This is a genomic window from Paenibacillus filicis (genome assembly GCF_038070315.1).
Taxonomy (GTDB): domain Bacteria; phylum Bacillota; class Bacilli; order Paenibacillales; family NBRC-103111; genus Paenibacillus_G; species Paenibacillus_G filicis.
Map to the genome: position 1 here is coordinate 1 of NZ_JBBPCC010000021.1, position 57311 is coordinate 57311.

The 57311-nt window shown below is 53.0% G+C and carries 59 protein-coding genes, 2 pseudogenes and 1 riboswitch (1 of these 62 running past the window's edge); of the genes and pseudogenes, 12 read left to right on the forward strand and 49 right to left on the reverse strand.

What is annotated here, in order from left to right:
* From WMW72_RS26115 to WMW72_RS26175, 13 genes are all read right to left on the reverse strand, one after another.
* Nucleotides 1–175, reverse strand: a 175-nt coding sequence (locus WMW72_RS26115; RefSeq protein ID WP_341418656.1) for a DNA adenine methylase, incomplete at its 3' end; no start/stop codon positions are given.
* A gap of 700 nt (nt 176–875) precedes the next feature.
* Nucleotides 876–1310 (reverse strand): single-stranded DNA-binding protein, encoded by a 435-nt coding sequence (ssb, locus tag WMW72_RS26120; RefSeq protein ID WP_341418526.1) that lies wholly within the window; start codon nt 1308–1310, stop codon nt 876–878.
* 3 nt (nt 1311–1313) lie between these two features.
* The gene (locus tag WMW72_RS26125) at nt 1314–2234 is read right to left on the reverse strand and encodes an AAA family ATPase (protein ID WP_341418527.1); all 921 of its coding nucleotides are present in this window, start codon (nt 2232–2234) and stop codon (nt 1314–1316) included.
* 14 nt (nt 2235–2248) lie between these two features.
* Entirely contained in the window at nt 2249–2725 is a 477-nt protein-coding gene (locus WMW72_RS26130; protein ID WP_341418528.1) for a siphovirus Gp157 family protein, read from the reverse strand.
* A 59-nt stretch (nt 2726–2784) separates the two neighbouring features.
* Complete coding sequence (locus tag WMW72_RS26135; RefSeq protein ID WP_341418529.1) at nt 2785–2931, reverse strand: hypothetical protein; 147 nt, start codon at nt 2929–2931, stop codon at nt 2785–2787.
* Nucleotides 2928–3071 carry a hypothetical protein gene (locus tag WMW72_RS26140; protein WP_341418530.1) on the reverse strand — a complete coding sequence of 48 codons (144 nt, stop codon included), beginning with the start codon at nt 3069–3071 and terminating at the stop codon, nt 2928–2930. Before WMW72_RS26140 ends, WMW72_RS26135 begins: the two co-directional genes overlap by 4 nt.
* Nucleotides 3072–3437 (reverse strand): YopX family protein, encoded by a 366-nt coding sequence (locus tag WMW72_RS26145; protein WP_341418531.1) that lies wholly within the window; start codon nt 3435–3437, stop codon nt 3072–3074.
* Nucleotides 3434–3652: a hypothetical protein gene (locus WMW72_RS26150; RefSeq protein ID WP_341418532.1), complete on the reverse strand. Its 219-nt coding sequence runs from the start codon at nt 3650–3652 to the stop codon at nt 3434–3436. Before WMW72_RS26150 ends, WMW72_RS26145 begins: the two co-directional genes overlap by 4 nt.
* Before the next feature lie 4 nt (nt 3653–3656).
* Nucleotides 3657–4037 (reverse strand): hypothetical protein, encoded by a 381-nt coding sequence (locus tag WMW72_RS26155; RefSeq protein WP_341418533.1) that lies wholly within the window; start codon nt 4035–4037, stop codon nt 3657–3659.
* The gene (locus WMW72_RS26160) at nt 4037–4222 is read right to left on the reverse strand and encodes a hypothetical protein (RefSeq protein WP_341418534.1); all 186 of its coding nucleotides are present in this window, start codon (nt 4220–4222) and stop codon (nt 4037–4039) included. The genes WMW72_RS26155 and WMW72_RS26160 overlap by 1 nt, the downstream gene beginning before the upstream one ends.
* A gap of 53 nt (nt 4223–4275) precedes the next feature.
* On the reverse strand, nt 4276–4401 hold the full coding sequence (locus WMW72_RS26165; protein ID WP_341418535.1) for a hypothetical protein: 126 nt from the start codon (nt 4399–4401) through the stop codon (nt 4276–4278).
* A gap of 11 nt (nt 4402–4412) precedes the next feature.
* Nucleotides 4413–5201 (reverse strand): phage antirepressor, encoded by a 789-nt coding sequence (locus WMW72_RS26170; RefSeq protein ID WP_341418536.1) that lies wholly within the window; start codon nt 5199–5201, stop codon nt 4413–4415.
* A gap of 12 nt (nt 5202–5213) precedes the next feature.
* Nucleotides 5214–5453, reverse strand: a complete 240-nt coding sequence (locus WMW72_RS26175; protein ID WP_341418537.1) for a helix-turn-helix transcriptional regulator — start codon at nt 5451–5453, stop codon at nt 5214–5216.
* 153 nt (nt 5454–5606) lie between these two features.
* On the opposite strand from WMW72_RS26175, the gene WMW72_RS26180 reads away from it, so the two are divergent.
* Together WMW72_RS26180 and WMW72_RS26185 are read left to right on the forward strand one after the other, a co-directional pair.
* Nucleotides 5607–5999, forward strand: coding sequence for a helix-turn-helix domain-containing protein (locus WMW72_RS26180; protein WP_341418538.1), 393 nt, complete (start codon nt 5607–5609; stop codon nt 5997–5999).
* A gap of 242 nt (nt 6000–6241) precedes the next feature.
* A complete protein-coding gene (locus WMW72_RS26185) occupies nt 6242–6427 on the forward strand; it encodes a helix-turn-helix transcriptional regulator (RefSeq protein ID WP_341418539.1) in 186 nt (61 codons plus the stop codon).
* A gap of 219 nt (nt 6428–6646) precedes the next feature.
* Here the strand turns inward: WMW72_RS26185 and WMW72_RS35695 are convergent, their stop codons facing one another.
* A complete protein-coding gene (locus WMW72_RS35695) occupies nt 6647–6940 on the reverse strand; it encodes a LytTR family DNA-binding domain-containing protein (RefSeq protein ID WP_423227601.1) in 294 nt (97 codons plus the stop codon).
* Between the two features lie 104 nt (nt 6941–7044).
* On the opposite strand from WMW72_RS35695, the gene WMW72_RS26190 reads away from it, so the two are divergent.
* Complete coding sequence (locus WMW72_RS26190) at nt 7045–7647, forward strand: copper amine oxidase N-terminal domain-containing protein (protein WP_341418540.1); 603 nt, start codon at nt 7045–7047, stop codon at nt 7645–7647.
* A gap of 129 nt (nt 7648–7776) precedes the next feature.
* Here the strand turns inward: WMW72_RS26190 and WMW72_RS26195 are convergent.
* A pseudogene (locus WMW72_RS26195) lies at nt 7777–8124 on the reverse strand (sigma-70 family RNA polymerase sigma factor); the annotation flags it as partial.
* Nucleotides 8125–8493: 369 nt separating this feature from the next.
* Here WMW72_RS26195 and sigJ point away from each other — a divergent pair.
* Both sigJ and WMW72_RS26205 read left to right on the forward strand, forming a co-directional pair.
* Nucleotides 8494–9408, forward strand: coding sequence for an RNA polymerase sigma factor SigJ (sigJ, locus tag WMW72_RS26200; RefSeq protein WP_341418541.1), 915 nt, complete (start codon nt 8494–8496; stop codon nt 9406–9408).
* Nucleotides 9409–9509: 101 nt separating this feature from the next.
* Nucleotides 9510–10151: an FMN-dependent NADH-azoreductase gene (locus WMW72_RS26205; protein WP_341418542.1), complete on the forward strand. Its 642-nt coding sequence runs from the start codon at nt 9510–9512 to the stop codon at nt 10149–10151.
* Between the two features lie 179 nt (nt 10152–10330).
* On the opposite strand, the pseudogene WMW72_RS26210 reads toward WMW72_RS26205, so the two are convergent.
* Nucleotides 10331–10758 (reverse strand): annotated as a pseudogene (locus tag WMW72_RS26210) (sugar ABC transporter permease); the annotation flags it as partial.
* 178 nt (nt 10759–10936) lie between these two features.
* On the opposite strand from WMW72_RS26210, the gene WMW72_RS26215 reads away from it, so the two are divergent.
* Nucleotides 10937–11728, forward strand: a complete 792-nt coding sequence (locus WMW72_RS26215) for a helix-turn-helix domain-containing protein (RefSeq protein WP_341418543.1) — start codon at nt 10937–10939, stop codon at nt 11726–11728.
* A gap of 114 nt (nt 11729–11842) precedes the next feature.
* The gene (locus WMW72_RS26220; protein WP_341418544.1) at nt 11843–12940 is read left to right on the forward strand and encodes an SGNH/GDSL hydrolase family protein; all 1098 of its coding nucleotides are present in this window, start codon (nt 11843–11845) and stop codon (nt 12938–12940) included.
* Between the two features lie 80 nt (nt 12941–13020).
* Here WMW72_RS26220 and WMW72_RS26225 read toward each other — a convergent pair whose 3' ends face one another.
* Both WMW72_RS26225 and WMW72_RS26230 read right to left on the reverse strand, forming a co-directional pair.
* Nucleotides 13021–15495, reverse strand: coding sequence for a hypothetical protein (locus tag WMW72_RS26225; RefSeq protein WP_341418545.1), 2475 nt, complete (start codon nt 15493–15495; stop codon nt 13021–13023).
* A 26-nt stretch (nt 15496–15521) separates the two neighbouring features.
* The gene (locus WMW72_RS26230) at nt 15522–16964 is read right to left on the reverse strand and encodes an L-arabinose isomerase family protein (RefSeq protein ID WP_341418546.1); all 1443 of its coding nucleotides are present in this window, start codon (nt 16962–16964) and stop codon (nt 15522–15524) included.
* Between the two features lie 403 nt (nt 16965–17367).
* Between WMW72_RS26230 and WMW72_RS26235 the strand changes: the two genes are divergently transcribed.
* Nucleotides 17368–18186 (forward strand): SPL family radical SAM protein, encoded by an 819-nt coding sequence (locus WMW72_RS26235; RefSeq protein ID WP_341418547.1) that lies wholly within the window; start codon nt 17368–17370, stop codon nt 18184–18186.
* A gap of 17 nt (nt 18187–18203) precedes the next feature.
* Here WMW72_RS26235 and WMW72_RS26240 read toward each other — a convergent pair whose 3' ends face one another.
* The 10 genes from WMW72_RS26240 to WMW72_RS26285 all read right to left on the reverse strand — a co-directional run bounded on the left by WMW72_RS26240 (nt 18204) and on the right by WMW72_RS26285 (nt 28727).
* Nucleotides 18204–18764, reverse strand: a complete 561-nt coding sequence (locus WMW72_RS26240) for a DUF4825 domain-containing protein (RefSeq protein WP_341418548.1) — start codon at nt 18762–18764, stop codon at nt 18204–18206.
* The gene (locus WMW72_RS26245; RefSeq protein ID WP_341418549.1) at nt 18757–19443 is read right to left on the reverse strand and encodes a permease prefix domain 1-containing protein; all 687 of its coding nucleotides are present in this window, start codon (nt 19441–19443) and stop codon (nt 18757–18759) included. Before WMW72_RS26245 ends, WMW72_RS26240 begins: the two co-directional genes overlap by 8 nt.
* Entirely contained in the window at nt 19440–19790 is a 351-nt protein-coding gene (locus tag WMW72_RS26250; protein ID WP_341418550.1) for a PadR family transcriptional regulator, read from the reverse strand. The genes WMW72_RS26245 and WMW72_RS26250 overlap by 4 nt, the downstream gene beginning before the upstream one ends.
* 282 nt (nt 19791–20072) lie before the next feature.
* A complete protein-coding gene (gene argH / locus WMW72_RS26255) occupies nt 20073–21587 on the reverse strand; it encodes an argininosuccinate lyase (RefSeq protein WP_341418552.1) in 1515 nt (504 codons plus the stop codon).
* A gap of 34 nt (nt 21588–21621) precedes the next feature.
* Nucleotides 21622–22797 (reverse strand): ROK family transcriptional regulator, encoded by a 1176-nt coding sequence (locus WMW72_RS26260; protein ID WP_341418553.1) that lies wholly within the window; start codon nt 22795–22797, stop codon nt 21622–21624.
* 220 nt (nt 22798–23017) lie between these two features.
* Nucleotides 23018–23518, reverse strand: coding sequence for a C40 family peptidase (locus tag WMW72_RS26265; protein ID WP_341418554.1), 501 nt, complete (start codon nt 23516–23518; stop codon nt 23018–23020).
* Between the two features lie 223 nt (nt 23519–23741).
* The gene (locus tag WMW72_RS26270; RefSeq protein ID WP_341418555.1) at nt 23742–24479 is read right to left on the reverse strand and encodes a class D sortase; all 738 of its coding nucleotides are present in this window, start codon (nt 24477–24479) and stop codon (nt 23742–23744) included.
* 79 nt (nt 24480–24558) lie between these two features.
* Nucleotides 24559–26580, reverse strand: coding sequence for an LPXTG cell wall anchor domain-containing protein (locus tag WMW72_RS26275; RefSeq protein ID WP_341418556.1), 2022 nt, complete (start codon nt 26578–26580; stop codon nt 24559–24561).
* A 332-nt stretch (nt 26581–26912) separates the two neighbouring features.
* Nucleotides 26913–27662, reverse strand: a complete 750-nt coding sequence (gene map / locus WMW72_RS26280) for a type I methionyl aminopeptidase (protein ID WP_341418557.1) — start codon at nt 27660–27662, stop codon at nt 26913–26915.
* A gap of 282 nt (nt 27663–27944) precedes the next feature.
* On the reverse strand, nt 27945–28727 hold the full coding sequence (locus WMW72_RS26285) for a DUF429 domain-containing protein (protein WP_341418558.1): 783 nt from the start codon (nt 28725–28727) through the stop codon (nt 27945–27947).
* Between the two features lie 284 nt (nt 28728–29011).
* Between WMW72_RS26285 and WMW72_RS26290 the strand changes: the two genes are divergently transcribed.
* A complete protein-coding gene (locus WMW72_RS26290) occupies nt 29012–30013 on the forward strand; it encodes a hypothetical protein (RefSeq protein ID WP_341418559.1) in 1002 nt (333 codons plus the stop codon).
* 40 nt (nt 30014–30053) lie between these two features.
* On the opposite strand, the gene WMW72_RS26295 is transcribed toward WMW72_RS26290, so the two are convergent.
* From WMW72_RS26295 to pdhA, 18 genes are all read right to left on the reverse strand, one after another.
* Nucleotides 30054–31658: a phytoene desaturase family protein gene (locus tag WMW72_RS26295; protein ID WP_341418560.1), complete on the reverse strand. Its 1605-nt coding sequence runs from the start codon at nt 31656–31658 to the stop codon at nt 30054–30056.
* Nucleotides 31659–31686: 28 nt separating this feature from the next.
* A complete protein-coding gene (locus WMW72_RS26300) occupies nt 31687–32448 on the reverse strand; it encodes a GNAT family N-acetyltransferase (RefSeq protein WP_341418561.1) in 762 nt (253 codons plus the stop codon).
* A gap of 238 nt (nt 32449–32686) precedes the next feature.
* Nucleotides 32687–33499, reverse strand: coding sequence for a hydroxyethylthiazole kinase (gene thiM / locus WMW72_RS26305; RefSeq protein ID WP_341418562.1), 813 nt, complete (start codon nt 33497–33499; stop codon nt 32687–32689).
* A gap of 86 nt (nt 33500–33585) precedes the next feature.
* Nucleotides 33586–34359 carry a 3-oxoacyl-ACP reductase gene (locus WMW72_RS26310; RefSeq protein ID WP_423227604.1) on the reverse strand — a complete coding sequence of 258 codons (774 nt, stop codon included), beginning with the start codon at nt 34357–34359 and terminating at the stop codon, nt 33586–33588.
* A 72-nt stretch (nt 34360–34431) separates the two neighbouring features.
* Nucleotides 34432–35976, reverse strand: coding sequence for an acyl-CoA reductase (locus tag WMW72_RS26315; RefSeq protein ID WP_341418563.1), 1545 nt, complete (start codon nt 35974–35976; stop codon nt 34432–34434).
* Between the two features lie 12 nt (nt 35977–35988).
* Entirely contained in the window at nt 35989–37143 is a 1155-nt protein-coding gene (locus WMW72_RS26320; protein ID WP_341418564.1) for a LuxE/PaaK family acyltransferase, read from the reverse strand.
* Between the two features lie 43 nt (nt 37144–37186).
* Nucleotides 37187–38242 carry an ABC transporter substrate-binding protein gene (locus tag WMW72_RS26325; RefSeq protein WP_341418565.1) on the reverse strand — a complete coding sequence of 352 codons (1056 nt, stop codon included), beginning with the start codon at nt 38240–38242 and terminating at the stop codon, nt 37187–37189.
* Nucleotides 38239–39291 (reverse strand): ABC transporter permease, encoded by a 1053-nt coding sequence (locus tag WMW72_RS26330; protein WP_341418566.1) that lies wholly within the window; start codon nt 39289–39291, stop codon nt 38239–38241. The genes WMW72_RS26325 and WMW72_RS26330 overlap by 4 nt, the downstream gene beginning before the upstream one ends.
* Nucleotides 39288–40046: an ABC transporter ATP-binding protein gene (locus WMW72_RS26335; protein WP_341418567.1), complete on the reverse strand. Its 759-nt coding sequence runs from the start codon at nt 40044–40046 to the stop codon at nt 39288–39290. The genes WMW72_RS26330 and WMW72_RS26335 overlap by 4 nt, the downstream gene beginning before the upstream one ends.
* Nucleotides 40047–40100: 54 nt before the next feature.
* A riboswitch (TPP riboswitch) is annotated at nt 40101–40214 on the reverse strand.
* A 324-nt stretch (nt 40215–40538) separates the two neighbouring features.
* Complete coding sequence (locus WMW72_RS26340; RefSeq protein WP_341418568.1) at nt 40539–41678, reverse strand: RCC1 domain-containing protein; 1140 nt, start codon at nt 41676–41678, stop codon at nt 40539–40541.
* A 43-nt stretch (nt 41679–41721) separates the two neighbouring features.
* Nucleotides 41722–42870: an RCC1 domain-containing protein gene (locus tag WMW72_RS26345; RefSeq protein ID WP_341418569.1), complete on the reverse strand. Its 1149-nt coding sequence runs from the start codon at nt 42868–42870 to the stop codon at nt 41722–41724.
* 222 nt (nt 42871–43092) lie between these two features.
* Complete coding sequence (locus WMW72_RS26350) at nt 43093–44391, reverse strand: polysaccharide deacetylase family protein (protein WP_341418570.1); 1299 nt, start codon at nt 44389–44391, stop codon at nt 43093–43095.
* Nucleotides 44372–45010, reverse strand: coding sequence for a hypothetical protein (locus tag WMW72_RS26355; protein WP_341418571.1), 639 nt, complete (start codon nt 45008–45010; stop codon nt 44372–44374). The genes WMW72_RS26350 and WMW72_RS26355 overlap by 20 nt, the downstream gene beginning before the upstream one ends.
* 384 nt (nt 45011–45394) lie before the next feature.
* Nucleotides 45395–46270, reverse strand: coding sequence for an Rpn family recombination-promoting nuclease/putative transposase (locus tag WMW72_RS26360; RefSeq protein WP_341418572.1), 876 nt, complete (start codon nt 46268–46270; stop codon nt 45395–45397).
* Between the two features lie 87 nt (nt 46271–46357).
* Nucleotides 46358–47773: a dihydrolipoyl dehydrogenase gene (gene lpdA, locus WMW72_RS26365; RefSeq protein WP_341418573.1), complete on the reverse strand. Its 1416-nt coding sequence runs from the start codon at nt 47771–47773 to the stop codon at nt 46358–46360.
* Between the two features lie 6 nt (nt 47774–47779).
* Complete coding sequence (locus WMW72_RS26370; protein ID WP_341418574.1) at nt 47780–49177, reverse strand: dihydrolipoamide acetyltransferase family protein; 1398 nt, start codon at nt 49175–49177, stop codon at nt 47780–47782.
* A 32-nt stretch (nt 49178–49209) separates the two neighbouring features.
* A complete protein-coding gene (locus WMW72_RS26375) occupies nt 49210–50190 on the reverse strand; it encodes an alpha-ketoacid dehydrogenase subunit beta (RefSeq protein ID WP_341418575.1) in 981 nt (326 codons plus the stop codon).
* A 24-nt stretch (nt 50191–50214) separates the two neighbouring features.
* Nucleotides 50215–51285 (reverse strand): pyruvate dehydrogenase (acetyl-transferring) E1 component subunit alpha, encoded by a 1071-nt coding sequence (gene pdhA, locus WMW72_RS26380; protein WP_341418576.1) that lies wholly within the window; start codon nt 51283–51285, stop codon nt 50215–50217.
* 246 nt (nt 51286–51531) lie between these two features.
* On the opposite strand from pdhA, the gene WMW72_RS26385 reads away from it, so the two are divergent.
* A complete protein-coding gene (locus tag WMW72_RS26385) occupies nt 51532–52257 on the forward strand; it encodes an alpha/beta hydrolase (protein ID WP_341418577.1) in 726 nt (241 codons plus the stop codon).
* Here the strand turns inward: WMW72_RS26385 and WMW72_RS26390 are convergent.
* From WMW72_RS26390 to WMW72_RS26400, 3 genes are all read right to left on the reverse strand, one after another.
* The gene (locus tag WMW72_RS26390; RefSeq protein ID WP_341418578.1) at nt 52240–53169 is read right to left on the reverse strand and encodes a lipoate--protein ligase family protein; all 930 of its coding nucleotides are present in this window, start codon (nt 53167–53169) and stop codon (nt 52240–52242) included. The genes WMW72_RS26385 and WMW72_RS26390 overlap by 18 nt on opposite strands.
* 315 nt (nt 53170–53484) lie before the next feature.
* On the reverse strand, nt 53485–54051 hold the full coding sequence (locus WMW72_RS26395) for a GDYXXLXY domain-containing protein (protein ID WP_341418579.1): 567 nt from the start codon (nt 54049–54051) through the stop codon (nt 53485–53487).
* Nucleotides 54044–55273 carry a DUF2157 domain-containing protein gene (locus WMW72_RS26400; RefSeq protein ID WP_341418580.1) on the reverse strand — a complete coding sequence of 410 codons (1230 nt, stop codon included), beginning with the start codon at nt 55271–55273 and terminating at the stop codon, nt 54044–54046. The genes WMW72_RS26395 and WMW72_RS26400 overlap by 8 nt, the downstream gene beginning before the upstream one ends.
* Before the next feature lie 254 nt (nt 55274–55527).
* Between WMW72_RS26400 and WMW72_RS26405 the strand changes: the two genes are divergently transcribed.
* Together WMW72_RS26405 and WMW72_RS26410 are read left to right on the forward strand one after the other, a co-directional pair.
* On the forward strand, nt 55528–56562 hold the full coding sequence (locus WMW72_RS26405) for a metallophosphoesterase family protein (RefSeq protein ID WP_341418581.1): 1035 nt from the start codon (nt 55528–55530) through the stop codon (nt 56560–56562).
* Nucleotides 56563–56702: 140 nt separating this feature from the next.
* Nucleotides 56703–57311, forward strand: the beginning of a protein-coding gene (locus WMW72_RS26410) for an ATP-binding protein (protein WP_341418582.1). Its footprint extends 678 nt past the window's final position; the window shows 609 of its 1287 coding nt (coding positions 1–609); its start codon is at nt 56703–56705; the stop codon falls past the right edge of the window.

A 57311-nucleotide genomic window follows, 5' to 3' on the forward strand; every position in this document is an offset into this window, starting at 1 on the left:
CGTCCCCGTCAATATCGTTGACCGTCTCTATCGTAGATCGGGGTTTATTAAAGAAGATTCCGCCGGATCCGAAGTACAAGTCAACGAACACTTCATGCGGCGGCATATGGCTGATGATCCATTCCGCAATGCTCCACTTGCTACCGGGGTAGTGTAAAATACGTGGTACTCCCATACCCTCTTATCTCCCTTCCAAAAACTAACAATTGATCTATACGGCCCCCGCGTTGCTGGGATTATTCGTTCGTTTCGGGGGCCTTCGGCGGTTAATCCGTTTCTTCGCTGCAATATGGCGTGTTAAATTCCGCGTAATGACTGATAGATCCGTATGAATAGACCACTTCTCCATCATCCGTTGGGCGTGTAAAGCAGCTGCTCATAGCATCGTGAGTGGCCTGGATAACTCGGCCGTTCACGAAAATTAGGTATTCATTTTCCTCTATTTGTTCACGAGCTAATTTATGAGGGAAAGGGAATAGGTTCCACTTGATCATTGTTTTCATCCTTTCATCGACCCGACCGAATCCGCCCAGGCCGTATACTGGTTTATTGGTTTAGTGTCTTACGGTACCTAATACCGTCTACCGTTTCGTCTAGCCATCTGTGGCAAGGAACGCAAGCGTGTCGCAGGTCTTCTGCTGTCGTGCGGTGACGGATCTGCTTACGGCCCGTGATGTGCGCCATCTCCAGCGCCCGTGAACCGTCGCAGCGTTTACGCAACTCGCAGACGTCGCCAGAGCGCCGTTTAACCTCTTTGCGCACCTTATCCGATATGTCGCCCATCTGCTTCTGTGTGGGCTTAATGCGCCGTCCTGCGGTCTGCTGTGACTTGGAGTACGAGCGTGCCGGTTGATTTGCTAGGTTCATGGTTCACCTCAGAACGGAAGGTCATCATCACTGATATCTATAGGCCTGCCATCATCAGGAAAAGGATTACCTCGTTCCTGGCTTTCTTCCCCAGCCTGACGTTGTCGATCCAGGTCTTGTCCTTCAGATGAGCGCTCCAGGAATCGAACATTGTCGGCAATGACTTCCGTCACGTACACACGCTTGCCTTCGTTATTGTCATAATGGCGCGTCTGGATGCGCCCCTCTACTGCTGTCAGACGGCCTTTGCGGAGATAGTTAGCGCATGTATCAGCGAGTTGCCGCCACGTAACGACGGGGATGAAGTCTGCCTCTCGCTGCCCGTTGTTGGTGAATGGTCGGTCAACAGCTAGCGTGAACGTGCATGTTGCGATTCCGTTAGGTGTGTATCGCAGTTCTGGATCACGTGTCAGACGGCCGATGAGGATGACACGATTAAGCATAGGTTATGCCCCCTCTGCAGTTTGAGATTGCTGCTGTTTCGGCTTTGCCATTTCGAACAATTTAACCAAGAAGTCTTGTCCCTGCGGTTCTGTCAGATTGCCAAGCAGTTCTCCATATGTCTTCTTGGTCTGAACGTCGATGTGTTCTTGTTTGTAACCCAACTCGATCCACTTCGTGTTTATGGCGATCACTGTATGCGATTTAATCAACTCCACACCGTTCTGTAGCCACGCCAGAAGCTGTTCCCCATGCTCGGGCGTTATACGTACCGATTGGCCTTCAAAAAGCCCTGTACGGTCCTTGTTGGCCGTGGCGAACTTGTCAATATTCATGTCGAACATGATCGTGTACTCATATTCGAGTCCGTCACGTTGGATCGGTGCCATGCCCACCTTCTGCGGCTCCTTCTTGCCGCGGTCGTTCTCGACCAGTACGTATTCTGTTTTAGAACGAAGCGTGGAAATGATGTGGCACTTGGAACGTAGAATCGTCTCGATCAGCCGGTTGTGCTTGGGTGTAATCTTGCCCCATGCCGTAAACTTGTTGCCACTGCCGGCTGCTGCATCCACTTGCTCGAGCAGTCCACCTTCACCTGCCCATGCGTGTGACATAGAGTCCGTGATGATGGCTTCGACGCCGTAGTCTTCCAGTGCCTTAATGGCTTCGATGTACTTCTCCGTGGTGTATGGTGCTTCAAGATCTACTTTGATGAATGAACCAACCGGAACCCCGGCCTTAATCGTCTCGGCATAAACGTCAGCACTCTTGTTCTCCGTGTCGATCAGTCCGATCTTTTCCCAGTCTCCTGTCATGCCGTAGGCCAGTAGGAGAGCTGAAAGGGTCTTTCCGGAACCGCTGGGGCCAGCTAATGCCACACGAGCTTTGGACACTTTACGTTCGGCTTTTCGTATGACGATAGTCATGTTAATCGCTCCTTTTATGATATTCTCAGTGACTTTTCTTGTTTCAACTCTGCACCCGGAACTTCCACACCGGACGTAAGATCCTCTTTGATCTTCGTCTTACTCACCTGTGGCTGCGGATAGGTGTAATATTCGCCGGGCAGCAGGCTTTGGTCCGTAATCACGACGCTCGGCGGATTCATCTGCAGCCGGATTTTGAATAGGGACGATGTAACTTTGTCCATCCCGATCTTCTGCATCTGCACTTCGAGGTACGATTTCAAGCGCTCAGCTTGTCCATCAAAATGTTTAGCACGTTCTGACAGCCGGTGAGCCTCAGCCTTGCACGCGTCACGGTCTGCCAGGAGGCTGCGGTACAGTTTGCTGATGTTCTCGGCCTTATCCTCAAACGAGAGGTTCAGCGCCTCCAGCACGTCTTCCAGTCCGTCCTGTCCGGATTCGATCAGTTCAAGAACGGCGACCATGTTGTCTGAAATCTTATATAATTGCATACAATCCACTCCTTTTATGATAAAATGGACACAAAGAGTTCTTTCGACGGGACTTTTGCTTAGGCCGTGACGGACCGTGAATCTGTCAGGGCCATTTCAATTTCTGCGATCAATTCCATGTAGATCCGGCGTGTGATGCTGCCAATTGGCTCACGCATCATCTCGAGCTGCAGCCGGCGCTTCTGGTCCCAGAGTATGCCGATCATGCCTCCTCACCTCCCTCCGGTTCGACGTAATCAGGGTGCTGCCATGGCTTCATCGGCTTGCGCCTCTGCCGGGCCTCTTCCTGTTCTAAAAGCCAACTAAATGCATCGTCATAGTCAACAAAAAGGTTGTCGTTGTCCATCTAAGCCTCCAATAGATCGGGATTTTCCGGAATTATTCGTCCGCCGTCATGTAGTTTCCAAAGCAGCGTTTCTTTGCCCCAAGTAGATGGAGCGTCCCATTCTACGCAATACATTCCGTTCCTGAAAACCACAGTTCCAATATCCTTCTCATGCTGGAATCTGTTCTTTTCGTAGATATCCTTCCCGTTTTCATCTGGAAGTCCGGTGTATTGACCAACTGTTTCGGGATCGACTTTATGCATATCAAGGTTTTCTTTTAATGTGATGTAATGCGTCCCATAGCCCCAAGAAGCATCGAAATGGTAGTAGCCATACACCCACTGTTTGTTGTCAATCCGTCTTCCGCAGAACTTAATCTCTCTCATACAGCCTTTCTCCCTTCTTCAACCTCGCGCTTAAGGTGATAATTCCACTCGATCTGCCTGTCTGCTTGCTGCCGCTCGTATTCGTCCAGCGTCATTACTTCGACCGCCGTGTAACCACGGAATGTTAATGACCTGAAGAGGTAGTCCATGTCAGGAGCGCTCCAGACGAAGTTGCGGCCGCATTTCGTTTTAACGTGGTATTCGATTATTTCCATATGATCACCCTTCCCTATAGTCTGGATGGTGCCAGCCACCCGTTGTCTCGTCGTGCAGCAGCATTTCATTGCCAGGCTTATACATAGCCGACCTCACATACAGGCAATCCCGGAGGTGATGCTCAGCCTCTCTCAATGATTCAGGCTTGTTCTTCATCTGTTCAAGCTCGTTCAATAGGTGATTGGCCGACGAAGCAAATTCAGACATGATCTGCTCGTCCAGGTTCATCTCGTACACGCACTTCCGGAGCAACCGAGTCGTATACTCGTCGTTCCCAGAGAAAGCAGCGTCATATACGGCCTGACGGTCTTTAGGCAGCATCCTGGACTTCCGGCTTTCCTCGACCGCCAGATCCGCATTGGAGTATCTATCGTAGATTGACATTATGACGGCCTCCTGACCCGTTCCACGCCTTCGTCAGCCGCGCATTCCCAGCAGCGGTTCCGACCGTTTACCACTACCGATGCCATCGCCTGGCATTCGCATTGCACGATGGATTCCGCGAAGTCGGCCAAGTAGCGCCGTGGGTATCCGTCCCTTTCGATTTGCACGATCATTGGGTGGTCCATGTTTTTTCCTCCCTTATATTCAATAGAAGTAAATTTTGGTAAAATCGATTAGGTTACTTTCCTGCTGCCTTCTGCAGTTCCGTATATTGCTCAACCGCTTTTTTTTGAAGCACCGGCGCTACTTGCTTGATCAAACTGCCGGATTGGGCCATCGGTCCTTCGATGAGTTTGATTTTCATGGCTTGGCTCCTTAACCGGCCTGCATACGGCCTTTGAATTTATTAATGAAGTAAATTTGCCCTTTGCCGGTAACCTTGGATGTACGAGTGATTTTAATCATCCCGTCCGAGCTGCTTCGTGATCCTGTTTTGATCTCCATGAGTCGGAGGTCCATCGAACGCTGTGTCGGCATGTTGTACTGCTCTCCGGATTTGATCAGGTATCCTTCTTCGCGGAGAATCTTGAACAAACGATTCTGTCCGACATCAATGCCGTTTTGCTTCAGCACCTTGGCAAGCTCGCCGATCAGGATCGAGTCATCCGAAACTTGTAGCGATTCCGCGAATATAACTTTTGGACGGTCCGCTTCGATCTTGGCTTCAGCTTCCAGCCGCGCGGACCGTTCACGTGCTCTCTCGTCTTGTTCGTGTTTCAGTCGAGTGAGGACGACGATCAGGCCGTCTGGGTTGCTTAGTGCGTCAGCCAGGGTTTCGGGTGTCATGTATGCGCCGTGTTTGCGGATGCTTGGGAGGACTTCGCTGGTTACCCATTTCCGGAATGCTTTAGCTTCAGCTTTGCGGCTTTCGAGTATGACGTCATATAAACCGTCTTCGTTAATAATCGTTGTATCTTGTGATCGTCCAACGGAGTCGCGGATGGCGTAGGTTGAACATACGTCATCGGAAATCCTTTGACGTACTGCCCGCGAAGCCAGTTCAAGCAGGTCGCATACGTCCTTCAGTACAAACCAAGGTTCATTCTTTATCAGAACCGTGCGGACATTAGCGCCGTTGTAATTGAAAATTTGCGGTAGGTTCATAAGTTCATCTCCTTATGCTAACTTTTTGTTCGTTATTCGAGCGTTTCTGGCAAAAAAAAGTTGCTCAATACTTTTTTTCAAAACCCTAGAAATCGAATAGGCACTTCTCAATGATGGGGTAACTTCTCCTCGTTCTATGTTGCAGTACATAGAGCGCGATATTCCAGACAACTTAGCCACATCATCCTGAGTAAGTTTCATCTCTCGCCGCGCTTCAATTAGTTTTTCTAATGGCATTAGTTGCTTTTTCAAAATGTTCACCTCCTTCCTTGTGTGCTCGTTTTTTGAACAACCTTGATAATGTTATTATATGCTCGCTTTTCGAACATGTCAACAGGAAATTGCTCGTTTTTAGAACGTTTATTTTACGAACATTATGATATAAAATGAATGGAGGAAGTGAGAGTGATTCTCGTGAAGAAGAATTTTAGCGAGCGTTTAAAGGAATTACGTGCAGAAAAGGGATTAACCCAAGATCAGGTTGCCGAGTTTCTGGATATTCCCCACTCTAATATTAGGAGGTATGAATCCGAACCAAAAGGAATACCTAGGAGACAACGGTTGGAATTGATGGCTGACTTCTTCGGCGTTTCAATTGATTATTTGATCGGGAGAACAGACGAAAGAAATAAGACCATTAGCCAGGGTGCCAATGATCTATTGGATGCGATTGATTTATCTAAAGAAGATGCTATTAAGAAGATTAAAACTACATTTAGCTTCAATGGAGATAGACTTACAGAAGATCAGGCGAAAACAGCATATTATCTACTGTTGGGGGTGTTGAAGGAGAAGTAGAACATTTGTTTTCTAAACGTTCTTTAAGTTCTAAATAATCAAGACCTAATTCTTTGAAAATTTCTATTATATCAGGCATGATTTTTTTATCCTCCATGATGCACCGCCCTAAGTTTGTATTTGAGTATTAATAATACCATAACTGAATATGTAAGAACATATGTTTGGTTAAATACTATAAAAATGAGGCGCATATGGCTATCCAGGTAGGGAGAAGCCGTTTGCTGGAGTTAATGGGAGATATGAATCAAGCCGAACTAGCTCGACGTATTAACGTTTCGGAATCGTTCATTTCTCAAGTTATTAACTCTAATGGTAAGATTACTTTCTCGCTTGTTAAAGCGAAGGAGGCCTCCGACGTGCTTGGCTGCCAGATCGAAGACCTCCACGAGTGGATCACCATTCCATCAAGCGAACGGCGTGAGTAGGATTTCACTACTCTCCCACTAAGAGAACTTAAGGATCACTTAAGTTACCTTAATGTTGAGTCCATATTACGATAAATCACCTCATTTTAACAGTGCTTTTTTGATTAAATCTGTCATTGGATGTTATGGATTTATTTGTAACAAGCGTAACATATAGATAGAGAAAATGTTGTCGAATTAGCATCAAAAAACGACCGAAACTGTTACGTTTTCGGTCATTCATTCATCATTTACCATTTTGTTTCTAATGTACGCAACAATATCTTTCTTTCTTCGGCGAGATACTGGCATAGCCGGGTATCGGTCCTGGTCAAAGTAAAGCCGGTTTGCTTTCGGATCATAAGCCGTAACCCTGGGCATATAAGCATACTTACCCCGAAACACCTGTAAGAAACCATGCTGCGAAAGAATGCGGTCTAGTTGTTCGATCATAGATCCCTCGTATATCTCATCCTTGGTATGAACCACGATCTGACGGTCGTCAATTTGGACGATTAGTATTTCATCCATCATCTCACCTCATTGGTACTATTACCCAGAGCAAGATAATTTATTCTAAAGTTTTCCTTTGAATCTTCCGATTAGTAAAATATACCTATATCAAGGAGAAGATACGTATGAAAAAGAAATTATTGGCTGTTACTGTGTTGCTTATGCTATTTTCAGGGGTCGCAACAGCTTCTAGTATCAATGGAGACTATAAAGGTTATCCGATTGTAAAGCTTGTGGTTAATGGAAATGAAATCAGTTCAGAAATACCTGCCATAATTATTGATGGAGTAACCATGGTTCCGCTAAGGGTAGTATCGGAAAAACTTGGGGCTAAAGTTTCATGGTCGTCAAAAACTTATACAGTTGATATAAATTCAACTGGACAAGCTCAATCGCAAAATCAAAATAAAAAAGCAAACGTTACTTTATACTCGAATGACGGAAAGGTTTATCTAGGAAAACTTACTGCCGATACAACTGATCCTGATTCTATCTACAATGAATTTGGCAGTTACGGAGGTACGTTTTCCGCAAAAAGCATTTTTAATGAATTTGGAGACTATGGAAGTGAATTTTCAGATAAAAGTGCCTTTAATAAGTTCGCAACTCACCCACCAATTGTAGTATTAAATGGAAGTATCATGGGTTATTTAACGATTAACAGTACTCTAAAAGACGCAATAAATCCACAAGGTTTAAGAGAATTTCTTGAAGACCAAGGATACTAAGCCCTTATTAGGGCTTTTTCTTTTGTCTTACCAAATCTACAATAGTCATAATGCCAACCAGAAGATTCTTCACCCAAAATAAAAAGCCCTGCCTGGGCTTTCCTCACCTCTATGAAGCACCACTCCAGACATTAGATTCTCATTCTCGATACAGCGAGCGGCGAACGTGGCGAGCTTGGTCCCTTTATCCGGGGAGAATGACTCGATGGCCTTGATCAATCCGATCGTCCCGATGGAGATCAAATCCTCTAGATCCTCGCCGGTGTTGTCGAACTTCTTGACGATATGCGCAACAAGCCGCAGATTGTGCTCAATCAGCAGGTTGCGGGAATGTTGATTGCCTTGCGCAAACAATTGGAGATGCTTAGCTTCCTCATCATCCTGCAGCGGTTGGGGAAAAGCATTGTTCTTTACGTAAGAGACGAGCAGTGATAGCTGCTTGATGAACAGAGCAATCGCAGCAAACAAACCTGGCATGAATGGAGCCACCTCCACGATGTTGTCACGAAGCACAAGCCAGATGCTTCGAGCGAACAGTCAGACTGTTCTATAAGTGTATGTGGGCAGCCGCCTATTCGTGCCTGTCTTTACGGGATAATGTGAAAAAGCGCCAGCTAGCTTACTCTTATAAGACTCATGGACGAGCATCACGAAGTATTCATGAAGACCCTTAGTCGAGAGAAACATTTATTAACACAAAGGAATTTACCTTATTTTCAACATGATTGGCTGCGTTTTTTATTCTACAATAATCACGCTAAAATTGGGAATTCTATATTAAATCGTGATATTCTCATTCATAAGTGATCCTATTCGCTTTAAACAAGGTTTTAAAATCCCGGATGATTGGAACTAGACGAAATGATTGATTACCATGCCATTTATGATCAGTATCGCCCGTTGCTTTTCTCTATCGCTTATAGGATGCTCGGCATGTCTCAGGACGCCGAAGATGTCGTCCAGGACGTGTTCGTTGCCTTGCAACAGCAAAATACCGAAGTCAGCCATATTAAAGCGTATCTTTGTAAACTTGTCACCAATCGTTGCTTGAATGAGCTCAAATCATCGCGAAAGGCAAAGACGACCTATATCGGCCCGTGGCTGCCTGAACCGATCGTAACTTCGGCAGAAGGCAATCCCGAAAAGGCTTTTGAGCTTAAGGACGACATCGCCTACGCATATCTAGTCGTGATGCAGCGGTTGACGCCGATGGAAAGGGCCGTCTTTGTACTGAGGGAAACACTCGGCTTCACTTTTGAGGAAATCGGAGAATGGATCGGTAAATCTGAGGTTAATTGCCGGCAGTTGTTCAGTCGCGGAAAACGCAAGCTGAACGCTACGAAAGACGACGCCGGGATGCCGATTTCGCCATTAAAACCTGACTCCCAAGCACTGAGTGCCTCATTCAGCGCAGCTTTTCGCGCTGGAGATATCGCCGCTATTGTTGAATTGCTGAGTGAAGACACCATCTTGCTCACAGACGGCGGCGGCAAAGTAAGGGCTGCCATCAACCCGATATGGGGCCGGGATCGCGTCCAGGCTTTGCTGAGCTATTCCATTTCTAATTATCTCCGGGATGGCACAGTCGAGAAGGTGGTCGTCAACGGCATTGAAAGCTTTATGGTTATGTATGACCGCAACCCATATGCGGTTTACTCCCTTGCTTTTAATCCTGACGGTTCTGCCATTTCTCGCGTATATGTCATTATGAATCCGGACAAACTTCATGGTGCTGTCCGTTTGTTCGAAAGACACTCCTAAAGAGTTCTAAATTTTTTATTGATCCTTGTCACAGATAGGTTCCTTCCGTTGTCTTCTTTGATGTACAAAACAAACTAAAAAAAAAATGGAGGAACCATCTAATGAGCAAGCTGCTTGTCATCAATGCACACCCGGAAGTAGAATCCACATCATCATTCAGTCTACATGTATTGAATTACTTCTTGAGCAAATATAAAGAGCAACATTCTATTGAGGAAATCATAGAACAAATTAATTTATACCAGGACGTTATACCCATGATAGACCAAACTGTTTTAAGCGCGTGGGGAAAACAAAGAAACGGTGAAGAATTAACAACCGAAGAGCAAAAAGTAATCCAGCGCATGAATGAGGTATTGCAACAATTTAAAAGTGCAAATAAATATGTAATTGCGTATCCATTGCATAACTTTAATATTTCATCAAAACTAAAAGATTATATGGACAATATTCTAATCGCCAGGGAAACGTTCAAGTATACCGAAACTGGTTCGGTTGGTCTTCTTAAGGATGGAAGAAGTATGCTGGTCATACAAGGGAGCGGATCCATCTATACCAACAATAACTGGTATACCGAAGTTGAATACTCCCACAAGTATTTGAAGTCGATGTTTAATTTTCTTGGTATTGAGGATTATGAAATACTTCGGGTTCAAGGAACCTCTATCTTAGATAAAGATGAAGTCTTACAGAAAGCATATGAAGAGGCTGAAGAAGCAGCTTCAAAACTTGCGATAAAATAACACGATTCCCGCTGAAACACGTTGATTGAGTACCAGATTCTCTCGCTCCGAACTGCACCTCCTTTGTCAGCCAGGACTAACAAAGGAGGTGCAGTTTATGTTTAGGCGGACTACTTTTTCGGTTACTCATTCCTTCACACTGCCTAGCACTATCCCTTTCGTGAAATAGCGCTGTAGGAACGGGTGTCGCCAAGAAAAAAGATCGGCTCGATCCCGAGGCTCTGCAGCCCCGCGTTAACGATCCCTGTTTTCGGTGAGAGCACATCGATCAGGATCCGCTCAGAATGACCCATGATAAGAAATGAGGCAAGTAAATGAGGGTCTGTACGAAGCGCTTCACGACTTCCTTCCGAATCTCGTTCAGTAGCAACGAGACTATAATGGGTACGATGAGCCCCACGAGGATCTTCATGCCGGCGATATAGATCGTATTCCATAGCACTTGATAAAAATCCGGAAGCTCCATGACATAACGAAAGTTGTCCAGGCCAATCCATTTGGAATGAAATAACCCCTTCGTCGGAATAAACTTTTGGAATGCAATAACGGCTCCTACCATCGGATAGTAACTAAATATCAAGATCGCGGCCAGCCCTGGTATCAACATGGCATGTTTCTTTTTATTATATAGGAGACCAGGATTATCGAATACGATTGCTTCCTTTCAGCATAGTCATATCCACTTGAATCTGGCTATGAATGAGACCATGATTATTGGAGGCAGGCTACGATTTTGCTATAATCGATTAGACTTCCGATGATGGGAACAAGGGGGATTTCGCACAATGATTCATCCAATCGCCATCTACTTCGAGCATTGTGAGCCGGATTGGCATGTCCCGCACGCGGCAGCTCATAATCATATTTTAATTTTGATCACTGGCGGCGAGATCACTTATACGGTCGAATCCCAATCTTTTACTTTGAAAAAAGGCGACCTTCTATTCGTGCCGGAGGGACATATTCGAAGTGCACTGAACCATTCCAAGCAGGCACACGACATGTATGTCGCGCATTTCAAATATTCGGGAATTGGGGACGGATTGCCGCTGCTTGCCGAGCCCGCCTGTCAACTCATAAGGCCGCATAACTTCGATTACATCCGGCAGCGCTTCTCTTCTCTTACGCAATACTGGCTTCAAAAATCGACGTACACGCACACGCTGTGCCATAGCGTACTTCTAGAAATCATCGCGGTCATCAACGAAGAGGCCAATCAAGGATCTATCACACACCCTAAAGCTCATGGGATTACCATGCAGCTGAAGGACTACATTCTGCATCATTACCGCGAGCAAATCGGCATGAAGGAGCTCGCCCATCATGTGGGGCGGACGCCAAACTATATCAGCACCGTCTTCCGGGAAACGACCGGTCAAACGATCACCGACTATATTCAGCAGATCCGAATAGCCTCCGCATGCGATCTCTTGACCGGCTCTCAGATGAGCATCGGAGAAATCTCCGATTTTCTCGGATTTTGCGAGCAGTCCTACTTCAACAAAGTATTCAAAAAAGTAACGGGTACCATGCCCTCCGCGTACGTCAAGGAGCGTTTGAAGGTGTGGAAGAAATAAATCGTAGCAGGACTCCAAAAACCATCGAAGCCTTCATTGTTTCCACTCCTCATATTCCCTACAATGAAGATGATTCGGATCGTTAACATTTTCATTGACTGTGAGGAATGAACGATGGAAAAAACGGCCCATCCTATTCACAAGCTTGACAAGAACATGCAGCCCGATGTACCGTGCTGCGACCAGTGGGAATGGCATTCGCCGCTTGCTTCCCCCTTCCTTATAACCGGACTGCCCTGGCTCGCACAGGACGGACTTTATCGAAGACTTCCGCTGAATCCGAGCCATCATATTCGATCAGAAGTGGACCGTCTTGCCAATTTTACAACCGGCGTTCAAGTTCGATTTCAAACCGACTCCTCGAAACTCGCCGTTCGAATCGTATTAGCCGACAAAGCCACGATGTACCAGATGTCTGCTACGGCTCAATGCGGCGTTGATTGTTATATCGGCCCGGCAGGTGAGCAAACCTATGTAAACACCACACGCTTTGAACTGGCGCAAGCGGAATATGAGAGCGTTCTCTTCGAATCCTTGTCTACAGAGATGCGGGAGATTACGCTCAACCTCCCCCTCTATCAAGGGGTCAAGGAGCTATGGATTGGAACTGCACCTGATGCTTCAGTGGCAGAGTTCCATGGGTTCTCGTCGGATAAAAAAGTACTCCTTTACGGCACCTCCATCACCCACGGTGCTTGTGCGTCCCGGCCTGGCATGGCCTATCCGAATCAACTAAGCCGTATGTTTCCATTCGAGTTCGTCAGTCTCGGCTTCTCAGGAAATGCGCAGGGTGAGCCCGAATTGGCTCATCTCATTAGCCAGATTCCCAATCCTGCCTTGCTTGTACTCGATTATGAAGGAAATACGCCCAGCACCGAGCACCTCGAACAATCCCTGCCGGCCTTCATTCGCATCTATCGCAAGGTTCATCCGGAGGTCCCCATTCTCGTTATCTCTCAAATCCGTCTTGCCAAAGAAGCCTTCGACGAAAATCTGCTGCAGCGCCGGGAACTGCGTAAAGAGCTTCAACGCGCAGCCGTAGAACGCTTGAATCAAGAGGGAGATGCTCATATCCACTTCTGTGACGGCTCTGAGCTTCTGGGCCCGGACTATCAAGAATGTACAGCTGACGGCATCCATCCTTCCGATTTGGGCTATAAGCATATGGCAGAGAATCTCAGGCCTATCCTAACAAGTCTTCTGATCCGTTGAAACCTCATCATACCAAAGACCTCAAGTTCACAGGAGCTTGAGGTCTTTGATCTCACTTCAGACGATAGGTCATGCTCACATCACCAGGAAATATGAATCGTTCCGGTGATCCCGACAAGGCGCAGTCGATTACCTTCCTGCCCCCCACTCCAATCCAATAGGCTTCCATCACCTTGTTTGATTTCTATAGCTCCCGATGCTAACATCTCGATTGGCGGATAGATGGTTACATCGGCGTCCCGCAAATGACTGATGCTCAACGTGCGGACCATCTGCTTCATTCTGGACGGAGTCGGCTGATTCTCACGGCACGATACCAGACTCCGCTCCCGCTGGTTTACGAAAACACGGCACTCGTCCCGGAACGTTCGATCTAGTGCATACAGTTCCGCCTCGCCCTCGCCGAGAACAATAGATTGGCCCGGGAACAAAGGTACACCCTCAGGGAAGCGCAGCTTCAGCTGCACGGACGAATCCTGCTTGCAGCCTGTCATGATGAAGCCGTTCCGATGTCGCGAAACGAAGGTAAGTACGGATTGCGAATCGGGGTCTTGCTTCACTTGCCGCATCGACATGCCAAAGTCCTGCAGCATATACCGAAGCAAAATCGACGTGTCCATCCATTCGTTCTCCTGCCGAACCGGCAGATGGGTGACCCCCGCCTGGTCGAAAGCCAGCGAACCGCGCACCCAGCCGATGCGACCGCCGTTCCATTCGGACAGTGACCGGGAAAGCGCGAAGATGCGTTCCTCGCCTTCCTGTACAGCGACCGCACCGACCCGCGTCCCGGTATCTGCTCTATCACGCAGTATAAGGTCCAACATGCCGTCCCCGATGTCGGCGCGATGCCTCAGCTTGCGCTCCCCCCTATCGCCGTAAACGTCGTCTTCTTCGAACGATAGCTCGAGGGCAAAATCCCCCTCCAGCCCCGCTCCGTCGGCAGGTTGTACATTCAACAGCTCTTGTAGCGCCGGCTGCCGTACGTCGCCGTACACCAGCACCTTACCGCCACCACGGACCATGTCCGCCAGCTCGGCAATTCGGGCTTCGTCCAGCCACAGCGACGATACGAACAGTATCGTACTGCTCAGCTTACGCCGGGCTTCGGTCGACATCGCGCGGAACGTGTCTGTGCCGAGTACCGTGTTGAGCGGAAAGCCATGATTGATGGCGCAGCGCACGAACCAATCATGGAAGAACACGCGGCCAGAGGCCGTGTTATCCTCTTGCAGCGCCTCGTGCAGCTCACGGAACGGATACAGCCAAGTGACGAGACCCGGTTCGTCCGGGGCTTCGCGGAACGCTTTCTGCAGATGGGGAATAATCTCCGCAGGTCCGTCCCCCCACAGCTCGCCCTTCTCCGTATCAATCGTCAGGATCTCTACGATACCAGGCATCTCAAGCGCTCCATCTGCGTTCATGCGCGCGACCGACAGCGGCCCGTAAATGTCATGCGGCTCATGGTCATAATAGTCCCACCAGGGATTTTGCCAAAACCACGGATCATTCACATAAAAACGGTACGGATACGTTTCCCCCGGCAGCTCCGCGATTCTGGACATGTATCCGGTCAGCTCCAGCCCAAAATCGTAATTGAGCGCTCCCCACGGAGAGTTTGGCGGCGGGAAGTCCAGATACTTCTTCTCGTATAGTTCAAGAAACGGAATGTAATCCTTCGCCAAGTCCATGCCGGTTCCGTAATTCGTCCCTCGCACCTCTGTCCTCACACCTGGACATTCCCGCTTGAACAAGTCCCAGAACGACATGACTTTGGAGGAAAGCTCCGTGTAGTCCGCTAGCGGGAGGTCGGTTCCGTTATAGTTAGCGCCTAAGTAAGTCCACGGGAAATAAGACAATGCGAAACCATTGGAGAACCAGATATAGTCGAAGCCGATCGCGGGCAGGAAGCTCGCGCATTGGCGCCCGAGATACTCCCCGAACGGAGTGCCTTCCAGGATGCCGTCCGGATAGGCCGCGTAAGCTGCAGTATCCGCCTTCAGCTTGGACCAGGAACAGACGACGGTATAATCGGCCTTCAGCGATACGTAAGTCCCCCCGAGCTCCGCGCGGTTGATTTCCGGATGATCCTTATACTTGAAATCCGAGTAGGCAAACTCCGGACCCGCGTCAAAAGGAACCCCAACTTCCAGACGAACATGAAACTGCTCCGCCGCAATTCGCTTGAAGGCGTCGACAACCCTGCGCAAATCGCCATAGGTGAAACGAACGGGATGGTCCATATACAGGCGAGCTATGTGGGGATCGCTCTGATCCTGGACATGGCTGAACATCTCTTCGTTGGCAAAGCCGATATAACGGGCCCACTCGAATTCGTCCTCTAGCTGACCGTTCCAAGTCAACATCTCGCTGCCGTCCGAAACCCACAGCAGCAGCGATGCGGATTCAGCCATACCGATGAGCGGCTGCCACTGCCGCAGCGCTTCCGTACAAACTTCATCAATCGCCGATTGTTCGAGACTTTTGAACGGCTTAAGACTCATTTCCAGGGTAGCCCGCTTCAGGAGCCTGCTGCTTCCATTTCCCGGTTGCTTCAACTTGTTCACTCCCTTTTCACTTAGCCTTAGATGATTTGCAGCTCGATGCCGAGTACCTTGGCAACGTTGCGGATTTTCGGGGCGACGTGCCCGACGCCCAGCGCGAAGTGATGGGTCGGACCGGCCGAGCACCATTTCTCGACAAACTCAGCTACGGAGCAGCCGAAGCTGCAGCGCGTATTCGTGTTGCCGGTTTGTGGAATCTCTCCCTTGATGGATTCGCCTTCCGTAGCGATCATCTTGAATTTACCATCCGCCGTCTGGGAAATACCAAGCAATGTTACCGGACCGGACTTGATGCTGAACTCAACACCGATGCCGGAGCCGCGCTTGCCGTGGAACAAATCCAGCCCCCGAATAATCGGTCGGCCGTCACTAATTTTAATGTTATGCGGCCCATCATGACCTACCAGCACGATGTCGTCCACGAAGTCGCAGGGATGCAGCTCCGCGAATGAGCCTCCTGCATCCAGTCTGTCCATGATCAGCATCGCTGCGCATGTCTTCAGATCCGCTTCGCCCGCAAGCGGTATCCCTTTTGCTGTGAGCAAAGAATTGCCGAGCACCATATTCGAACCGATCCGCTCGTATTCATTCCCGTCCAAGCCTCGGTAATAGTACGCAAGTCCGGTCAAGCCGTTCTCCTGAACGAGCTTGTCGAGCCCGACAGCAACCTTGGCCGACCAGTCCAGATCCTCCGGCTTAATGGCTCTCGTCACCGGATCAATAAACGGATCGGCGATCGTAAATACGCTCTTGATCTCGTCGATTTTATTCGCAGTTTCGGCAGTGGTTACGCCGTTCACCAGCTTAGCCAAATCACACATTTCCAGCATCTGCACATGGGAGCCGAAGGCAGCCGTAAACGCTGTCGGATCTGAATTCATGTCGTACATCCCCTCGTAGGTGTGACCCAGGTAGCCGATTCGCGCATGCTTGAACGCACGGCGCGCATTGGCTACCTGACACCATGACTTCAGCTCGTTCACAGCTCGGGGATCATCATGGAGCGTGCCTACGATCATCCCTGCAGCAGGCTTTCCTGCACGTATCAGCACCCCTCCGATTTCGGGAAGCGAACAGATATTATCGTTGGCAAGCTGCATGTATGTTGTCGTATTGCGATAGTCAAGCCGTTTTCTCGGCTGGAGTGCGACTAGAACGGTCGGCACACCGACATTCAGAATGGCGGTAGCTGCCGAAGAAGAGGTAACGTAGGTGCTCAAAAAACAAAACAGAAAATCGATATCCTGACGTTTCAAGTACGAAGCCGCCGCAAATGATTTGTCGACATTGTCCACAAAGCCGGCCGAAACGACCTCGACCTCATGGGCGGACAACATCCCCTCAAATTCCTTACCGTAACCGGCCAGTTCTTCCCGGAGTCCCGGAAATTGCTCCCAATAAGGCTCATGCCCTACCGTAATTACGCCTACGCGCGCCGATGCACGTTTGAATGATACACTCATTTTCAATTCCCCTTCGATTGGTATGGACCACACTAATAGATTAGTAAATCCGCACATTTCGAACAATGAACCGTGCAATCATTATTGGAATAAATCTACGATATCGAACGAAAAGCCCACGACATATGCAAATGAATGTAAGCGTTTAGTTATTTATTGATAGGTAAGAGTTCGGATACCGAGGAGAATTTTGGGGCAACCGGATTGGATGCGGAGATACTTAGGATGAAGAATGGATCACTTTTTTGCTGCAAGACGACAGTGAAGTTGCCTTCCCTGGGATAGATACTTGGATTCCTTCCATGTATCTTGCTCTTTTATTAGGGATCAGGTGCGTATCGATCTGGATAAAGTTATACTAATCATAGAGACAACCGGAACGGCATAAGCCAGGGAGGCAGGCATGAGAACGGAATATTTAGTCAAACAACCCAAAACGTTAATGAATAAAGGATCCGGCTTTCTAGGAGGCTACAGCCACACGCTGAACCCTTATACAGGCTGTTCATTCGGCTGCTCCTACTGCTATGTGCGGCAGATGCCGGTGGCTACATTTCGGGGAGCGGAGTGGGGAAGCTGGGTCGATATTAAGAAGGGAGCAGCGGCGATTTTCCGCAAGGAGCTGCTTCGGGCCAAGGCCAAAGGGCCCGTCACCATCTTCATGTCTTCCAGTACGGACCCTTATCAGCCGATCGAGCACCGGGAGCGTGTCACCCGCTCCTTGCTGGAAGTGATGGCGGAGAACCCGCCTGACTTCGTCCTGGTACAAACCCGCAGCCCGCTCGTCACGCGGGATATCGACGTCTTGCAGAAGCTTGGGGATAAGGTCAGGGTCAGTATGACGGTGGAGACGGACCTGGAGGACATCCGGAAGACGTTTTCTCCCAGCGCTCCGCCCATCCAGGCGAGGCTGCAAGCCCTACGGCTACTGGCCGATGCAGGGGTACAGACCCAGGCGGCGATAGCGCCGATGCTGCCCAGCAGCGAAGCGTTTGCGAAGCTGCTGCGGCCGTTAGTCAACCGGGTCTGCCTGGATGATTACTTCATGGGAGACGGCAGCGGAGGCAGACGAACCCGCAGTCTGGGCATCGCTTCCCTGTACCGGGAACTGAGGCTGGAGGATTGGTACGCCCCCTCTGCGTATCGCCTCGTCTACGAACGGTTGAGGCAAGTTTTTCCGGAGGATCAGATTTACATCAGCCAGCCGGGCTTCGAGCCTTGACGCTCCTCCTGCACTTCTTACTCTGTTGTCAGCACGGTTTGGGCGAACCTAGCCGAATAAGCATGGTCACCCAGTCTGTGCTGCACCTTGGTCCTCCACATCTCTTCCTCCAACAGACCGGACAGCCCCGTCCCGTACCACAGCTTCATAGCTGAGCGCTTTACCTGGTAAGACTTATTCTCGAAGCTGAATGTCAGCCCCTCCAGATTATCGATCAAGGCGAAAGCCGCGGTCGCGTTATACAACAGGGATCGCTCAACCTGTTCTGCGCCAAGTACCTCTGTATTCCCTTTGTACAGAATCTCAGCAGTCAGCGCTTCCGAATTCAACTGGAAAGTCATGCCCGTACGGCTTAAGGGCAGAGCGTTGAACAGATTAGAAAGATTCGAGAAATCCCCCATATACTTGCTCCGGTATTTCTGCAGGATAGCCGGGTCATGAGTCAGCGGATTCTGCTGCTCCACCTTGTACTGCTGCGCGTTAAGCTCCATACGCGGGAGGATCACTCCCTTCACAGCCATCGTCAGCAATATACCCAGTACAAATAGTGCGAAAATCAACCAGCTTCGGCTACGCATCGACAAAGTCATCGTCTCCACCTGCCTCATGTTTATGTGCGAGCTTGATAGACGCCGTAAAGAGCAGCGGGATGAGCACAGATACAAACGGCAGCGCGTAACGGATGGCGACTACGCCCCATTGATAAGGCCCGCTGAGCGTAACCGGCCTGGAGAACCATATGTTGCTGCCGAATTGAACGGCTGTCACGCCAAGCACCGAGACGACAATATATAATCCCCATACCTGCCAAGCCAATCTACTGTAACGCGAGATCGAAGCCAGCCGGAATACCGCCACCTTATCCCGCGGGGCCGACCATAACCTCAGGCCTGCGAACAAACATCCCACTATGAAGGCGATAACGAGCAGCGACAAGTTCAGCAGCGCCCCTATACCCGCCACCTGAATCGGTATTGTCACGATCCAGGCAATCAGAGCATACAGTAGCGCTACCTGCGAGAGCTCGGTCCAGAAGCGGTGAATATAGATGCGGGACGTACCCTCCATCAGAAAATCTACGGTATTCATATGCTCGATGGCCTTGCGTACAGCCGCTCCGTACTCCATGCCTCCCGATGTCAGATCCGCTACTTTCGACTCCAGATTCCCTAGAATCTCATCCTTCAATTCATCTGTCCGGCTGTTGGCCGGATACGGTCTGAACAAGCGCTCCACATGAGCTTGCAAGAGGTTCATTCTCCCTCTCCCCCCTCTTCCAATAATTCGTCGATCAGCTGCCTGCCTGCCTTCCACTCCGCCAGGTTACGGTGAAACGCCTCTACACCCGCAGTGGTAATCTTATAGTATTTACGTCGTCCGCCCTGGCTTTCATCGCCCCAGTACGACTCAATCAGCTTCTGGCCCTCCAGCCTCTTGAGACTGGTATACAAGGAAGGCTCCTTCAGCTCGTATCTTCCCCGGCTTTTCTTATAAATAGCTTTAATAATCTCATAGCCGTAATTATCCGCGTCACACAGGACGCGAAGGATGATCGTATCGATATTGCCGCGTATCAGATCGCTGCTGATCCCTGTTTCTTTCACTACCGCTTCACCTCTTCATGTATATCGTATAGCATATTACTATGCATGTCAATGTACTTAATGAAACATAACACAATAAAAAGAGCCTTCCATCGCGAATACCACACGTGGAAAGGCTCTAGATTCAGTTACGCATTCCGTTATGCATTCCGTTACGTATGCTGTCAATAAGCAGCTCCAGCTTTCTTTATACGATCATAGGCCATTTAGCCGAATGCTTCCTGGATAAGCGGGGCTCTGACTCGGATCAGGGACAACACACCCGCCTCACGCAGGCTCCAGCTATTCGACTTCCAGGCTCCACTGTTCAACGGTTGCATCGAGGTTGCGCAGAGCACCCACGCACTGCTCCGCGGAACGGGCCAGCCAAGCTTGATCCTCTGCATGCTGCTCCAGACGGAGCTGAATCACCCGGTTGATTTCCTTGGGACTTGGGCCTCCAGGCAGCGAGCGAATTTGTACAAAGTAATCCGGGTCCAGCGCCTGCTGCAGCATCGACTCATCAAGACTCAGATCGTGCCCGATGACATCCCGAGCCGCCCGGTTGACCAGTTCCAGCGTAATTTCATTGGCATTCAAGCCGCTGGCCATGGCTGTTTTGACCACGGCGCTGACGATATGATGCGATTTACGGAAGGAGAGTCCGTCCGTCCGCACCAGCGTATCAGCCAGTTCGGTGATCGTAGCGAAGCTTTGCTTAGCCCGGTCACGGAGTTTTTCTTTGTTGACTTCCATCGTTCCGACTACGCAAGACAGCAAGCGGAAGACCTTCTCCAGCATCTCCATGCTCTTCCATGCATAAGGCTGCATATCGTCCTCGGTGTCCACAATATCGCCGAACGGCGTATTGTGAATCATGGTCAGCACGGTATTCGTGTTGCCTACGCAGCTAGACAACAGGGCCCGCATATGCTCCAGCGAGACCGGATTGCGCTTCTGCGGCATGATGGAGCTGATCTGTACATAAGGGTCTGCCATCTTCAGCACAGCAAACTCCTGGGTGCACCACAGCAGGAAGTCCTGCACAACCCGTCCCGTGTTGATCGCCGCCAGTTGAACGGCCGTCATAATCTCGGCAATATAATCCGCTCCGCCAATTGCGTCATAGGAGTTGTCGATCAGCTCCTGGAAGCCCAGCAGGGTCATCATCTTCTCCCGGCTGATCGCAAAGCCCGACGTCGTCAGGGCAGCCGCTCCCATGCTGCTCCGGTTGCAGTTGCGGTAAGCCTCCGTCATCCGCCGGATATCCCGGCTTAGGGAATCAACAACCGCCATGATATAGTGAGCCAGCGTCGTAGGCTGTGCCTGCTGGGTATGCGTATAGCCGATCATGAGCGTGTCCACATGCTCCGATGCGAATTGCAGCAGCGTTTCCTTCAGCAGCAAGGCCGACTTGATCGTGACCAGCAGCTTCTCGCGCAGCGTCATCCGGTAGATGGCAATCCCCATATCGTTGCGGCTGCGCGCCAGATGAAGATTGCCAGCGATATCCCCGGCCTTCTGCAGCAGTTGATGTTCGACCTGGAAAAACAAATCCTCGAACTGGCCCGTATAGGCAGACTGCCTTAAGGCATCCAGATCCAGGCCCGCGATAGCCTTCGCGATCTGTCTGGCCTCCGGCCCGGTGATCAGCTCCTGCTCCAGCAGCATGATCAGATGTGCCTTGTTAATCGCCATCATCGGGCCCAGCAGGTGATTCTTCGCTTCGTTATATGCCGGCTCCAGTACAACCTCCGTATAGGTTTTGCCGGGGAAGGAGGAGCCCTCCTCTTTTCTAAAATCGTACGGGTAACTCATCTGCTACATCCCTCTCTATGTATAATTGCGATGTTCAGCTACGAATTTTCCGAATCGTGGAGAAGGATTCGATGGCACTGTAGATCGCTCCGATAATGCCGGACTGTTCACCCAGCACGGCAAACTCCATCCGTGGTACGACGGGAACCCAGTTTTTCAATAGAGCCTCCATACGGCGCAGCCCACCCTCCCCGATATGCACAATCTCTCCATTGAGAATAAGCAGCTCCGGGTCCAGAATGCTGACCATGTTCGCGATCCCGTAAGACCAGTGGGTCAGCACCTCCTCCAGCAGCTCCTCCGCCTCCCTGACGCCTTCGGACGACTTCTGCAGCAATTGCTTCACGACGCTCGTCTCTTCCTGCAGATCTGGGAATAACCGCTTGGCACGTTCCGTGATGCCTGGAATCGCATAATTATTCTCGAATACGCCATAGCCGTCCTGGGACCTGTCCTGAACCGGACCAATCATCATATAGCCGATCTCGCCTGCGGCCTCCATACTGCCCCGGTAAAACTGACGGTTCAGCATGATGCCCGCTCCGATCCCCGTGCCTATATGCATGTAGATCAGATTGGATACTTCCCGACCGGCGCCCTGGTAATACTCCCCGAGTGTCATCATATTGACGTCATTATCAAGCGTGACCGGGAGCTCCAGACGTTCTTCCAGCTCCTTCTGAACCGGAAGGCCCATCCAGCCTGTGCTCGGGGCATAACTGATCGTCCCGTTCCGCTTCTGGGTAATGCCCGGCAAGCCAAGTCCGATGCCGAGAATCTTCTCTTTCTCATAACCGCTCTGAAACAGCAAGGAATGGAGTCCTTTTTCCAGCTCCAGAATCGCTCTCTCACCAGATACGGATTCATTCATTCTCGTCGTATATTGACACAACGGATCTCCCTTGAGATCCGCCAGAGCCATATGTAAGACCGTTCCTTCGAAGACCGCACCGATCACTGCGCTGAGCTTGTAGTTGTATGCCAATAAAATGGGCTTCCGGCCCGCCTTGGATGCACCCTCGCCAATTTCGCAAATCAGATCCTCACCGATCATTTCCTCCACCAGTGCGGAAACCGTCGGTCTGCTCAATGCCGTTGCCTTGGCCAGATCTGCCCTGGACATCGACCCTTGCTTCCTTAGCCGGTACAGTATACTTTCCTTGTTCATTTGCTTGACCATCTTGATATTTCCAGGTTGCCCTAGGTCCAATAGTCGTTCCTCCCTCCTGCCTTCCTCGCTTGCGTGAGATACAGTCAACAGGCATTTTATTTGTTAGTTAAGATAACTAACAAATAATTTACTCCTAATATAGTTCCAATTGCTGGGTGTGTCAACGATTATCATAGGCAGACTTAGCCTCTTGCAGCGTACATAAAAAAACAGAGCCCCTTAGCTGTCTAAGGAGCTCTGCCGCTTATAGTAAGTAGGTTTACAGGACGCGTCTTGCTGTTACAAAGGTCTTGTCCCAGGTACTGCCTTTGAAGTTGGAAATGGTAACGCCGACGCCAACCTTATAAGTATGAAGAAGCTTGCCATTGCCGATATAAATGCTCACGTGATTGATCCTGCCGTCGCGGTTCGTATCCGAGAAAACCAGATCTCCCGGCTGCAGCTGGCTCTTGCTAACCTTTCTCCCGACCTTGGACTGATCCTGGGAAGAACGAGGCAGGCTGATGCCATGCTTTTTGAACACATATTGTGTAAAGGAAGAGCAATCGAAGGAGCTCGTGTTCCCGCTCTTGGCGCCAAATTTATAAGGCACGCCCAAGTAATGCTTGCCTGTTTGAATGATTTTGCTGGCAGTCGTTGAAGCCGAAGCGGCATAAGCCGTTTGAGGGGCGGTCAGATAGTGGCCTGAGAAAGCTACCGTAAGGCTGAGCGTAATGCCCGCTAACGTTTTACCAATCAGGCTTTTCTTAGATGTGTTCATGACTTCCTCCTAAGTATATGATGGGTTGGGTCAACTACCCAATAACACCATACCACAATCACGGAACCCACCATTTACCAGGAAATCCGCAATCCCTCTTCTTTCCTCACTAAAGTCGCAATTATTAAAAGTTCATGAGAATGTTTTACAGTATTTACTCTTGACAACATTCAGCCCAACCTTCTCTTACGCAAAGTCCCGGCAGCGCTTAGACGGCTGCGTATTAAGACTTGCCGGATGCCACGGCATGTACAATAAATCGGTGGGTGCCCGTATCGATCGGGTCGCAAGTGATCAGCGTAAGAAAAGCACCGGTACGAGACTGCTTCAACACCGATACCTCGTCAGGCTCGACGATGGCCGTGGCGGTAACGGTAAATTCCGTCTTCGTGCTTCCCACACGGACAACCACCGTATCTCCTGCCTTCAGCTCCACCAGACGATTGAATAGGCGTCCATAGCTAAGGCTGCGATGGGCTGCAATGACGGCATTCCCCGTCTCCCCGGGCATCGCCGTTCCCTTGAAATGCACGGCCCCGAGTCTCATATTCGCCTCACTGACGCCCGATAGAATGGGGAGCCTAGAGTCGATACTCGGAATTTCAATCACACCGATCGCTGTGGGCTTGGACTCGGCCTGACGCTTCTGCGCGGGCTCAGCCTTCGGATCAGAAGGTTGCGCAGACGCGGTCGTCCCTGAGGCTGGAGCCGCCGAGCCTTCCGAAGTAAGGGTCCCGCTTCCGCTGCTTGCAGGCAGCGTACTGCCGGAAGGCGCCTCACCCTGCTGCTCCTCTAACCCGGCAGCAAGCTCCGATGCCTCGCCGGCCTCTTCCATAGCGGAGAAAGCCTGCAAGGAGACGAGCAATTCCCGCTGCTGCTGGTCCTCACGCGCTTGCTGCACATGCGGATACGCAATCGTGCAAAGCCCCACAAGCACAAGGGCAATGGCCCCTTTTCGCATCGTTATCCCCTCCTCATCCTACACTCTGCTCGCAGCAGAAAAATTGAAAAGGGGACCCGAGGTCCCCTTTTCAACGGCCTTACGCGCCGGTACGACGGCGCTTGATGCCAGACACGATACCCGCTGCAATCAGCAAGGTGCCGATGCCGTAATACGTCCAGGGCAACTTCTCGCCTGTCTGCGGAAGCACGGGATAGCCGAGCGGAATGTCTCCTTCGGGGATCAGCACTTCCGGCTCCGAAGCGGCCGGCTGCGTCTGATCGTCTGGAGCTTCCTGCTTCTCAGGGAGCACAGCCGGATCGGTTCCCGGTACAGTCGGCGTGCTTGGTGTCGTCGGCTTGCTCGGATCCGGCTTCACGACTGGCCCCGTCGGTACCTTGTCATCTGGAACTTTTACAGTTGATGGTGGGTTACCACCGGGCGGATTACCACCAGGTGGATCGCCATCACCTGGATCGCCACCGCCCGGATCGCCATCACCTGGATTGCTGCACAGCACTGTGCTGGCCGCGACTGTTTCCTTGCTTTCACCACCGGCCTCAACCTTTAACAGCTCTCCGTTTGAAGCCACGGACAATTGAATCACAGAGGACCCCTTAGCCACCAGAGAAACATGACCGATTACACCCTTCAGGCTGTAAGTCACTTCGGTCACCGTCTCGTTGCCATTGGTCAATTGGAAGCGGACGATGCCGCTCTGATTGACGCAAAGCGGTGCCGCATCGATGCGTTGGACCGGATGGCAGCTCTCCGCATTCGGTGCAACGGTCTTTTTGCTAACCCCTTTAACCGTGATCGTCAGCGGTTCCTTACTTGTCGATGCAAGCTCCACCGTCTTGCTTTCTCCCGCAGCCAGCGTTACTTGCCCCGTTGTATCGCCCAGGGAGTAACCGACCTCTGCAGACACCTTATTCCGATTCGTCAGCTGGAATCCGACCTTGCCGCTATCCTGTACGCAGAGCGCAGTTACATCAATCAAGTCCACGGGGCTCTCGGGATCAGGAGGGCAGTTCTCCGTATTCGGAGCAACGGTCGTTTTGCTAACCCCTTTGACCGTCACCGTCAGCAGTTCCTTACTCGTCGACGCAAGCTCCACAATCTTGGTTTCTCCCGCAGCCAGTGTCACTTCCCCTGTTGTTCCGCTCAGGGAATAACTCACCTCGGCAGTCACCGCATTCCGGTTCTTGAACTCGAAGCGGACCTTGCCGCTCTCCTTCACGCAGAGCGCCGATACGTCGATCAGCGCCACGGGGCTCTCAGGATCAGGAGGGCAGCTGGCCGGATTGGCCGCAACCGTATTCTTGCTAACTCCATTCAGGGCTACCTGCAGAATAGCCGTACTATTGGAAACGATTTCAATTACTTTGGATGCATGAGCCTCAAGCGTCACTTGCCCCGTTGTCCCTCCCAGGGTGTAATCGACGGTTACGCTCGAGGTGTTCCTGTTTGTTAATTCGAAACGCAGGACGCCAGCCGTATTCACACACAGTGCCGAAGCGTCGATCAGATCGAGCGAAGGCGGTTCAGGCTCAGGCGTGCATGAATTGACCTGGTAATTAACGAGTGCCTTGATCAATAGCGCAGCTGGATGTCCATAAGGGATGGATGAGATCACAGGTCCCTTGTACAGGTCCAATTGCCAATAGCCGCATGGAATGTTCACCTCAACGGTATACGTGCCCGGCCCGTAGATGGCTGTTTTGTTATCGTACAGATACTGCTTGTTGTACGGAGCTCCCATATAGTTCGGCTGTACATTATCCTTGTAGCCATAGCTGGAGAAGGAAAGCTGGATATCGCAATATCCTTCAGGAATCGTGAAGGTAACCTTGCCCGCTGTCAGATTCGGCTTGAGAATACTTTGCCAGACCGGTTGGGTCGTGGCTGTCCAAGGCTTGCATGCGCCTTCGTAGACATCTTCCACTACGGTGGCAGAAGATTGAACTTCGCCATACACGTTGGGCTGGACCGTTAGGGAGCTATCGGATCCCTCGAATGCACGGGCTGTCGTATCTGATAGACCGAGGAGAGGAAACACCAGGGCGAGCACCAGAAGGACGGACATCCACAAGGCCAACGTGCGGTTGACTTTACCTTTCATAGTTTTGCTCCTTTTTGTATACAAATCTAAAATTATGTACTGCGTATTATTGCTGACCAAACCGGAAAACGACCGTCCAAACTGAATCCGTTTCAATTACGCTCGCTTTTTACCATATAAGCCCCCCCTCGGATTACTCAGAACTTGATACATATCGTATCATATTTCTTAAGAAAACTCTACCCTAACCTGCAAGAAAGAAGAGGTCTGCCTAATCAGCCTCTTCCTCCATCGAAACTTTACTTTAACGTATGCGCGCTTTCCGTGAACATTCAATGTTTTTATGACATCCTGTCCAAATTCGGTCTGTTCAGGCTTGGGCCATCCTGCCGTTACAGAGCGGTAACGATAATCGGATGCTCCTTCGTAATGATAATCGTATGCTCATGCTGGGCTACAAAGCTGCTGTCCGGCAAGCGAAGCGTCCAGCCATCCCCTGCAGCTACGGCATATTCGGCTCCAGTCGAGAGAAATGGCTCGATCGTAATGACCTGACCCTCGCGAAGCTTCCGTTTGTCATGCGGATTGAAGTAAGGCAAAATCTGCTTAGGCTCCTCATGCAGCGAACGTCCTACGCCGTGACTGCATAAATTCTTCACCACATGCAGCCCGCCCGCACGTGCTTCCTCCTCGATGAGACGTCCGATGATATTAAGCTTAACGCCTGCCCGCAGCTCGCCGATCACCTTCATCATCGTCCGGTGCGTATATTCGCATAAATAAGTAAGCAGCCCGTCGTCTGCAGGCTCCAGCACGAACGAGTGCCCTGCATCCGCATAATAGCCGTCCAACTCGGCGGACACATCAATATTGATCACATCGCCCGCCTTCAGCTTCTTGGACCCAGGAATGCCGTGCGCCGCCTCCTGATTGACGCTAATGCACGTCGTGCCTGGAAATCCGACATCCTTGCGCGGAGCGGGTGTCGCCCGATGCGCCTCCATGTAGCGAAGTCCGATATCGTCGAGCTCTCGCGTCGTCATACCCGGACGTGCTTGGCGCTTCATCTCGTCGATCGTAGCCGCTACAATGCGGCCCACTCGCTGCAAGGCCTCAATATCCGCTTGAGAATCAATGGTCACGCTTCGAACCCTCCCTTTGACCTCCAAACCAGTCTTCCGACAGTCCCTGCTATCAGTATGGTTCAGTTCAGGTCTGCTTCAATAAGCCGTTTAATTTAGAAACAACGGAGACCCCTTGTATTGTTATGGAAAAATACCCGTCATGAGCATCATAACAGATTTTGGAAGAGGATCAATAATTCGGACGAAGGCAGGGAGCTCTACGGGACGCGCCTCCCCCTTTATTCGAAGCAGGATGGAGTCGGCCTTTCTCCGTTTTGCAACCTCAACGAACCGTCATGTTCAGTTCTCCCTACCCGCTGCATTCACGAAGGAAATCGTACGCCGAAGTCCCATGCGGTCTATATCCCCCTTAGCGGGAAGCTCCTCCGGCAAGCCCTCACTTAACCAGGCTGTCACTGCCAATACGATGGCATCTACGATATCATCCCGAGCTGCTATACGGCGCGGGTAACGTTCGAGCAGCTCAGCCACAGCCTGACCTGCATGGGGCCAGATGCCGCCCAGGTGGGACATCCGCTCAGCGAATCCCGCTTCCTCCCGCTTGCTATGCCTCATCGGCCCGCCGAAAAGCTCGGCAAAGCACAGCTCCGGATGCGACTCGCGGACAATAACCCGAGCCTGCCCAGATCGCTGCATCAGACCATCCAGCTCGCGAATCTTGGGGACGAGTCCCCAGGTTTGCCGGGATAGCCCCTTGCCGCTCAACTGCCGCTGCAGCCGGTTCGCCTCCGCGTATTCATCGGCCTCCAAGACTTCCCTGACAGGCGCCGGGAAAATACTGGACGCCCGCCCCGGCTTCAGCCGGTTGCGTGCCAGACTGTCGCAGAGCCGTCCCTCCGATCCTTCTGCAAGGCCTATTGGCATATCGATCAAGATAAGCTGCGACCTTTCATGATCTTCCCACAGCTCCTGCAAGCGAGTATAGATCCCGGATCGCCAGCTGCCGTCGGCGGCCAGTGTTACCGCGACCCAGCCTCCCCGGCAGCCATCCACACCTGTGTAGCTTGCGGGAACCCGACCAGAATGGTCTGGAGCTGGTGTTGAATAGCCTAAATTGGGCACCAGTCCTATGGGATACTCAGATTTCGGACCATGCATGTCTGAAACCTTTGTCTGTATCGGTAACCGCTCACTCATCATTTCTTCTCCTTTCTCATCCTCTTTCTTCATCGCCGATCTCTACCCGGAATATCTTCCATCACCAGGGGCCCCTATCGCCTGCCAGCAAAAAAAGAATGGCCTAAGCAACCCGACAGGGACACTCATACAAACGCCGGGGAGGGCAATGGCATACGTTGTAAAGCGAATTGAAGTGGACTCTGGGGACAGAAAGGAACGGATCTTCTATGGGAAGAGACATCATTGACATAACTATTACGAAGCAACCGAGAAGTGAAATCACACTTGTTCTGAGCTGCTATGGCAATGTGGCCTACGGCTTGAGCGATCTGCCCAACGGCACAACCGTCACGCTCAAAAACGGCAGTGCCGAGCACGAAGCCCGTATATTTCTGGGAGAAGGAGACGAATGCGCCTTCCCTTATATGGAAATCGACCCCGTAGCCGCCAAGCAGCTTCGTTTGAAGGATCAGACACGTTATCTGGCAGAATACAACTCCCTGCAGGACACGGTCACCTTGACCCGTCTCCTCGTCAGCCGCGGTCACGGTATACTGGAGACAGATCGCACCCGGGAATCGCGCATTACCGTAGGAGCTTCTCTCGCCGCCGTTCTAGGGATACCCTGGACGACACACCCCACACTCACCATTCGAAGCGGCCATAGCACGGTAAAGGCCCGCCTGCGCGTTCCAGCAAATGAAATCAGTGAGGAGCTCCGGTTGCCTGCCTCTCTGAGTCGCAAGCTTGGGCTTATGCCCGGTACGCCTTTAATGCTTGCCTACAACCAGAAAACAAAAACATTAGTAGTGGGCAACTCGGCTGCCGCCCTGGACCAAAATCAAAGCTCGGGAGACACCACGCATCGTTCGGATACCAACCGTTCAGGCTCCGAGCCTCCGAAGGAAACGGCGACCATCCAAACCGGCAAGCGAGTCCGTCCCGATCTTCGTGGACGTGCGGAGAAACCCCGTCCGACCGCCAGTGAGTGGGTTGAAAAATCAGTGACTTATCCGGCCATAGGGAACCGTCAGCTATCCGGGCACCGCACATCTGCCAAGCGTACCGGCGCTCACACCCGATCGTCAGAAACCGGTGTTAGGGCAGGAAGCCGCATCCGAACGGAAGCCATACCCAGAATCTCTCGTATCGAGGCCGCCCGCTCTGCTTCCAAACGCAAGAAAGGCCCGGCCGTCTGGCTGAGCCCTCAAGTCGTACGATCGCTGTAAACCCGGCGGAGTGCACGCTCCCACCCGTGCTTCAGGCGGCTCACACGCCTCTATAGCGGACAGCGCGGTCCGCGGCAATCCATCCCGACATCGCTGTCCCGAGAGTGCCTGCACCCGGGTATACCGTATCCCCGCAGATCCACACGCCGGGGAGTTCCGTGTCGCCCGAGCGCTTACGCAGCAGATCCAGCGCACTGCGCGGGACGCTTCCGCCGACAGCTCCGCGCTCCCTCTCCGTATACCGGCGGTAAGTCACGGGTGTGCCGGGCAGCAGCAGCTCTACCGATTCACGAAGCCCAGGCAGCGCCCGCCCGGCAGCGGCGAGCATACGCTCCGTATACTCGCTTTTCCGCTGCTCATAGCCTTCTCTCTGCCACCATGGCTCCAGCGCGCAGTGGGTGGAAGCCGTGACGGCCAGCCTCCCCTCCGGCGCCCGGGAAAGGTCACCTGGAGGGGAGAACGATACCAACAGCTGATTCCCTTCCGTCAGCGGCTCTCCATAGCGGGAGATGATCTGATGGAACAGAACGGGCGGCTCTTCATCATGCTGCAAGGCCTCGGCCCGACAGCCCATGTAGAGGACGAAGGCCCCCCACTCGGCCTCCGTTCTCCCCTCGCTCCCGGCAGATCCCATACTGGCGCCATCCACGCCTGCCATCGACTCATCCTGTGCTATACGCAGGGCCAAGGCGGAACCTTCATCCTCCGCCTGCACGCCACTACGGCCCTCCAGGAGACCTCCGGCCGGCGGCTCTCCAGCGAGCAGCTTGTCCAGATGCCGGTGGGAATTGTTGAGAATGACCTGCTTAGCCAGTAGCTTCTCCCCGCGGCGGTCTGTCAGCTCCCAGCCTGCGGAAGTTTTTCTCAGACGGATGATCTTCCTTCGCAGCCTGATTTCCCCTCCCGCTTGCCTGAAGGCACCCGCCAAATCTTCGCTGATCCGGGCAAGGCCGCCCTCGATATAGAACGCCCCCCGATGGAACACATTCAGCGCCGTATAGCCCAGTAAGGCCGGGCATCGGTCCGCCGTCGTCTGGACGCTGTCGATCAGTTGTCCGTTCAGGAAGTGGACAAACTCCGAGTCTGCCGGAATACCGTGGCGCTTCAGCCGGTCTCCGAGCGAATGGAACAGGAGGGGGGCAGCCCCGACCAGCTTCCAATCCAGCATACGCAGCAGCCGGGCGATATCCTCCCGGCTTCTGGGCGGAACTACCGGTCGATGCTCCGCCATCGCCGACAGCAGACCCGACATGCCGAAGCATTCCGCATACCAGTCGACGATCCCCTGCGCATGCCGGGGAAATACGCGCGCGATCTCGCGGAACCAGGCCTCCTGCTCCCGATAGTAGCGAACGCGCCGGTCAGGCAGATGAACGTCCATGATCACCTCCTGCATCCGAAGAGCAGGAGACTCTATCCCAACCTCCCGGTACAGCCGGTCAAACATCCCTCCAGCCTCGAAGCCCATCCCGTATGTCGCCCCTACGGCAAAGGAATAGCCCCCGCGGTCAAACTTGCCCGCACAGCCTCCCAGCTCCCCGGAAGCCTCGTATACGGTGACAGATAAGCCCTTGGACGCGAGAAGGGTGGCGGCCGATAATCCCCCGATGCCTGCTCCGATAACAGCAACCTCTGTCGTTTGCATCGCATATTCCCTCCCCGATCCGCATCCTTCACAGCCGTTTACAGCGGTAGTGATAGCTTCCCGTCGTCTCGAAACCAAGCTTGCGGTACAAGGCTACAGCAGGCTCATTATCCCGGATCACCTGCAGGTAAAGCTTTTCTGCCCCACGCTCCAGCGACCACTGGGCCACCCTGCCAAAGAGCTGCTCTGCAATCCCTTTGCGGCGGTGCCGGGGATCGACGACAATATTGCTGATCCCTGCATAACCCCGTTCGCTGACGACCGTACCCAGAGCTACGGTCTCCCCATTCTCCAGGACGCGAAAAAAAGACTTGTCCGGACCGATCGCCGAGAAAATATGACGGTACCCCCGCAAGCGTTCTGCCTCGTACCCCTCCAGCCGCAGAAAATCCTCCAGCCAGCGTTCATCCGCCTCGTAGGCGAGCTCGAAGACAAGTCTTCCGAGCGGAGTTACAGAACGCAAGACCAGCTCCGCCGTAGCAGTCATCTGCAGACACGGCGTTTCCAGCTCGTATCCTGCTTCGGCCAGCAGTGCATCCAGCCCCTCGGGCGAAGCATGGCTGATACAGAAATACGCCGGGAGGCCGCGCCGCCGGTAGAAGCTCTCGATCTCCGCCAGCCAGCCGTCCCTCTCGGGCAGCGGACCGACAGCATGTACGCTGTTGGCCCGTTTCGTCGTGCCGAAGGTCGCGCGCAGCTTCCAACTTCCGTACGATTGCTGGGTATAGGCCGGCCAGGTGTTAGTCATAAGCTCCTCGATCAGCATCATTTCCTGCCAAGATGTTTGCAACAGCCATACCTCCTGATCGTTAGTGATGTTACCTTGATCATAGCATGGCAAGCCCTTCCTTGCACCCCCGACAGCCTTTGCTTCCGTTAAGCAAGTGAAGAAACCCTTGCACGCTAGCAAACCCCATCTATACAAAAAAACAGAGCTGACAGCTCCCTTCTCGCAAGAGCGCATCAGTTCTGCTTGTAGTCAGTTAGTCAGATCCAGCAATCTAACAGCTTGTCTGCCGGAGAGACCGTCAGTCCAGCAGCCGGATGACTGCCCGGCCGACCAGATCCTCGCCCGTCGTCGTATGGAGCCTGTTGAGAAACTCGGTCTGGAACGCGCCCGGGTGATTCGGACCGGATATTTCCACAGCCAGCTCAGCGGCTACTCCGTAGAAAGCCAGTGCCGCTGCCGAGGCAGCTACCAGATCCTTCTCCACCGCAGCGAAGGCGCCGATCACGCTGGTCAGCAAGCAGCCGGTGCCAGTCACCGACGTCAGCAAAGGCGTGCCGTTGCTGATCCGGTAAGTCGACTTCCCATCGCTAACGTGGTCATCCGCTCCCGTAACTACCACGACAATCCCCAGACGGCGCGCAGCCTCGCGAGCCAGTACAGCAGCGTCACTGCCCGCAGCATCTCCCGCATCAACGCCCTTGATCTGCATCTGCTCGCCGATGACATTGGCTACCTCTGCCGCATTGCCCCTCAGCACCGACACCTTGACCTCGTCCAGAATACGACGAGACGCTTCCGTCCGATAGGCAGTCGCCCCCGCCCCGACCGGGTCGAAAATGACCGGAACGCCATGGGCGTTCGCCGACTTGCCTGCGATCAGAATCGACTGAATCAGCTCCTCGTTCAACGTCCCGATATTAGCGACCAGCGCACCTGCGATCCTTGCCATATCGGCCACTTCTTCATGGGCGTAAGCCATGACCGGCGAAGCCCCAAGGGCGAGCAGGCCGTTGGCTGTAAAGTTGGTGACGACGACATTCGTAATGTTGTGAACAAGCGGCTTATGCTCCCGCACCCGATGCAAAATTTCAATGCTGGTCTCGATTCCCATATTCAATCCTCCCGGTAATGGTTTGGGCAGCAGCTCGGCTTCTGCCCTGGTTTTTTCATACTCATTCGCTACCGCGGCCGGTGCATTCACCGCATCACAAGTCCGCCGTCTACATGAAGGCATTGCCCCGTCACGAAGGAAGCCCAATCCGAAGCAAAGAAAAGGACAGCCCCAGCGATATCCCCTGGCGAAGCCAGCCGTCCAAGAGGTGTCAAGCCGATAATAGCATTCTTCGTGTCCTCCTTCGTATCCCGGCTGGAATCGGTAGGGGACGTCAGGCCAGGGGCCACGCAGTTCACCGTAATGCCGAACGCCCCCAGCTCTACGGCCAGGTTGCGGCTGTAGCCGAGCAACGCTGCCTTGGCTGTTGTGTAATCATGGTAAGGCACGACGGGGAAATCGATCAGGTTCGTGACCAGATTCACGATCCTTCCGCCTCCCTGCTCCTTCATCAGCGGAATCGCTGCCTGGCAGATGTGAAAGGCCCCACCAAGGCTGCCTTCAAGCTGCGTCTGGTAGTCGTCCCAGCCTATGTCCCACGCCGTCTTGCGATGCTTCGGATCGAAGCTGTACGGACTTAACGCGTTGTTGACGACGACATCGAGGCGGCCGAATGCCTCCTCAACTTGATCGACCATCGCCTGCACGGCTTCGCGGTCCGTCACATCGGCCTGCAGAGCGACCGCCTCGCCCCCCAGGCTGCGAATGCCTGCAACCACATGCTCGGCCGCCACCTGATTGCGGACATAATTGACGATCACCAGCGCGCCGCGGGCCGCGAAGGCCTCGGCGATAGCCGCTCCGATGCCGCGGCTGGAGCCGGTGACCAACACTGTTTTCCCGGCAAATTCCATAACCATCACCTCCCTTTCTCCCGGATATACCTGGCTTTGGCCTGGTGTCGAGGCTGTTCCGCTACTAAAGCCTCGATCCTATTCGAAATCCGGGTCGTACCGCTCAGCTTCCAGCTCCGCGCTTCGCTCCAGGTCGACCCAGCGTACCAGATCGAGCAGGTTCATCCGCCCGTCGTGATGCCAGCCTGCTGGCGTCCTGGCCATCTGGCCGACCGCGCAGATCCGGGTCACACCCCGGCTTCCCAGCAGAGACGCCAGGGGCTCCAGCCTCTCCGGTCCGACGGCTAACCCGGCTGTCTGCAAGTACTCTCGGTATGGTCGCAGCTGACCGGCTGCCTGCTCCAAACTTCCGCAGGCGAAGATATGCAGCGTCCGGTTCAGCGGCGAGGGCTCAAACCCGCCCGCGCCCTGATAGATCACGGTCCAGTCCGTGCCGCGAACGCTCGCATACACCGATACGGGCTCTCCCTGCAGCCCCCGCAGCTCCATGCGCTGGCGGACCGACCGGATCGCCAGCGCTTCCTCGTCGGAGAGGTCTGCGCGCGGCTTTTTCTCCTGGTAGCGCTCCATCTCGGAAGCGACCAGTTGGGCGAATTGCCGGGGAGAGACGGCTCCGCCTTCCTCTACGAATACCCCATGCGGGGCCAAGCAGCCCTGCTGGTCGTATACGGAAGCGTCCTCCGCCACCCGTCTTGCCGTCTCCTTGAACCGGTCGACGGTCAGCGCCTCCCGCCCCACCATCGCGAAGCTGATCTTATGCCCGTAGCTGAGGAAGAGCCGCTCCGCCGGCATACGGCCGCGCACCTGCTCCACCGTCTGCTGCGAGCCGTACACGACGACGGCATCCGCCGCATCCAGCAAGGGCCGCTCCAGCTCCTCGCTGCCTCCCTTCCAAGGAAGAATAGCGAGACAATCGGCCAGCTCCTCATCCAGCTCAGCCAGCGTCATGGCGAACAGCACCGCCATCAGCGGCTCGGCCGAGGAGGTTTTGCCGATCGATGCGGACTTGACGAGCAACCCCATCACCAGACTCCAGACGGGCAAGCCCGGCACGTTGCCAGAGAATACATGGAAGATGAGCTCCGGTCCGTAGGCGCGGCTTAGCCCCCCATGCTTGCGGGGACGAAACTCGTCGAGCACGGCTGCCGCATCGAATTCCTCATCCAGAAACCGCAGCAGCTCCTTCCGCCGGAACGTACGGAAAAACCGCTTGAGCTCCAGCCGGATCATCTCTCCGTTGTAGCCGGTTATGACGGGAAGCCACGTCTCGGCCAGCACACGCAGCCCGTACTCCGGGTCCAGCCAGCGGGCCACTGCCCGGTCGATCAGCTCGACGATCTGATCCGTCCGCAGCTGCGCAAGATATGCGGCTCTGCGGGCGGTCACTTGAGCTGCTGCCTCCTCAAGCAGCTCCGGGCTGAGCACAGGCAGCCTCAGCACGAGCGTTCCGGCGGGACCTTCATACCGCCGTTCCCGGGTCTCGGCCGGAGCCATGCCTCGCGGCAAACGGTAAGCCTCGATGACGGCCACAGGTCCGGCATCGTTTTTCTCGTGGCATTCAGCCGCCTGAGTTCCTAGGTATTCCTCATCCTCTGGCTTCTGTTCGTTATTCGGTGCAGTCATCGGATGGGTCACCTACCTTCGGCTGGCAGTCATCAATTGATCGACGGCGATGGAGCAGCCTCTGGCCTCGGAGCCCTTAACGCGACCCAGCAGCACCAAGCCCCGCTCCGTCCGGTATCCCATATCCTCGGTCAGGATCGCGAATGCGGAGTTCCAGCTTGCCATATCATAATGCGCCAGCACGCCACGCTCCCCGTCAGCGACCGGCTCGAGCGTTTCCGGATGAAGCACCAGCGTACGAATCCACGGGCCGCCCGCTTTCTCATAGACAGACTCGCCCGTCAAGAAACGGCTCCGGATATTGCGGTCATACAGCTGCGAGCTGAGCTCCGTCATCCCGTACATATTCACACAATCCTCGCGCTTCACACCCAAGTGCCGCTCCAGACCCGCGTACAACTCCTCCGGTGAGATTTCGCGAGCCTGTCCCTTCAATCCGCCGGTATCGAAAATCCGGCTTCCCTCCGGGAGCCTTATCTGCTTCCCCTGCTCCTCGCAGGCGTCCAGCAAGTGCACGTAGGCGAACGTGGCGCCCATCAGCAGTACAGGTCCGCCGTTCGCTTCCCGCTCCTGCAGAGCCGTCAGAACGGCACTCAGATCAATCCCGTCCTCCGGCGAGAAAAACAAACGGCTGTCCGCCTCCCCGAACAGCTCCACCGCCCTGGACAAATATCTGGACAACGAGCTGTTGCGGTTCACATCCTCCGCCGGAGACAGCACGAGGATCGTCATCTTCTCGCGGTCAGGCAGCACATACCGCTTGAACGGCGGCGCCATCGAAGCATCCCATACCTCCAGCGTCGGATGGTAATGCTTGCCCCGCTTGTCCGCCTGCGTCGTCCCGCTGGTCATAAATACAGCCTCCGCCTCGCCCTCAGGCTCACAGGAGAGCGTCAGCTCCTTGAACGCTTGGATCGGAAGCGGCGGGATCTCCTGCCAGCTCCGCACCGTCAGAGGCGATTTCCGCCGGGCCTGGGCGTATTTGCGATAGGCGGGAATATGCTTGAATTGATAGGCGAACAGCTGCAGCGCCAGCTCATTGAACCTGGCGTCAGCTTCACTCGCTCTTCCTTCCCGATCCGGAGCCTCCGCGTAGGCTTCTATATCCGAAAACCGTCCGATGTACGTCAGTACCTGATCGGCCAAATCTCTTGATTCCGGTCTCATTGCGTTCTCATCCTTTCTGTACGCTTGCTTATCCGTTTTCCGGTTACTTCTTCGTTTGCTCTCCTGTAGGCAGCAATTCATTGGTCACGGCGTCCTTCAGACTGAGCTCCTTCTGAATCAGGCCGAGCTTCTTGTACAGATCGGCCCCCTGCTGGAGCAAAGCGGCATCCAGCGTGCCAAGCGGTTGCCCGCCTGGCGTCTGTGCCGAGGCATTGCGGAGCCTGATGATTTGTTCATTGCGCTTCTTATCCTGCCCGTCGATGGCCTTGGCGACCGCCACCTCAGCCGCCGCTTCCGGCTGTTCGTTCATCCACTGGGCACTGCGCTTGTAGACGTCGAGGAAGCTGCGCAGCAGCTCCTTCTTCTGGGCAAAGGTTTCCTCGGTCACAACAAATACGTCGCTCGGCACGTTCAGCGAATCGGCGACGCGCAGCTCGTTCACCTCGCCCAGTCCCTTCAGCTTCGCATCAGCCAGCCCCGTATCCGTAGCGGCCGTCGCGTCCACCTGTCCCTGAATCAACGGAGCAAAGTTGGACACGCCGGTCTCGATGATCGTCACGTCCTTTTCCGTCAGACCGGCCTCGTGGAGCAGCACCAGCAGATTATGCCGTGTTCCGCTCGCCAGACTGTAGACGCCGATCTTCTTCCCCTTCAAATCCTTGGGCTCACGAATCCCTTTATCCTTGAGGGATACGACATTGAACACATTCTGCGGATAAATATTGTAGATGACACGCAGCTTCTCACCCTTCTCCAGCGCAAAATAGAGCGAGCCCGGATCGGTGAAGGCGATGTCCGCCTGCTTGGTGAGAATATTCTTGATCGCATCGCCGCCTCCGGCACCCGGTACGAAGCTGAACTCGATACCTTTTTCCTTAAACCAGCCTTGGGTTTCAGCCTGATACAGATTGGTTTGCTCGGCGATCGGCTTGCTCCAGCTGGCCATGACCAGCTTTTGAATCGGTCCCGTAGCTGGAGAAGCAGCCCCTGTATTTCCTTTAACCGATTCTGAAGCCCCGCTCCCAGCCCCGCAGGCTGACAACAGCAGACTCCCGGCTAGTAATAGTGAAGCAGTCATTGTCCATGATGTCTTATTCATCTGTCTTTCTCCTTCTTGTAAGGTCTCAGCTTGATTCTCTCTATGATCAGCACCAATTGGTACAGTCCCATCCCAAGCACGGTGAGCAGCAGCAGGACGGCGAACATGAGCGGCGTGTCCATCATGCCCTGAGAAGCGATCAGGAGCGCCCCAAGCCCCTTGCTCCCCCCGATAAACTCTCCGACAACCGCACCTACGACGGCCAGCACGACCGCTACCCGCACGCCGGCCAGCATCCCCGGCAATCCTGCCGGCAGCTTCAGGCGGAGCAAGGTCTGCCAGCGGGAAGCGCCTAGCACCCGAAATAGCTCCTGCTTCAACGGATCGACATACTGAATAGCTGTAACCGTACTCTCCAGCAGCGGGAAAAATGCAATCAAGGCGGTAATGACGACCTTCGGCGTCGTGCCAAAGCCGAACCAGATCATAAACAGCGGGGCCAGCGCGAGCTTGGGCACCGCCTGGCTGGCAATCACATAAGGAGACAGCAGCCTCCTCAGCCAGCTCCACTCGCCCATACCTACGCCAATGAGCAAGCCCAGCGCCCCTCCCAGCAGCAGCCCGAGCACAATCTCCAGCACCGTCTGCGCAATATGCGGGATAAAGTATCCGCTGCCCAGCCCTTTTCCCAGGGCGGCAGCTACTACTGAGGGCGCAGGGAGTACGAGCGTAGACACCCCGCTGACGCGTACGCCCAGTTCCCAGAGCAGCAGAAGCGCTGCAAACAGGACGAGTGCTCCCCAACCGCCTCGGCTGCCAGATTTGTTCCCCGCAGAACGGTCCGGGGGCGACTTGAGGCTTTGCGGGTCTTGGGGCGACTGGCGGTCTGGTAAAGGCTGCCGGCCTCGCGTCGTTTGCGAGCTTGGCTCATCTTGCGGGCCTTGCGTCGCTTGCGAGCTTGGCTCATCTTGCGGGTCTCGCGTCGCTTGCGAGCTTGGCTCATCTTGCGGGCCAGGACTGCCAAGTGAGCTTTGATCAATTTGTTCGCTTTGACCGTCTTGAGAGCCTTCCGTTCGGTCAGCCCTTCTGTCGGTTCTCCGATTATTCACCTTGGCCTCCCGCCTTCCATCGTCTGACGCAGCATCAGGCACAGCTGATTGAACGGTTCTTCATAACGCAGCTTGTAATGCCTGTGCGAGGGAAGCGGCACCTGGGTATCCACAGCCACTCCTCCATCCTGCAGCATGACGACCCGATCCGATACATACACCGCCTCCGCGATGTCGTGTGTGATGAACAGCACCGTCATGCTCCCGGATGCACAGAGCTGCAGCAGCTCCTCCTGCAGTTCCTCGCGCGTCAACGCATCCAGCGCGGCGAACGGCTCGTCCAGCAACAGCAGCGTCGGCTCACGCATCAGCGCACGCGCCAGCGCTACGCGGCTCTGCTGTCCTCCGGATAACTGACCGGGGAACTTGTCCGCGTGGCCCGCAAGTCCCATCCGCTCCAGACGAGCATCGGCGGCTTCCCGATCCGCCGCCGTAGGCTTGCCATGCAGCGTAACCGGGAGCAGTACATTATCCCGCACCGTGAGCCATTCCAGCAGCGTCGGAGCCTGAAATACCATGCCGATACGCTCATGGGGCTTCGTCACGGGACGGCCCGCAATCCGCACTTGCCCTTCGGCAGGCACGAGCAGGCCAGCCGCCATCTTCAACAGCGTCGTCTTGCCGCAGCCGCTTCGGCCGAGCAAGGACACAAACTCGCCTTCATCCACCTGCAAGCTCAAGTCGCTCAGCACAGGTTGTCCATCGCTCCCATTACCGTACGTATGTGAAATATGCTCAAAGTCCAAATAGGACATCTTACTTCTCTCCTTACTATCAACTTGCAAAAAAACACACCCCGCCCTAAGCAAAGTGTGTTTGATTCACCTCTCCCTACGCTGGCATGACCCAACAGGTTCAAATGGTTAACGGCAGATTGGCCGTACTCTCAGCCCGGTTCCCCCCGGACTCCCATGGTACATATTCAGTTTCTTGTTCCTTCTATGATACGCCATCTGTTCTTATCCGGTCAAGGAGAAGGCATTCCAGGGTGGCTCTACAAGATCATGTACGCTCCCCATTACTTGCCGGGAGCAATATCCGTACAGACTACGCCTACATCGGAAGCATTGATAGCAAAAGCATTGCCGCCTTGTCCTCTCTCCCTCCCTATGAAGGATGCTTCCAGTTAATGCAGACTTACTAGAGACGGAGTCGGCTACCATCACCGAGGAAAAATAAAAAACCTCAAAGGTAAAATACCTCTAAGGTCAATAGAATCGTAATCAGATCAAGCCAAATCGATTAAACTATCGAGTAGGAACTTCTACGATTTGGTTAGGATCATGCCGTTGTAGATCGGGATTAAAGCTCCCTCCCCAAGACCTCGCCCCCCCCCAGGTCCATAGGGTACCGTCCCGTTTTAAAACAAGGGAAAAGAACGGCCCCCTGTAAACAGACACAGCATCCTTCAATCCAGGGACAGGTGACGGGTCAATCGGTTTTACATCTAAGTAATTATCGCTATAAAGCCCTCCCCATTGCCATACGGTCCCATCGTCTTTGAGTGCAATAAAGTCACCGATCTCTACAACATTCGTTAATCCCTTAATCTGGAAAGGTTCCACAGGTTTTTTATCCCATTTTCCACTTGCGAGTGCAGCTCTTTCTTCACTGGTCAGATTGCCATACTCACTCCATCCCCACACGGTACCATCTGATTTCAGTACATGGAAGTTGTTGCCGTTGGATAGTTTCCACACATTGGTGAACCCTTTTATTTTTTTCACTTGAATAGGATAAGGGTCGGACCCCTCAGGATCTATCCATGTCTTGGGCCCTCCTAATCCAAACCCTGCCCAAGGAGCGGGAGTCACCGTTTCCTCCGGCCAGCTTCCTAATGAAACTGTCCCGTCGTCATGAAGGAGTACGAGTTCTCGGTTTGCCACGCAAATATCTCGAATAGAATACAACTCGGGAACTTGTAAGACACTTGCTTTAAACTCTCTTTTTCTTCCTTCATGCTGTGAATAAACCCAAGTCCAGACGCGTCCTTCTTCATCGAGTGCTGCAGAGAATCCAGATATATCCGTTGCTACTTTCTTAATACGGCTCAATCCCGGAATCTGGATGGGTTCTTTAATTGAGAAAAACCATGTATTTTCATTTTTATAATCACGCAAATACGTCCAAACCGTGCCGTCGTCCTTAACGGCATAAACATCGCTTCCATGCGAAATATCCACTACATGGTCGAATCCCTTTATTTTTGTAGGCTTACGCTCCCCCATCAACCAGGCTTGGCCGTATTCATCCACATAACTAAAATCCGAGTATCCCGATAAAAGCGGCCTTTGTTTGGCAGAGGCTTCAACTGTATGAAATGGAGAAGTAAGAAGTATAGCTGCCAAACCACTAAAGATCATTTTTTTGCTGCGAAGAAATAGCATGATTCAACATTCTCCTTTAGATGAAAGATGAAAAAAGGCATGATTATGACCTATATGGAACTTCAACCGGAAGCTGACCGTCATGAAGACCCGTTTCAAAGTTTAAGCTGGCTCCCCATCTTCTCATCTTCCCCCAAGTCCAAAGCGTCCCGTCTTTTTTCATGGCGACGCTATAGTCCTGGGCAGCCCAGATCGTCTGGACATCACTTATCGCCTGAAACGGGGTGGGCCTGACCGGCTTATCGAATCCTTGAAAAATATTAATGTGAATTCCACCCCATTGCCAGACCGTCCCGTCCTCGCTTAATGCAAGGTTATGATAAGCTCCCGAGCTGACCTCTTTAATTTTGGAGAGACCTTGAATCTGAATAGGCTCCGGCACTTGTTTACCTAGATAACCTAGAGTAGTGGAATAGGTTTCTTGCCCTTCATCCAGAGACCCTGTCAATGCGCCATCTCCATTAGGGCCCCATCCCCAAACCGTACCATCCTCTTTAATAACCAAATGATGCCTTCCTTGTCCTGTACCTAATTTTGCAACATGAGTAAGATTTGGAACCTGATGGAACCTTACTTCAGCACCTTGTAATTCGTTCCAGTCCATCCCATAATTGTACTTTCCTTGCAAGACTGTCCCGTCTTCCTTAAGAGCAATCAACGTCCCAACGGTGACTTGGATATCTACGATCTTCTTCAAATCAGGAACTGCTTGTATTTTTGCATCAAAGGCAAGCTTTGGCTGACCGAGTTTCGTACTATTCCATACCCATACCCTCCCGTCTCGATCCAGCGCGGCCGAATATGCATTATCCGTCGACACCTTTGTAATGTTCTTGAGGACAGGAAGCTGAATAGGCTTGGTGATTGAAAAATACCACGTATTCTCCGCTTCGTAATCCCGGGCATACATCCATACACTGCCATCGTCTTTTACCGTGTAGATGTCTCCTCCGTGTGAAATATCCACAACATGATTCATCCCTGGAATTTTCGTTGGTTTGCGCTCGCCAAGCAGCCAAGCTTGCCCATCTTCATCCAAAAAGCTAAAATTATCCCCGGAAGAAGATATTTTAGGGATCGGTTTGTTGATTTTTTCGACGGTAGCAGCAGATACCATGGTGTATGAAATGGAGCACGACAGTAAGATGGACAAAGTCATCGTTGCCAAACGTTTCTTTCTCTTGAACAGCATTGGGTCTCAACTCTCCCTCCTTCGCTTTGTCAGCGAAACATAATAGGTATGAATCATCATACAATAGACTCAAAATTTTCCAATTTGTTGCACTTTATACTTAAATTTTATTTTTTGATTAAATTTCTATCTCAAGCAATGCTTCTATCCGTACTTGGGATATAACAAAAAGCCGCCCCATCCGCCGCTGCCTGAGACAACGGAGATGAACCGGCTTCTGCCTTATTGAAAGATAACGAACTTTAGGTTCTGCTTTTTTAAGTATTGAATAATACCAGGCAGCGCTTCCACCGTCGCTGCTTTTTCGTGCATGACATAGATCCCCTTGGACGGGTCGTGGTCTTTGAAATACTGGATGAGGTCTTCGGCCTTCTTCCCTACGGTCCAATCCATAGGGTCTCTGTTCCAGAGCACCATTTTCATACGTAAGGATTTCGTGGTGTCCAGCAGATTTTTGTTCAAGGAGCCATATGGCGGACGAAATAACGTGACCGGCATATGAACGAGCGGCTCCAGCAACTCGTTCGTTTGACTCAGGTCCTTTTTCTGCTCAGCCGATCCGACTGTCGCTAGATTCTTATGGCTCCAGGAATGACTGCCAATGGACATGTTATGCTCCCTCGCATAAGTAACCATATCCTGACGATGACGGGCATTCTCCCCGATAAAGAAGAATGTTGCGCCTACTCCATGCTCCACCAGAATATCTACGATCTGCCGCGTGTACGTTGAGGGTCCGTCGTCAAAGGTCAGCGCCACGTACCCCTCAGGCAGGCTGGTCACTTTATCTCCTTCTTCAATGACAACCACTTCCGCTTCCTCCGCAATATGCGAAGGCGCGCTGGGCTTGATCGCATCATCCGAATCGGCAGATGCCGGAAGAACTGGATTGAATTCGACTTTCAAGGAGGCTAGCTCTGCCGGGATAGGGGCTCCGTTACCGGTACCGGTAACGGCTTGTTCGGACCCGTTACTCGGCCCTGCCGTCAAAACCCCTTCTTCCTTGTCGATGGCCAGCCATGTTGCCAGCATCAAAATCACAACGAAGCCAATCATGCCAAGCCCATGCCTCTTGCTTGCCTTCCAACGCTGGCTACGCACTCTCACTGCGACAGGTTGTTCAGATAACGAAGGCACTTGTCCCACTGATGCGACCATGACCGTCCTGTTCTCTTTGATCTCCGTCAATCGTTCTTTATAAAGAACAGAACAGACGAAATAAAAAGTCTGGCTAATGATGCCGCGGGTTACAACCAGCGAAGTATAGTGTTTTTGTTGAAAAGGGTCCCACCTTGTAAATGGCGATAACCGCACCCTTCCCGAACCGCTCAAATCCAATACTGCGAGCTGCTTGTATGTATATTCGTCTATTTCGATCTCGCATCGGGCATAGCCCTCATCCCGGGTAACACCTAATTCCAGCTTATAGCAGGTTGAATCTTGCTTCAGCGCCAGCAGCTCTATCATACAGACCGTATAGGTCTGGGTGGACATGACCGGTTTAGCTATTTCCGTTCCCATCTTCATTCCGCGCTCTTATCGTTTCCAAGGGGGAAGACATCCGTGTCGTGAAGTCTTGGATCATGGAAAGCAGATAGGCTTTTTCCTCTCGCTGCGCTTCGAACTTCTGCATCAGATGGGCATGCTCAATCGCGAGCTTCCCGTTCTTCTCCTCGAGCTCGTTGATCTTCCTGCTTTTCTCAAGCTGTGCTTCATTATGCTTATGCAGCAAGCTGCTATACTTCTGCTGCTCCAGATCAATGACATTTTTCAATTCTTCAATTTCAGTCGTCATGCCGTTTTGAATATCCCGGCAATCCTCCAGCATCTGATCATACTTCAGATTCTTCTCTGTCAGCTTTTGCTCTAGATCCAGAATGCTTTTCTCGCGTTCTTCGACCACTCGCCCCATGTTCTTCAGGTCGCGCGACAATCTGTCTATATTTCCATTCGCATGCATCAGGCGGTCCTGATGCTCATAGATACTCATATCCGAATGCTGCTTAGCCTGAATAAGCTGATCCACAGCAAAAAGCAAATCCAGGGACTTCTTATCCAGATTGGCCTTGCTTATGGACAGAATAACAGGTTGCTGCTCTGTTCCGTATATTGGCTCTTCCTCAGTCCCTGCTTGATGCACGATCCTTTCTTCTGGTTCCTGCTTCGATTCTCGATCCTTTGCATCCTTCCATATTGCAAAAGGAGATCGCATGCCGTGCCCACCACCCTCAAAAATGTCAAAGTTTGTCGCTCTATAGCTCCATTATAGAGGAAACACGAAAGGAAGTACGTGGGTCTTTATATCCAAGTGTTAAATGAATAACAATGACCTAAGTCCTAAAAACCAAGTATAGTCCCGATCCAGCCTTGTTTAAGCTACTCCTTAGGCTTTGACAACAGCCTCTCCGGCTGAAAATTTAAGGATTCGGTACAAAAAAACTTCCTCCTTGCAAGCGGCCAGGAGGAAGTAGCAAGTAAGTATATATGGTTTGAAATTCTACTAAGGTTGTATTTTGTAATGGACTCAGCTTTCCATCTGAATGAGCCGATTGAGCTCTTCATCCGAGATCCCGGTTACTTTTCGGATCATATCCCGGCTGATGCCTTCCCTCAACATGTTTAAGGCTACCTCGGCTTTACCTTCTGCTTTACCTTCTGCTTTGCCCTCCTCACGGCCTTCCGCTCTTCCCTCAGCAAGCAAACTGTTCAGCTCAATTAGCGCATGCTCGCGCGCCTCATACAGCCGGAGCGTCTCCTGATCGCTGCTTAGCCATTCGAGCTTCTCTTCTGTCTTTCGAATCTCGGGATCCATTCGCATCAGCTCCTTCAATTGGGCTTCCGGCAGCTTCTCGTCGAGAAATAGCAGCCAGCGGTGAAGAGGATCGTTTAAGTCCTTGGATGCTACCGCAAACTTGGGGTATTCGATGAAATGCAGTTCCATCGCATCGGTTAACAAATATTTGGGCTCTTGATCTTCATAAAAACGAAACGAACTATGGAAACGTTCAAATTCAAATAACTTAAAGTCCAAAATATTGATCGTTACCGTTCGCTTAAGGTCCTCATACCTGCCACCTGCTTTAATCGAGCTTACATAAAGCTTGCTGGCATAAAACAACGTACGACGAGCCATATTACGCTGGTTGGTCAGCTGAATTTCAATATCAATCTGAACACCCTCCACCGTCTCCGCTCTAACATCAAGCCGGCCTGTCTTGTCATCAATCAGTTGCTTGTCTAGTTGCTTGTTCTCGATGACGGTTAAGTCAGCAATACGTGACGAAGCCTTCAGCCCCAGTATGGCATTCAATAGTGCGATCAAGCTGCTCTTGGATTCAGGCTCCCCGAACAGGCGCTGAAAGATAAAGTCGTTTTTCGGTTTCAACCGTCTAATCGTCATCGTATCACCCGCCACAGATCTTTTACTTCCAGTATACCACAACGCCAAAGAACCCGCCGCAAGGCAGGTTCTTCAGAGTAACACCTATTATTTGCCCAATTGGTGGATCGGATGGCCCAGCGCGCCTTCGGCGGCGTCCATCGTGATCTCGCCCAGTGTTGGGTGAGCGTGGATGGTCAATGCGATATCCTCGAGGGTAGCGCCCATCTCGATCGCCAGCGTCAGCTCGGCGATCAGGTTGGAGGCTTCTGCACCGACGACGAATCCGCCGACCAAGAGGCCGGTATCCTTGTCGCCGACGAGCTTCACGAAGCCTTCATTCGCGTTCATCGATTGAGCACGGCCATTCGCCGCGTAAGGGAACTTACCGATCGTGACGTTGATGCCCTTCGCTTTGGCTTCAGCCTCGCTCAGACCAACGCCTGCGATCTCAGGATCCGCGAAGACGACAGCAGGGATGACCTTGTAATCGACAACGCTAGGCAGTCCTGCGATAGCTTCGGCAGCTACCTTCGCTTCATAGGAAGCTTTGTGAGCCAGAGCCGGACCTGCGACGATGTCGCCGATCGCATAGATATGCGGTACGTTCGTTTGGCATTGCTCGTTAACCTTGATCAGGCCGCGCTCGCCAACTTCGACGCCAGCCAGCTCCAAGGACAGCTCTCCATCGGTGTTAGGACGGCGTCCGACCGTAACCAGCACATAGTCGGCGGTTACTTTCTTCTCTTCGCCCTTCACCGTGTAAGTAACCGTTACGTCGTCGGCAGTTTTCTCGCAAGATTGAGCGAGAGCTTCCGTGACGATGTCGACGCCCAGCTTCTTCAGATTGCGCTCGACCAGCTTGGTCAATTCCTTCTCGAAGCCTGGCAGGACGAAGTCGGAGCCTTCCAGCACCGTTACTTTCGAACCCAGCTTCGCATAGGTTTGACCCAGCTCAATGCCGATATAGCCGCCACCGATGACGATCAGGCTCTTAGGCACTTCTTGCAGGGACAGCGCTTCGGTCGAGGACAGAATGCGGCCGCCGTAAGGGAATGCCTTCAGCTCGATCGGGCGGGAGCCAGTCGCGATGATGCAGTGCTCGAACTTGTAGCGTGCTGTTTCGTTATCATTAAAGACGCGAGCTTCGTGATCGTTGATGAACAGTGCTTCGCCGTTGAAATACTGAATTTTGTTACCTTTCAGCAGCATGTTGACACCGCCGGTTTGCTTCTTAACGATGCCGTCTTTCCAAGCTTGTACTTTGCTGAAATCAAGCTTTACATTTTCAGCCGTAATCCCGAGCGCTTCGGAGTGGCTAACCACTTCATAATGATGCGCAGCGGAAATCAAAGCCTTGGAAGGAATGCAGCCGCGGTTCAAGCATACTCCGCCGACTTCTTCCTTATCCACAACAAGTACGCTTTTACCCAACTGAGCAGCGCGGATGGCTGCTACATAACCGCCGGGACCAGCACCAATGACCAATACGTCAATCTCAACAGATGCGTCACCTACTACCATAGCGGATTACACCTCCATGACAAGCAGCTCTGGATCGGAGAGCAGTTGTTTGATATAGTTCATAAAGTTTTGCGCCGTAGCGCCGTCGATAATGCGGTGGTCGAAGCTGAGCGACAGAGCCATAACAGGAGCAATCACAATCTCGCCGTTCTTGACGACCGGCTTCTCGGAGATGCGGCCCGTACCCAGGATCGCAACTTCAGGGAAGTTAATGATCGGCGTGAAGAACATGCCGCCTGCGGAACCGATATTCGTAATCGTCAGCGTGGAGCCTCTCAGCTCGGCGCCGGACAGCTTGCCGTCGCGGCCGCGAGTCGCCAGGTCCTTGATCGCGGAAGCGATCGTCCAGATGTTCTTGCGATCCGCATCTTGAATCACAGGCACGATCAGACCGTTGTCCGTATCGGTAGCGATCCCGATGTGGTAGTACTTCTTGTACACGATCTCTTGCTTCTCTTCGTCGATCATCGCGTTCAGAGCCGGGAATTGGCGTGCTGCCGCAACCAAAGCCTTGACGATGAATGGCAGATAAGTCAGCTTGACGCCCTTCTTCTCAGCGACAGGCTTGGCTTTCTCACGAAGCGCAACCAGACGCGTCACGTCGACTTCGTCCATCAGGGTAACGTGAGGAGCGGTATACGCGCTCTTGACCATCGCATTGGCGATTGCCTTGCGGATGCCCTTGAGCGGCACGCGCTCTTCTTCACGGTCGCCGCTGACAGCGCCAGCTGCGGAAGAAGCTGCCGGTGCGGACGAAGACTTCGCCGCTTCTGCTGCCGGAGCCGCGCTGTCAGCTGCTGGAGCTGCCGCTGCGCCGCCGCCTGCTGCAAAGCCAAGCACATCTTCCTTGGTCACGCGGCCGTTTTTGCCGGTAGCCGTGACCTGGGCGATGTTGACACCCTTCTCGCGTGCCAGCTTGCGCACGCTAGGAGTTGCCAGCACACTGCCCGCGGACGAAGCCTGGGCGGAAGCACCTGCTGCAGGAGCAGAGCCTGCGAGCGGTGTGTCGATCTTGGAAGCCGCCACATTGGCTGCTACTGCACTGCCAACAGGCTCAACGCCGCTAACGTCAGCGCCGCCCTTAGCTGCATCCTTCTCAACCGCTTCGGTTGCACTTGCTGCAGGAGCATCGCCATGACCATGCGCTTGCTGAGGGATTTCGCCGACTACATCGATGACGGCGATGACGTCGCCAATCGTACATACTGTACCTTCGGCAACCTTCAGCTCCACAATCTTGCCTTCAACCGGGGAAGGAACTTCCACAGTCGATTTATCGTTTTGTACGTCCATCAGGATCGTTTCATCATTTACAGTGTCGCCAGGCTTGACGTGCCACTTGACGATTTCGCCCTCGTGGATGCCTTCGCCGAGCTCCGGAAACCGATATTCAAAAGTTGCCATCGAACACTCACCATCCTTGTCGCTTCGTCAAATTAAAAATCAAGCACTTGGTTCAAGCCAGCTACGATTCTCGCCGGATTCGGCAGCCATTGATCCTCGACTTGGGCAAAAGGATATACCGTATCTGGAGGAGCTACGCGCAGCACTGGCGCTTCCAGGTGAAGGATCGCTTTCTCGTTGATCTGAGCGATGACTTCAGCCGCGATACCCGAAGTTTTTTGCGCTTCCTGCACGATGATCGCGCGGTTAGTTTTCTTGATCGACTCGACGATCGTGTCGATATCGAGCGGAATCAGCGTACGCAGGTCGATAACCTCGACTTTGGCGCCGCGTGTTTTTTCGATCTCTTCCGCCGCCTTCAGCGAGGTGTGAACCATCGCGCCGTACGTGATGATCGTAGCGTCGGAGCCTTCGCGGACCACGTTCGCTTTGCCGATCGGCACCGTGTACTCGCCTTCCGGTACTTCAGCACGGAACGAACGGTACAAGTTCAAATGCTCCATGAAGAATACCGGATCGTTGTCGCGGATCGCGGAGATCAGCAGACCTTTCGCATCGTAAGGGTTCGAAGGCACGACAACCTTGATCCCAGGCGTTTGCACCATCAGACCCTCGAGGGAGTCGGTATGCAGCTCAGCAGCCTTAACGCCACCGCCGAAAGGTGTACGGATCGTGATCGGAGCCTGGTAACGGCCGCCGGAACGGTAACGCAGACGCGCCGCTTGAACCGCGATCTGGTCGAAGGCTTCATAGATGAAGCCGATGAATTGAATCTCCATGATCGGACGGAAGCCTTGAGTAGCCATCCCGACCGCCATACCGCCGATTGCGGATTCCGCCAGCGGCGTATCGAATACGCGCTCTTCACCGAATTCGCCTTGCAGGCCTTCCGTTGCACGGAATACGCCTCCGACCTTACCAACGTCCTCTCCGAAAATGACGACGTTCGGGTCGCGCTGCAGCTCGACGCGCATTGCGTCTTTTATCGCTTGAATCATTGTCATTTGAGCCATGGCTGATGTTCCTCTCCTTTACGCTTACGCTAAGTAACCCGCTTTTTGCTCTTCCAGATGCTGAGGCGTCGTCTCGAACATGCTGTCGATCAGACCCGGCACTGTCATTTTTTCCGTTGTTTCCGCCTTCTTGATTTGCTCGGCAACCGTGTTTTTCGCATCCTCAACGACAGCTGCTTCCTCTTCCTCAGTCCAGAGGCCTTTGCTTACCAGATACGTGCGGAAACGGTTCAGCGGATCCTTTTGCTCCCATTCAGCCGTTTCTTCCTTCGTGCGGTACTTGGAAGGGTCATCGCCGGACATCGAGTGCGGCAGGTAACGGTAAGTGATCGCTTCGATCAATGTCGCGCCCTCGCCGTTGCGTCCGCGCTCAGCCGCGTCCTGCACAGCCTTGACGACAGCCAGCACGTCCATGCCGTCTACCTGTACGCCCGTGATGCCTGCAGATACTGCTTTATGAGCAACGGACAAAGCAGCCGTTTGCTTCTCGAAAGGCGTCGTGATCGCATAGCCATTGTTTTGAACAACGAAGATGGATCCCAGCTTGAACGCTCCTGCGAAGTTCAGTGCTTCGTAGAAATCGCCCTCGGACGAACCGCCGTCGCCGGTATAAGTGATCGAGACACGCTTCTCGCCGCGCTTCTTGAATGCCATTGCCACGCCCATCGCGTGCAGGTATTGCGCGCCGATAATGATTTGCGGCATCAATACGTGTACATCCTCAGGAATCTGTCCGCCATGCTGATGTCCGCGTGAATACAGAAACGCTTGGTACATAGGCAGGCCATGCCATACGATTTGCGGCATATCGCGATAGCCCGGGCAAATGAAATCATCTTTATTCAGTGCGAACTCACTGCCGATCATGGTTGCTTCTTGTCCGGACACCGGCGCGTAGAAGCCAAGACGTCCTTGACGGGTCAGGTTAACGGCACGTTGATCCCAAGTGCGCGTGAACACCATGCGGCGCATCAGCTCGCGCAATTGATCATCGGTTAAATTCGGCATTTCCTCCGGATTGACGATTTGGCCGTCTGTCGAAAGAACGCTTAGCGGCTTTACTTCTTGTACGCCAACAATATGCGGCTTACTCATTAAAAGTCACCTCTTACGGTTAGTTGGGTAGTGGAAAAGATACAGGTCTGCAAGAAAGATGCAATGAACAAAAACACACTTTCTGTTATAGTAGTATTATAAACCTGTTTTTGTGAATAACACAAGAACTATCTAGATAAATAAGTTCTTCCTGCTGCATATGAACTATAACAGTTTCATAAAATGAGTATTACAGGGCATTAAAATTTACAAAACTATTATAATACAACCGGAGGTGTCCCCTGCATGGATCAGGACTTATATTACAAAAGAACGATTGTCAAGGAGCTCGTCCCGTCAGCTTCCCTCGGGGAAACGAGGGCTCTGCGGATTTACTTGCCGCCCGGCTACAATGAGCTATTGTCCTACCCTGTCGTATATTGTCAGGATGGGGAAGATTTTTTCAATTTCGGGCGCATCGCGACCACGATGAACAGGCTGATCTATGATGAAAATGTGGAGCCTGCCATCATCGTCGGGGTAGACGTGGATAAGAGCATCCGCACCAGCGAATACTCGCCGGACGGAGAGCGGTTTGCCGCCTACTGCCGCTTTTTCGCGGAGGAGCTCATACCGTTCGTTGAGGATCATTACCCGGTAAGGCGCGAATCGAACGCACGGATTTTGGCCGGGGACTCGCTGGGCGGAACGGTTTCGCTGCATCTTGCCTTAGATTATCCTAGCCTATTTACGCAGGTAATATCCTTGTCGGGTGCTTTTTTGCTGTCCACCCAGGAGCGGCTCGGCATGGAGAGCGATCTGTCCTGGCTGCAGCTTCTGATGGTCATCGGATTGGACGAAAAAGAGGTCAAAACCGAGCGGGGCACTTTTGACTTTGTGGAGGCGAACCGGATCAGCAAACAGCTCCTCACGGAGAGGAGCTGTTCGGTCATCTATGAAGAGAAGCCTGGCAAGCATGTATGGGGCTTCTGGCAGCAAGAGCTGCCCTGGATGCTAAAGCGCTTCTTGTGAGAAGCCGTAGCGCTCGCGCATCCGCTGTACCATCGCCCGGACCTCAGTGGGGTCCGGCAGCCACAGCCTGGCCGAAGCTTCGGCCAGGCCTTCTGGCGTCTGCCGCTCGCGCACGACGCGCTTGATCGCGTCGATAAAGGCTTGCGCCGCTCCGGCTAAGCCTCCGGCAGCCGAATCGCTCTCCGCTTCCGCGGCCGGCTGCCCATGCACGCCGAGGCCGAAGCCCGGTCCGAGCAGCTCGCTCAAGCTCGCCATGCTGCTGTCACTCACATGCGGATACACCGTATCCGCGGCAGCTCCCTCGGCGGCCTGTTCATAGAATAAGCGCGCAATCCCTGCCTTCTGCGCTCCCGAGCCTTCAGCCACGATGAACGCCTGCACGACATAGCCGTGCTGCTGCCTGCGCTGGGCAATCCCGCAGAACTTACGTCCTCCGATGCTCAGGTCGAAATCGCCTGGACAGTAGGCGCCGGCAATTTCTCCCTTGCTTACTCCGCCGTCTGCCTGCTCCAAGGCCAGAGCGATCAATTCGTACATCCGTTCGAAATCGTCGTGAAAATCAATCGCTCCCGAACGCTTGCGTCCGATCAGCGACACATTAACCACGCCAAGGTCCAGCGGCACCGCCGCCCCTCCCGAATTCCGGACGGCCACGCTGTAGCCGTCCGCCTCCAGGCTGCGGCCCGCCGCGGCCGCTTGCGGAAGCCTGCTGTCTCTCAGCCCCATCACAAAAGCGCGGGGATGCCTCCAGATATGGATCATCGGTGGTCCTCCCTCGCCGACATACCGGCACAGCAGCTCTTCCAGCGCGAAGGGATATAAGATATCCCGTTCACTGAAATCTCCGCTTCGGTCGAGCAGCAGCAGGTTCTGCAGACCCTCTCTGTTAGCTGCAGTCGCCGTATCCTTCATCTTCCCGTTCCCCTTCCACTTGTGCAGGCGCCCTGTCTCCGCAGGCCTGCAAGAATCGCTTATCGCACAACTCCCTGGCTATGCCCGATCTCTTCTTTGGCGCCGATTCCGATCGCAGAGCGCTTGTCAGAATACCGCTATCTTAATCGAAAAGGAGCTGCCGCAGCAACTCCCCAGTTCAGACTCTTATATACGGCATATGACGGAAGACGGAACTTGAGCTGACCCGGATACATCTGCCCTCGCAAGTCGTTGACCGCCAGCCCGTCGTATCCCTACCTTAAACATCATCGCCGATAATCGCAGCCTAGTTCCTTAGCGCTCCTTCAGCCCCTCGATCTTGGCCTGGCCCCATGGCGCGACCTTCAGATGAACGAGTAGCCGGGATGCCTGCTCCTCCAGCTCCTTGCCTGTATTTTCCGGTACGTAATATTTCTCGATGCCATAGTTAATTCGCAGGTCTCCATTATTTTGCGGCTTCCAGCTATACGCCGCCCTTCCCTTCAGGATAACCTCGCCGCCCGACAAGTCCGGCTTGCGGTCATAGGCAGACGTCGCCACGAAAGCTCCGTCAGATTCCGGCCTCACTACCACGTAAAGCACCTGCCCTTGTTTCACGCCCGAACCAGCTCCCTTCCATGACGAAGCGGGAAGACGACTGAACTCATAGCTCAGGTTCACATAATCCCCGTACAGGAGATCCCTCGGATCAACGGGGACCGTTCTGACCTGTACATCCTTCCCAAACCAGCTGACTGCATAGAAGGAGATCGCTATGCCAATCAATACGAGCACCTGCAATCCGACAAGCATAGCGGCCAGCACTCCACGTCTACGCGGTGCAAGCTCTACCTCCATATTCGGTATCGCCCGTTTATTCATGTCGTGTCGCCTCCTCTGCCGCCTTCAATATCCGTTTATTTCTACGGTTCAAGAACCAGCTTAATCCGATCAGCAGGACGCCCCCTACGATAAAGAACAGCGATTTGTCCATGAAGTCCCAGGTCAGCTTCACATACGCCACCAAGCTGCTGATAATGAATAAAACCGTCCCTAGATTGATTTTAAAACTCCAGCCCTCCGCATAACCCCTCCACAGTACGAAAAGAGAGAAGAGGAATAGGGCCAGCAAATACAAGACCGCCACCCCGGCATTCAGATACACGAACGGTAGCAGCAGCACCCATTCCAAAGCGCCGGATAGCGCACCTCGGCGGTATTTGCCCAGCAGGGAGATGATGAACAGCAGCGCAAGCGCACCCAGATAGAAGGAAGCTCTCGGCAGGATTTCCTCATGAAGCTCCCTTAAGATCCACTCCCCGCTGGCAAAGACGGCGAAGATCCCGAACAGGAAAGCGACGACAAGTGGAGCCGCCTGCATCGCGTAGCTGCCTTGGCGTTCCTTGAACCAGTCTCCTAGCGCATACAGAGCCATGGCAGGGATGAACATCCACATAAACGGAAGATCTTCGGACAATGTCCACATCAGACACTGGGCCGTGACACTCAGACTGAAGCACCAGATCAGCAGCGTGCTGCGGCTATTCCATCCGTAGAAGCCGAGCAGGACGACCATCATCACAAATCCGGTATAGCTGAAGGTGCCGAAGCTGGATAAGCTGTAAATCTGCACGGCGTTAAACAATATCAGCGCGATCAGATATAAATAACGGCTGCGGTATAAGTAAACCGCCAAAGCCCCGGCTGAAGCCCATAAGAGGAAAGAGGCTGCATTGTAGGCCACCAGATGAAACATTTGGCCGACCAGAATGATCCCTCCTCCGAAGCTGATTACTCCAAGACTTATCAGCCCGATGCCAAGTCTGGAATCTCCCCTGCGGATCAAAAACTCGCCGCCGGCATAGAAGCCGCACATGACGGCAATCAGCAGGATAAGCCGGGCTAGTTGCGGAATTTCCTGCCAGTTGGCTGCGACAAAGCTCAATATGCCCAGTGCCAGCAGCATGCTCCCCAGCAGTGGAAGAATGCCGACACCCTGCTTGCGGTCTTCATATAAACGAACAATACGCTCGGCTTGCTCCCAGGTAACGATGCCTTTCTCCACCCAAGCCGGAGCTTCCCGTTGTACCCACTTTCTGTTCATGCTCTTCTCACCTCTGTCCCGGACCGCCGCGTGAAGCGTGCAGTCCTTAAATTTCCCTACTTCCAGTATATCGGGTATAGCCTGCACGAGAAGTACTAACTTCTCCTAGTACCTTACCCCGGAGCGGCATGATTCCAATCGATTTGCTGGCCAGCCTCGGCCAAGTATTCTTTTTTGCCGTCAACTCCTTTATAATAAATTTATATATTGAGCATTTCCCCAAAATAGCCCTATTCCCCGGAGGATATTCCTGCATGATCACTAGACGTATATTCATCAAGCAACTGCTCACCCTGATCGCTCTGGCGACAGGCGGAGCCGCCTTAACCGACCGTTACCTCGCCCCTGAGCAAGCCGCTCCCGATAGCGAGCCCGCCTTTGCACCCGTTCCCCCGGACCAGACGCCTGCCGCTTCGGACCAGCCCTTGCTGTCCTTTTTCCTGCTTAGCGATCTGCATATTTCCGTAGCCGATACGACCATCGGCGATAAGCTTCATCTGGCTTTGAAGGACGTAAGCAAATTCGAATCACCCGTCGATACGATTGTCATCGGAGGCGACGTGACCGACTTCGGTAGGGATCTCGAGTACAAGCAGCTTCGCAAAATACTCGATACTTATAAGCTTCCTCCTATCTACGCCAACATGGGCAATCATGACTATTACGATGTTTGGCTGACCGACCGCGGAGCGTTTTCGACAGAAACCGTCCCCAACGGGAAGACCGACGCGATGTGCCGCGACCGTTTTATGAAGTTTTTCGGGTACAAGGAAAAGCCCTACACGGATGTATGGCTGAAGGATGTGCATCTGATTCTGCTTTCCCAGGAGCTGTATGTCCAGGAGAAGCCGGACGTCGGTGAAGGCGCGTGGTATTCCGATGAGCAGCTCGCCTGGTTCGAGGACAAAATGAAGGCTCATGCCGACGGAAAGCCGGCCTTTATCTTTATTCACCAGCCGCTGCCATCTCCAGGGACGGACGGAGGAACCCACCGGCTGATCCGGGCCAAGCGCTTCCGCGAGATTTTGCAGCCTTACCGCAATGCCTTCGTATTCTCGGGACATACGCACCGTAATTTCCTCAGCGAGGACCACTATAACAAGGAAAATACGTTCCACTGGTTCACCAACGCTTCCGTTGGCAAAACCCGTCCGGGCCCGGACGGCGGAGCAGGCGTCCAGGGCATGTATGTCCAAATCTACCCGCACCAGGTCGTTGTGAAAGGCCGGGAGTTCACCGACCGCTCCTGGATTGAGGGCTCGGAGTGGACCATTCCTGTTAAGGCCTGATCCTCTGGAACGGCTTTATGAACTCGGCGCCCCGCCTCAGCCCCAATTACGGGATCTGTCGCGAGGCGCATTCAAGACACAATTAAGTAGGAGCTATCGCACGCCCGTGCCATGGCCCCGTACATACAAAAGGTGATGACGTGAGTTTGATTGCCCATCTGCTGCTTCAAATACTGCTTGCCATCATGCCCATTCTGCTTTACCAGCTTTTCTGGACCGGCCGGAACCACCTGCTTCAAGAACGACGTTATGACGGATTCGCGGCAATTCTTACGGCGTTGTCTGCGATTCTGAGCATGACGTACCCTATAGCGATACCGAGCGGACTGCCCTGTGACCTGCGGCTCCTTTCCGTGGCTGCATGCCTGATGTATGCCGGACTGCTCCCCGCTGCTGCAGTCGCAGCCATCACGCTGATCTACCAATTTGTGCTGGACAGCGGGGCCCTGTTCTATCTTTCCGTTATCTCCACCCTCCTTGCGATGGCCTACCTGCTGCTGATCCGCCGAAAAACGAATGCGAACGGACGGGTACTCCATCCGCTTACAGCCGCAGCGATGGGATTGACCTTATCTCTGCTGACAGCGTCCGCTGCAATCATTTATCAGACCAGATCGGGGTACGGAATCGATATGAAGACGGCAGGCTTTTATACCGTGTATGCGCTGGCTTACGTGGGTGCTGCCGTGTTAGCGGCCTATGCAGCCAGGCAGTCCCTCAGGCAGATGAGTATGCTGAAGCAAGCCGAG

Bases quoted from the DNA above. Each gene is read 5' to 3' on its own strand.
- ssb (WP_341418526.1), bottom strand. From the start codon at position 1,310: ATGCTTAATCGTGTCATCCTCATCGGCCGTCTGACACGTGATCCAGAA.
- WMW72_RS26125 (WP_341418527.1), bottom strand. From the start codon at position 2,234: ATGACTATCGTCATACGAAAAGCCGAACGTAAAGTGTCCAAAGCTCGT.
- WMW72_RS26130 (WP_341418528.1), bottom strand. From the start codon at position 2,725: ATGCAATTATATAAGATTTCAGACAACATGGTCGCCGTTCTTGAACTG.
- WMW72_RS26135 (WP_341418529.1), bottom strand. From the start codon at position 2,931: ATGATCGGCATACTCTGGGACCAGAAGCGCCGGCTGCAGCTCGAGATG.
- WMW72_RS26140 (WP_341418530.1), bottom strand. From the start codon at position 3,071: ATGGACAACGACAACCTTTTTGTTGACTATGACGATGCATTTAGTTGG.
- WMW72_RS26145 (WP_341418531.1), bottom strand. From the start codon at position 3,437: ATGAGAGAGATTAAGTTCTGCGGAAGACGGATTGACAACAAACAGTGG.
- WMW72_RS26150 (WP_341418532.1), bottom strand. From the start codon at position 3,652: ATGGAAATAATCGAATACCACGTTAAAACGAAATGCGGCCGCAACTTC.
- WMW72_RS26155 (WP_341418533.1), bottom strand. From the start codon at position 4,037: ATGTCAATCTACGATAGATACTCCAATGCGGATCTGGCGGTCGAGGAA.
- WMW72_RS26160 (WP_341418534.1), bottom strand. From the start codon at position 4,222: ATGGACCACCCAATGATCGTGCAAATCGAAAGGGACGGATACCCACGG.
- WMW72_RS26165 (WP_341418535.1), bottom strand. From the start codon at position 4,401: ATGAAAATCAAACTCATCGAAGGACCGATGGCCCAATCCGGCAGTTTG.
- WMW72_RS26170 (WP_341418536.1), bottom strand. From the start codon at position 5,201: ATGAACCTACCGCAAATTTTCAATTACAACGGCGCTAATGTCCGCACG.
- WMW72_RS26185 (WP_341418539.1), top strand. From the start codon at position 6,242: ATGAATCAAGCCGAACTAGCTCGACGTATTAACGTTTCGGAATCGTTC.
- WMW72_RS35695 (WP_423227601.1), bottom strand. From the start codon at position 6,940: ATGATGGATGAAATACTAATCGTCCAAATTGACGACCGTCAGATCGTG.
- WMW72_RS26190 (WP_341418540.1), top strand. From the start codon at position 7,045: ATGAAAAAGAAATTATTGGCTGTTACTGTGTTGCTTATGCTATTTTCA.
- WMW72_RS26205 (WP_341418542.1), top strand. From the start codon at position 9,510: ATGAGCAAGCTGCTTGTCATCAATGCACACCCGGAAGTAGAATCCACA.
- WMW72_RS26215 (WP_341418543.1), top strand. From the start codon at position 10,937: ATGATTCATCCAATCGCCATCTACTTCGAGCATTGTGAGCCGGATTGG.
- WMW72_RS26220 (WP_341418544.1), top strand. From the start codon at position 11,843: ATGGAAAAAACGGCCCATCCTATTCACAAGCTTGACAAGAACATGCAG.
- WMW72_RS26230 (WP_341418546.1), bottom strand. From the start codon at position 16,964: ATGAGTGTATCATTCAAACGTGCATCGGCGCGCGTAGGCGTAATTACG.
- WMW72_RS26235 (WP_341418547.1), top strand. From the start codon at position 17,368: ATGAGAACGGAATATTTAGTCAAACAACCCAAAACGTTAATGAATAAA.
- WMW72_RS26240 (WP_341418548.1), bottom strand. From the start codon at position 18,764: ATGCGTAGCCGAAGCTGGTTGATTTTCGCACTATTTGTACTGGGTATA.
- WMW72_RS26245 (WP_341418549.1), bottom strand. From the start codon at position 19,443: ATGAACCTCTTGCAAGCTCATGTGGAGCGCTTGTTCAGACCGTATCCG.
- argH (WP_341418552.1), bottom strand. From the start codon at position 21,587: ATGAGTTACCCGTACGATTTTAGAAAAGAGGAGGGCTCCTCCTTCCCC.
- WMW72_RS26265 (WP_341418554.1), bottom strand. From the start codon at position 23,518: ATGAACACATCTAAGAAAAGCCTGATTGGTAAAACGTTAGCGGGCATT.
- WMW72_RS26270 (WP_341418555.1), bottom strand. From the start codon at position 24,479: ATGCGAAAAGGGGCCATTGCCCTTGTGCTTGTGGGGCTTTGCACGATT.
- WMW72_RS26275 (WP_341418556.1), bottom strand. From the start codon at position 26,580: ATGAAAGGTAAAGTCAACCGCACGTTGGCCTTGTGGATGTCCGTCCTT.
- WMW72_RS26290 (WP_341418559.1), top strand. From the start codon at position 29,012: ATGGGAAGAGACATCATTGACATAACTATTACGAAGCAACCGAGAAGT.
- WMW72_RS26295 (WP_341418560.1), bottom strand. From the start codon at position 31,658: ATGCAAACGACAGAGGTTGCTGTTATCGGAGCAGGCATCGGGGGATTA.
- thiM (WP_341418562.1), bottom strand. From the start codon at position 33,499: ATGGGAATCGAGACCAGCATTGAAATTTTGCATCGGGTGCGGGAGCAT.
- WMW72_RS26310 (WP_423227604.1), bottom strand. From the start codon at position 34,359: ATGGTTATGGAATTTGCCGGGAAAACAGTGTTGGTCACCGGCTCCAGC.
- WMW72_RS26315 (WP_341418563.1), bottom strand. From the start codon at position 35,976: ATGACTGCACCGAATAACGAACAGAAGCCAGAGGATGAGGAATACCTA.
- WMW72_RS26320 (WP_341418564.1), bottom strand. From the start codon at position 37,143: ATGAGACCGGAATCAAGAGATTTGGCCGATCAGGTACTGACGTACATC.
- WMW72_RS26325 (WP_341418565.1), bottom strand. From the start codon at position 38,242: ATGAATAAGACATCATGGACAATGACTGCTTCACTATTACTAGCCGGG.
- WMW72_RS26335 (WP_341418567.1), bottom strand. From the start codon at position 40,046: ATGTCCTATTTGGACTTTGAGCATATTTCACATACGTACGGTAATGGG.
- WMW72_RS26340 (WP_341418568.1), bottom strand. From the start codon at position 41,678: ATGCTATTTCTTCGCAGCAAAAAAATGATCTTTAGTGGTTTGGCAGCT.
- WMW72_RS26345 (WP_341418569.1), bottom strand. From the start codon at position 42,870: ATGCTGTTCAAGAGAAAGAAACGTTTGGCAACGATGACTTTGTCCATC.
- WMW72_RS26350 (WP_341418570.1), bottom strand. From the start codon at position 44,391: ATGGGAACGGAAATAGCTAAACCGGTCATGTCCACCCAGACCTATACG.
- WMW72_RS26360 (WP_341418572.1), bottom strand. From the start codon at position 46,270: ATGACGATTAGACGGTTGAAACCGAAAAACGACTTTATCTTTCAGCGC.
- lpdA (WP_341418573.1), bottom strand. From the start codon at position 47,773: ATGGTAGTAGGTGACGCATCTGTTGAGATTGACGTATTGGTCATTGGT.
- WMW72_RS26370 (WP_341418574.1), bottom strand. From the start codon at position 49,177: ATGGCAACTTTTGAATATCGGTTTCCGGAGCTCGGCGAAGGCATCCAC.
- WMW72_RS26375 (WP_341418575.1), bottom strand. From the start codon at position 50,190: ATGGCTCAAATGACAATGATTCAAGCGATAAAAGACGCAATGCGCGTC.
- pdhA (WP_341418576.1), bottom strand. From the start codon at position 51,285: ATGAGTAAGCCGCATATTGTTGGCGTACAAGAAGTAAAGCCGCTAAGC.
- WMW72_RS26385 (WP_341418577.1), top strand. From the start codon at position 51,532: ATGGATCAGGACTTATATTACAAAAGAACGATTGTCAAGGAGCTCGTC.
- WMW72_RS26390 (WP_341418578.1), bottom strand. From the start codon at position 53,169: ATGAAGGATACGGCGACTGCAGCTAACAGAGAGGGTCTGCAGAACCTG.
- WMW72_RS26395 (WP_341418579.1), bottom strand. From the start codon at position 54,051: ATGAATAAACGGGCGATACCGAATATGGAGGTAGAGCTTGCACCGCGT.
- WMW72_RS26400 (WP_341418580.1), bottom strand. From the start codon at position 55,273: ATGAACAGAAAGTGGGTACAACGGGAAGCTCCGGCTTGGGTGGAGAAA.
- WMW72_RS26405 (WP_341418581.1), top strand. From the start codon at position 55,528: ATGATCACTAGACGTATATTCATCAAGCAACTGCTCACCCTGATCGCT.